Annotated in this window: 44 protein-coding genes; 20 read left to right on the top strand and 24 right to left on the bottom strand. The window is 64.8% G+C overall.

What is annotated here, in order from left to right; translation table 11 throughout:
• The first annotated feature begins 495 nt into the window (after window positions 1-495).
• Window positions 496-1,389: an EamA family transporter RarD gene (gene rarD, locus M3I53_RS33930; RefSeq protein ID WP_254320157.1), complete on the top strand. Its 894-nt coding sequence runs from the start codon at window positions 496-498 to the stop codon at window positions 1,387-1,389.
• 18 nt (window positions 1,390-1,407) lie between these two features.
• On the opposite strand, the gene M3I53_RS33925 is transcribed toward rarD, so the two are convergent.
• The gene (locus M3I53_RS33925; RefSeq protein ID WP_254320156.1) at window positions 1,408-1,947 is read right to left on the bottom strand and encodes a DUF962 domain-containing protein; all 540 of its coding nucleotides are present in this window, start codon (window positions 1,945-1,947) and stop codon (window positions 1,408-1,410) included.
• A 114-nt stretch (window positions 1,948-2,061) separates the two neighbouring features.
• On the opposite strand from M3I53_RS33925, the gene M3I53_RS33920 reads away from it, so the two are divergent.
• From M3I53_RS33920 to M3I53_RS33910, 3 genes are all read left to right on the top strand, one after another.
• A complete protein-coding gene (locus tag M3I53_RS33920; RefSeq protein ID WP_254320155.1) occupies window positions 2,062-2,790 on the top strand; it encodes a Crp/Fnr family transcriptional regulator in 729 nt (242 codons plus the stop codon).
• A 177-nt stretch (window positions 2,791-2,967) separates the two neighbouring features.
• Entirely contained in the window at window positions 2,968-3,609 is a 642-nt protein-coding gene (locus M3I53_RS33915; protein ID WP_254320154.1) for an HAD family hydrolase, read from the top strand.
• Window positions 3,610-3,694: 85 nt separating this feature from the next.
• Complete coding sequence (locus tag M3I53_RS33910) at window positions 3,695-4,936, top strand: dienelactone hydrolase family protein (protein ID WP_254320153.1); 1,242 nt, start codon at window positions 3,695-3,697, stop codon at window positions 4,934-4,936.
• Between the two features lie 24 nt (window positions 4,937-4,960).
• On the opposite strand, the gene M3I53_RS33905 is transcribed toward M3I53_RS33910, so the two are convergent.
• The 3 genes from M3I53_RS33905 to M3I53_RS33895 form a co-directional block, all read right to left on the bottom strand.
• The gene (locus tag M3I53_RS33905) at window positions 4,961-5,221 is read right to left on the bottom strand and encodes a hypothetical protein (RefSeq protein ID WP_254320152.1); all 261 of its coding nucleotides are present in this window, start codon (window positions 5,219-5,221) and stop codon (window positions 4,961-4,963) included.
• A gap of 34 nt (window positions 5,222-5,255) precedes the next feature.
• Window positions 5,256-6,044 (bottom strand): DNA/RNA non-specific endonuclease, encoded by a 789-nt coding sequence (locus tag M3I53_RS33900; protein WP_254320151.1) that lies wholly within the window; start codon window positions 6,042-6,044, stop codon window positions 5,256-5,258.
• A gap of 243 nt (window positions 6,045-6,287) precedes the next feature.
• Window positions 6,288-6,647 carry a DUF3564 domain-containing protein gene (locus M3I53_RS33895; RefSeq protein ID WP_028202768.1) on the bottom strand — a complete coding sequence of 120 codons (360 nt, stop codon included), beginning with the start codon at window positions 6,645-6,647 and terminating at the stop codon, window positions 6,288-6,290.
• Window positions 6,648-6,951: 304 nt separating this feature from the next.
• On the opposite strand from M3I53_RS33895, the gene M3I53_RS33890 reads away from it, so the two are divergent.
• The 3 genes from M3I53_RS33890 (at window position 6,952) to M3I53_RS33880 (ending at window position 9,495) form a co-directional block, all read left to right on the top strand.
• Window positions 6,952-7,374: a rubrerythrin family protein gene (locus tag M3I53_RS33890; RefSeq protein WP_069261580.1), complete on the top strand. Its 423-nt coding sequence runs from the start codon at window positions 6,952-6,954 to the stop codon at window positions 7,372-7,374.
• A 147-nt stretch (window positions 7,375-7,521) separates the two neighbouring features.
• Entirely contained in the window at window positions 7,522-8,874 is a 1,353-nt protein-coding gene (locus tag M3I53_RS33885) for a heterodisulfide reductase-related iron-sulfur binding cluster (RefSeq protein ID WP_254320150.1), read from the top strand.
• Window positions 8,875-8,913: 39 nt separating this feature from the next.
• Window positions 8,914-9,495 (top strand): DUF3501 family protein, encoded by a 582-nt coding sequence (locus tag M3I53_RS33880; protein ID WP_254320149.1) that lies wholly within the window; start codon window positions 8,914-8,916, stop codon window positions 9,493-9,495.
• 18 nt (window positions 9,496-9,513) lie between these two features.
• Here M3I53_RS33880 and M3I53_RS33875 read toward each other — a convergent pair whose 3' ends face one another.
• Window positions 9,514-9,978: a GNAT family N-acetyltransferase gene (locus M3I53_RS33875; RefSeq protein ID WP_254320148.1), complete on the bottom strand. Its 465-nt coding sequence runs from the start codon at window positions 9,976-9,978 to the stop codon at window positions 9,514-9,516.
• 102 nt (window positions 9,979-10,080) lie between these two features.
• On the opposite strand from M3I53_RS33875, the gene M3I53_RS33870 reads away from it, so the two are divergent.
• The gene (locus M3I53_RS33870; RefSeq protein ID WP_254320147.1) at window positions 10,081-11,613 is read left to right on the top strand and encodes a PLP-dependent aminotransferase family protein; all 1,533 of its coding nucleotides are present in this window, start codon (window positions 10,081-10,083) and stop codon (window positions 11,611-11,613) included.
• Here M3I53_RS33870 and M3I53_RS33865 read toward each other — a convergent pair.
• The 12 genes from M3I53_RS33865 to M3I53_RS33810 form a co-directional block, all read right to left on the bottom strand.
• A complete protein-coding gene (locus tag M3I53_RS33865) occupies window positions 11,561-12,535 on the bottom strand; it encodes an aldo/keto reductase (protein ID WP_254320146.1) in 975 nt (324 codons plus the stop codon). The two genes, M3I53_RS33870 and M3I53_RS33865, sit on opposite strands and share 53 nt — an antisense overlap.
• A gap of 114 nt (window positions 12,536-12,649) precedes the next feature.
• Entirely contained in the window at window positions 12,650-13,954 is a 1,305-nt protein-coding gene (locus M3I53_RS33860; protein ID WP_254320145.1) for an FAD-binding oxidoreductase, read from the bottom strand.
• 11 nt (window positions 13,955-13,965) lie between these two features.
• The gene (locus M3I53_RS33855; RefSeq protein WP_254320144.1) at window positions 13,966-15,258 is read right to left on the bottom strand and encodes an FAD-binding oxidoreductase; all 1,293 of its coding nucleotides are present in this window, start codon (window positions 15,256-15,258) and stop codon (window positions 13,966-13,968) included.
• Between the two features lie 61 nt (window positions 15,259-15,319).
• The gene (locus tag M3I53_RS33850; protein WP_254320143.1) at window positions 15,320-16,903 is read right to left on the bottom strand and encodes a DUF3138 family protein; all 1,584 of its coding nucleotides are present in this window, start codon (window positions 16,901-16,903) and stop codon (window positions 15,320-15,322) included.
• 106 nt (window positions 16,904-17,009) lie between these two features.
• Window positions 17,010-17,921 carry an ABC transporter permease subunit gene (locus M3I53_RS33845; protein ID WP_254320142.1) on the bottom strand — a complete coding sequence of 304 codons (912 nt, stop codon included), beginning with the start codon at window positions 17,919-17,921 and terminating at the stop codon, window positions 17,010-17,012.
• Window positions 17,918-18,889, bottom strand: a complete 972-nt coding sequence (locus M3I53_RS33840; protein ID WP_254320141.1) for an ABC transporter permease subunit — start codon at window positions 18,887-18,889, stop codon at window positions 17,918-17,920. Before M3I53_RS33840 ends, M3I53_RS33845 begins: the two co-directional genes overlap by 4 nt.
• A gap of 13 nt (window positions 18,890-18,902) precedes the next feature.
• Window positions 18,903-20,054 (bottom strand): polyamine ABC transporter ATP-binding protein, encoded by a 1,152-nt coding sequence (locus M3I53_RS33835; protein ID WP_254320140.1) that lies wholly within the window; start codon window positions 20,052-20,054, stop codon window positions 18,903-18,905.
• A 248-nt stretch (window positions 20,055-20,302) separates the two neighbouring features.
• On the bottom strand, window positions 20,303-21,424 hold the full coding sequence (locus M3I53_RS33830; protein ID WP_254320139.1) for a polyamine ABC transporter substrate-binding protein: 1,122 nt from the start codon (window positions 21,422-21,424) through the stop codon (window positions 20,303-20,305).
• 75 nt (window positions 21,425-21,499) lie between these two features.
• Window positions 21,500-22,942 carry an aspartate aminotransferase family protein gene (locus M3I53_RS33825; protein ID WP_254320138.1) on the bottom strand — a complete coding sequence of 481 codons (1,443 nt, stop codon included), beginning with the start codon at window positions 22,940-22,942 and terminating at the stop codon, window positions 21,500-21,502.
• A gap of 20 nt (window positions 22,943-22,962) precedes the next feature.
• On the bottom strand, window positions 22,963-24,297 hold the full coding sequence (locus M3I53_RS33820) for a glutamine synthetase family protein (protein WP_254320137.1): 1,335 nt from the start codon (window positions 24,295-24,297) through the stop codon (window positions 22,963-22,965).
• A gap of 32 nt (window positions 24,298-24,329) precedes the next feature.
• Window positions 24,330-25,139, bottom strand: coding sequence for a gamma-glutamyl-gamma-aminobutyrate hydrolase family protein (locus M3I53_RS33815; protein WP_254320136.1), 810 nt, complete (start codon window positions 25,137-25,139; stop codon window positions 24,330-24,332).
• 278 nt (window positions 25,140-25,417) lie between these two features.
• On the bottom strand, window positions 25,418-25,642 hold the full coding sequence (locus M3I53_RS33810; protein WP_236596917.1) for a hypothetical protein: 225 nt from the start codon (window positions 25,640-25,642) through the stop codon (window positions 25,418-25,420).
• A 441-nt stretch (window positions 25,643-26,083) separates the two neighbouring features.
• Here M3I53_RS33810 and M3I53_RS33805 point away from each other — a divergent pair, with 441 nt between their 5' ends.
• Window positions 26,084-26,635 (top strand): cupin domain-containing protein, encoded by a 552-nt coding sequence (locus M3I53_RS33805; RefSeq protein ID WP_254320159.1) that lies wholly within the window; start codon window positions 26,084-26,086, stop codon window positions 26,633-26,635.
• An 80-nt stretch (window positions 26,636-26,715) separates the two neighbouring features.
• Window positions 26,716-28,203 (top strand): aldehyde dehydrogenase, encoded by a 1,488-nt coding sequence (locus tag M3I53_RS33800; RefSeq protein ID WP_254320135.1) that lies wholly within the window; start codon window positions 26,716-26,718, stop codon window positions 28,201-28,203.
• 19 nt (window positions 28,204-28,222) lie between these two features.
• Here M3I53_RS33800 and M3I53_RS33795 read toward each other — a convergent pair whose 3' ends face one another.
• Window positions 28,223-28,666 (bottom strand): MarR family winged helix-turn-helix transcriptional regulator, encoded by a 444-nt coding sequence (locus M3I53_RS33795; RefSeq protein WP_254320134.1) that lies wholly within the window; start codon window positions 28,664-28,666, stop codon window positions 28,223-28,225.
• A 233-nt stretch (window positions 28,667-28,899) separates the two neighbouring features.
• Between M3I53_RS33795 and M3I53_RS33790 the strand changes: the two genes are divergently transcribed.
• The 3 genes from M3I53_RS33790 (at window position 28,900) to M3I53_RS33780 (ending at window position 31,665) form a co-directional block, all read left to right on the top strand.
• A complete protein-coding gene (locus tag M3I53_RS33790; RefSeq protein ID WP_254320158.1) occupies window positions 28,900-30,387 on the top strand; it encodes a DHA2 family efflux MFS transporter permease subunit in 1,488 nt (495 codons plus the stop codon).
• A 69-nt stretch (window positions 30,388-30,456) separates the two neighbouring features.
• Window positions 30,457-31,398 carry an AEC family transporter gene (locus M3I53_RS33785; protein ID WP_254320133.1) on the top strand — a complete coding sequence of 314 codons (942 nt, stop codon included), beginning with the start codon at window positions 30,457-30,459 and terminating at the stop codon, window positions 31,396-31,398.
• Between the two features lie 63 nt (window positions 31,399-31,461).
• On the top strand, window positions 31,462-31,665 hold the full coding sequence (locus M3I53_RS33780) for a glycine zipper 2TM domain-containing protein (RefSeq protein WP_254320132.1): 204 nt from the start codon (window positions 31,462-31,464) through the stop codon (window positions 31,663-31,665).
• 15 nt (window positions 31,666-31,680) lie between these two features.
• Here the strand turns inward: M3I53_RS33780 and M3I53_RS33775 are convergent, their stop codons facing one another.
• From M3I53_RS33775 to M3I53_RS33765, 3 genes are all read right to left on the bottom strand, one after another.
• Complete coding sequence (locus M3I53_RS33775; protein ID WP_069261599.1) at window positions 31,681-32,526, bottom strand: carbohydrate ABC transporter permease; 846 nt, start codon at window positions 32,524-32,526, stop codon at window positions 31,681-31,683.
• Entirely contained in the window at window positions 32,523-33,428 is a 906-nt protein-coding gene (locus tag M3I53_RS33770; protein ID WP_133185700.1) for a carbohydrate ABC transporter permease, read from the bottom strand. Before M3I53_RS33770 ends, M3I53_RS33775 begins: the two co-directional genes overlap by 4 nt.
• Before the next feature lie 185 nt (window positions 33,429-33,613).
• Window positions 33,614-34,846, bottom strand: coding sequence for an ABC transporter substrate-binding protein (locus tag M3I53_RS33765; RefSeq protein WP_254320131.1), 1,233 nt, complete (start codon window positions 34,844-34,846; stop codon window positions 33,614-33,616).
• Window positions 34,847-35,136: 290 nt separating this feature from the next.
• Here M3I53_RS33765 and M3I53_RS33760 point away from each other — a divergent pair, with 290 nt between their 5' ends.
• From M3I53_RS33760 to M3I53_RS33750, 3 genes are all read left to right on the top strand, one after another.
• Window positions 35,137-35,919: an SDR family oxidoreductase gene (locus M3I53_RS33760; protein WP_254320130.1), complete on the top strand. Its 783-nt coding sequence runs from the start codon at window positions 35,137-35,139 to the stop codon at window positions 35,917-35,919.
• Window positions 35,920-35,981: 62 nt separating this feature from the next.
• The gene (locus tag M3I53_RS33755) at window positions 35,982-37,043 is read left to right on the top strand and encodes an ABC transporter ATP-binding protein (protein ID WP_254320129.1); all 1,062 of its coding nucleotides are present in this window, start codon (window positions 35,982-35,984) and stop codon (window positions 37,041-37,043) included.
• 76 nt (window positions 37,044-37,119) lie between these two features.
• Entirely contained in the window at window positions 37,120-38,031 is a 912-nt protein-coding gene (locus M3I53_RS33750) for a MurR/RpiR family transcriptional regulator (RefSeq protein ID WP_069261604.1), read from the top strand.
• 3 nt (window positions 38,032-38,034) lie between these two features.
• Here the strand turns inward: M3I53_RS33750 and M3I53_RS33745 are convergent, their stop codons facing one another.
• Genes M3I53_RS33745 through M3I53_RS33735 form a run of 3 tightly spaced genes read right to left on the bottom strand, consistent with a single transcriptional unit; the run spans window position 38,035 to window position 41,279 of the window.
• A complete protein-coding gene (locus M3I53_RS33745; RefSeq protein WP_254320128.1) occupies window positions 38,035-39,486 on the bottom strand; it encodes a cytochrome P450 in 1,452 nt (483 codons plus the stop codon).
• 54 nt (window positions 39,487-39,540) lie between these two features.
• Window positions 39,541-40,419, bottom strand: a complete 879-nt coding sequence (locus M3I53_RS33740; RefSeq protein WP_254320127.1) for an IclR family transcriptional regulator — start codon at window positions 40,417-40,419, stop codon at window positions 39,541-39,543.
• Window positions 40,407-41,279, bottom strand: a complete 873-nt coding sequence (locus tag M3I53_RS33735; protein WP_254320126.1) for an IclR family transcriptional regulator — start codon at window positions 41,277-41,279, stop codon at window positions 40,407-40,409. Before M3I53_RS33735 ends, M3I53_RS33740 begins: the two co-directional genes overlap by 13 nt.
• 274 nt (window positions 41,280-41,553) lie before the next feature.
• Between M3I53_RS33735 and M3I53_RS33730 the strand changes: the two genes are divergently transcribed.
• The 4 genes from M3I53_RS33730 to M3I53_RS33715 all read left to right on the top strand — a co-directional run.
• Window positions 41,554-42,513, top strand: a complete 960-nt coding sequence (locus tag M3I53_RS33730) for an MBL fold metallo-hydrolase (RefSeq protein WP_254320125.1) — start codon at window positions 41,554-41,556, stop codon at window positions 42,511-42,513.
• 69 nt (window positions 42,514-42,582) lie between these two features.
• Window positions 42,583-44,295, top strand: a complete 1,713-nt coding sequence (locus M3I53_RS33725) for an FAD-dependent oxidoreductase (protein WP_254320124.1) — start codon at window positions 42,583-42,585, stop codon at window positions 44,293-44,295.
• An 18-nt stretch (window positions 44,296-44,313) separates the two neighbouring features.
• On the top strand, window positions 44,314-44,544 hold the full coding sequence (locus tag M3I53_RS33720; RefSeq protein WP_254320123.1) for a DUF2783 domain-containing protein: 231 nt from the start codon (window positions 44,314-44,316) through the stop codon (window positions 44,542-44,544).
• A 315-nt stretch (window positions 44,545-44,859) separates the two neighbouring features.
• A partial coding sequence (locus tag M3I53_RS33715) for a Crp/Fnr family transcriptional regulator (RefSeq protein WP_254319636.1) occupies window positions 44,860-45,313 on the top strand: 454 nt, incomplete at its 3' end.

The following is a 45,313-nucleotide window of genomic DNA, read 5'->3' as shown; positions in this document are numbered from 1 at the left end:
GAAAGTGGCATGCGGGCTCCAGGGGGCGTTGGACGTTGGGGACGGCGTTGTGAATCACGGCGGCGGGCGTTGGCGTGGCGCTCCGGGATAAGCCGGGCGCGGCTCCAGCGGCCCCGGTGGAATCTCGCAACTTGCTCGTCGTCGAAGCGAATTCCAGCCGCGAGTTGCAGCCGCGAATTGCAGCCAGTTAAGGCGACGGCGGCCTGGCGTGGCGAGACTTACGTTCTAGTCCATCGTGGCCTGCTCTGCCGGACTAAATTGCTCGCCTGCATCAGCCCGGTATGCGCGCACGCCGTGTGCCCGCCTTGTCCGGCGTGGGTTTGCGCCGCCTGCCGGCGCACAAACGCGACTAGAATGCGGTCTCGCCGACGCCAACGGCCGCCCGCGCCTTATTCAATATCCAATTCAAATGACAACCTTTTTACCCGCGCGTGCGAAAACCACGCACCGCGCCGCTCGCGATGCCGCCATTAGCGCTTTCTGCCGCGTGTCCCGATGAACCAGTACGAACCCGGGCGCGGCATTGCGCTTTCCGTGGGCGCTTCGGCGCTGTTCGCGCTGATGTCGGCCTATACGCTCCTGCTCGCGCCGCTCGGCGGCCTCGACATTTTCGCGTGGCGCGTGATCTGGACCGCGCCCGGCGCGCTGGCCCTGCTGGTGCTGCGCAAGCGCGCGCCGCAATTGGGCGCGCTCGTCGCGCGCATGGTGAAGGAGCCGCGCACCGCGCTCGCCCTGGTGGCGAGCGCCGCGCTGCTGGGCTCGCAGCTATGGGTGTTTCTGTGGGCGCCGCTGCACGGGCGCATGCTGGAAGTGTCGCTCGGCTATTTCCTGCTGCCGCTCATCATGGTGCTGGTGGGACGCTTTTACTATCGCGAGCGCCTCGAACCGCTGCAATGGCTCGCCGTGGCGTGCGCCGCCGTGGGCGTTGCGCACGAGCTGTGGGCGACGCACGCGTTCTCGTGGCCCACGCTGCTCGTCGCGTTCGGCTATCCGCCGTATTTCATGCTGCGCCGCAAGATTCACGCGGACTCGCTCGTCACGTTCGCCGTGGAAATGCTGCTGCTCGTGCCGGTGGCGGTTATCGAAGTTCGCGCGGGCGGATCGCTCGCGCTGCTCGACGCGCACAAGTTCCTCGCCTTCGTGCTGCTGCCCGGACTCGGCGTGCTCAGCACCGTCGCGCTCGCGTCGTACCTGAAGGCGAGCCGGCTGCTGCCGATGGCACTCTTCGGCATCCTCGGCTATGTCGAGCCGGTGCTGCTCGTGATCGTCTCCGTCACGCTGCTGGGCGAGCACCTGGGCATGCGGCAGCTCGGGACTTACTTGCCGATCTGGCTTGCCGTCGCGCTCACGGCCGTGCACGCGGCGCGGCTCATCCGGTTCGAGCGCTGAGGACCTTGCAACGGCCGCTTACTGCCGCGCTTCCTGAGCGCGCGGCGGATTGATCCGCGTGGGTCCTACCTTCGCCTCGATCGCGGCGCGCAGCTCAGGACGCCAGCCGATGCTGAACAGCGCTTCGGCGAGCACAAAGAGCGGGCCGATCATGAGGCCGATGAGATCATCGACGAAGGCCGGCTTGCGATGCTCCCACGCGATGTGACCGACGAACTGGAAGATCCAGCCGACCACGAACAGCCCCACGCCGCCCCCCAGCCACGCGGCGGTGCCTTGCTGCGCGAGCCACGCGCCGAAGGCCACGCACGCGACGGAAACGACCGCCATCATGAGGCCGAGCGGCACATCCAGCACGAGGTAGTAGATCGTCGCCGCGCCGAACAGGAGCCATGCGGGCGAGACGGGAACCGGCAGCCCGAGCGCGATCACCGGGCGCGCAAGCAGCACCGCAAGCGCGAGCACGATGAGCGGAATGCCGACGAAATGGGTGCCGATGTTGCGCGAGTCGCGGTGATAGGCCGCGTACTGGGTGAGTTGCTCGGTCAGGTTTCTCATGGTGTCTCTCTGTCTCCAAAATCATTATGATCGTCGGGCTGACGCTCGCAAACCTTCGGCTATCCGACAATTGCGCCGCTTTGTGATTCGCCTGGCCCCGCTCGCCCTGTCCCGATGCCTTCACGTTCCGTCCCACCCATCACCGCCGGTTCGCCGTCCCCCGCCGCGCTCGAACGCAGCGCGTGGTTTCGCGGCGCGCCCGAACCGTTGCGCGACGCGCTGCGCGCGGCGGGGCGCGTGCGCACGCTGCAGGCGGGCGAGCGCCTCTTCATGCGCGGCGACGCCGACGACGGTCTCTACTGCGTGCTGGAAGGTGCGGTGCGCGTGGGGGCGGCGAGCCTCGCGGGCCGCGAGGCGCTGCTCGCCGTGGTCGGGCCCGCGCACTGGTTCGGCGAGATCACGCTCTTCGACGGCGGCGCGCGCACGCACGACGCCTACGCCGAGCGTGACTCCACGCTCTTTCACGTGCCGCGCGCGGCGCTCGTGGCGCTGCTCGACGCAACGCCGGCGTACTGGCACGCGTTTGGCCTGTTGCTCGCGCAAAAACTGCGTCTCGCGTTCGACGCGATCGAGGAGACCGCGCTGCTGGGCGCTTCCGCGCGCGTGGCGCGCCGGTTGCTGTTGCTCTCGAACGAGTACGGCGAGGCGGCCGGCACGCGAGGCATGACGTGCGGGCGCCGCGTGATCAACGTGCCGCAGGAGGATCTCGCGCTGATGCTCGCGCTCTCGCGGCAAACGGTGAACCAGATCCTGCGCCAGTTCGAGCGCGCGGGGTGGCTCGCGTTGCGCTACGGCGAAATCGAGATCGTCGATGCTGCAGGTCTGGCGTCCAACGCGCAATAACGCTAATGCTTTGGCATCCATGCGCGTCCATATCGATACACGTTGACGAATTGCGTCAACATCGGGGCGCACGCCGCGGCCGCGTTGCAACGAGCTTGCGTTTGCGCCGACAATGACGCCCGTTCGGCGCGCCCCGCCGCGTCGCCTTTCCCTTCCACGCCAGGCCCATACCGCTTCATGAACGACCGCGTCGTCGCCGCATTCGACTTTGATGGCACCATCACCACGTCCGACAGCTTTCGCGCGTTCATGCTCGACGCCGCCGGCCCCGCCCGCTTCACCGCCGCCGCGCTGCGCTGCCTGCCCTGGCTCATCGGCGTTCCTCTGGGCTGGTCGCCGCGCGGGCCGACCAAGGCGCGCTTCCTGTACGCCGCTATGGGAGCCGTGCGGCGCGAGGTGCTCGAAGCCGCCGCGCAGCGCTTCGTCGAGCGCCGTCTTCCGGCGCTGCTGCGCCCCGACATGCTCGCGCGCGTGGCCGAACACCAGGCGCTCGGGCATGAGGTCGTGCTCGTGAGCGCGTCGCCGTCGATCTATCTGCGCATGTGGGCCAGGACGATCGGCATCGGCACCGTGCTTTCGAGCGAGCTCGAATGGCACGATGGCATATACACGGGCCATCTGGCGGGCAACAACTGCTGGGGGCCGGAGAAGGTCGCGCGGCTGCGCGCGTGGTGGGGGGCGAACGCGCCCGCCACGCTCTACGCGTATGGCGACAGCCGCGGCGACAAGGAAATGGCCGAGCTGGCGCAGTACGCGTGGATACGCGGCGAGTCGGCACTGCCGCCGCTCGCGGTGGCGGGCGGTTTCGGCGCTGCGTGAATGGTGCGACGCGCTGCAGCGGCGCGAGATCGACGCTAATCTACGGCAGCTAACCAGACCAGACCGAAGAGAGGAGACAGCCCCAATGAACGGACAATGGACCCAGGTGAAGTCGCACGACGGCGGCGAGTTCCGCGCCTACACGGCGCTGCCGCCCGAGGGCAGCGGCCCCGGCCTCGTGTTGCTGCAGGAGATCTTCGGCGCGAACGCCTACATGCGCGCGCTCGCCGACCGCTACGCCGAGGAAGGCTACGTCGTGATGGTGCCGGACCTGTTCTGGCGTCTGGAGCCGAACGTCGATCTCGGCTACGAAGGCGCCGACGCGCAGAAGGCGTTCTCGCTCTACGAGCGCTTCGACGTCGACCTCGCGATGCAGGACGTGGCGCAAACGCTCGCCGCGCTGCGCGCGCATCCGCAGCATCGCGGCAAGGCCGGCGTGGTGGGTTTCTGTCTGGGCGGCAAGCTCGCGTACCTGAGCGCGACGCGCACCGATGTCGATTGCGCGATCGGCTATTACGCCGTGGGCCTCGAAAACGATCTGGACGAAGCCTCGCGCATCACGTGTCCGCTGATGCTGCACTTCGGCGCCGACGACGCCCACTGCGGCGCCGCCACGCGCGAGCGCATCGCGCAGGCGCTGGCGGGCAAGCCTGGCGTCGAGCTGTATACGTACCCTGGCTGCGATCACGCGTTCGCTTCGTCTTCCCGCTCGACGTACGACAAGCCCGCCACGATGATGGCCTACTCGCGCACGCTCGCCATGCTACGCCGGGTGCTCGGTCCGATCTACGACTTCAACGCGCTGTGGGAAGAGCACTGCTACCACGAGTTCGTCGCGCGCAACCCGAGCGACGTGATGCCGACCATGGTCGCGCAGCCCTACGTCAACCACATTCCGACGATGACGGGCGGCGTGGGCCACGACGAACTCAAGCGCTTCTACACGCACCACTTCGTGCATTCGAACCCCGAGGACACGCGCCTGATCCCGATCTCGCGCACGATCGGCTCGGACCGCGTGGTGGACGAGTTCATCTTCTGCTGCACCCACGACCGCGAGATCGACTGGCTGCTGCCGGGCCTCGCGCCCACGGGCAAATACTTCGAAGTGCCGATGCTCGCCGTGATCTGCTTTCGCGGCAACAAGCTCTATAACGAGCACATCTACTGGGACCAGGCTTCGGTGCTCGCGCAGATCGGGGCGATCGATCCCACCGGCCTGCCGATCGCGGGCGCGCAGAGCGCGAAGAAGCTGCTCGACGAAACGCTGCCCTCGAATACGCTCATGGCGCGCGCCTGGAGCGAGAGCGAAGGCAAGCCGTTCTAAAGCATGCGCTTCGCATGAGCGTGCTCAGTTGAACGGATTGTCGACGACGCCGGGCTTCTGGTCCGGCTCGTCGGCGACCTTCGCGGGCAGGTGCGGGTCGGCCTGCAGTGTCTTCACGACGTCGTCGAGCGCCGCCTTCAGCGCCAGCGCGGCGGCGAGCCCGCGCTTGTCGCGCGTGAGTTCGAGCGTGCCGGCGAGCGTCACGCGCGTCGTGCCGTTCGTGAGCGTGAGCGCGTCGCCTTGCACGTTGAGCACGTCGTTGTCGTTTGCGTATGCGTCGAACACTGTGTGATCCTCCTTATGCGTAACGGGGGCACGCCTACCAGCCCCATTTGCTCACGGCAAAGCCGCGGCCATTGAACGAGACTTTTTCCTTCGCCGCGATATTCGCCGGAATGCCCGGGAATGCAATGCCGCTTTGCGCTTCGAGATCGCGCACCGAGCGCACGTCGTAGCGATCGACAGCCGTATTGTCCGCGACGATCGCGAACGCGAGCTGCTGCGAAGGGAGGTACACGACCTTGAAGATCTGCGTCGGCACGAGCACGCGCGTCGCGCCGATCGTCTGGAGCTGTGCGCCAGTGAACAGCGGACCGGTCACGACATAGGCTTCACCATACTTCGACGCGAGCTTGCGCACGGCGCTTTCGATATGGGCCCAAAGGCGCTGGTTGTTGTCGCGATTCTGCGGAACGATGTTGGCGAGTGAAAACGATTCCGCCATGGCCTGTGCATTCCAGCGGTTGCCCGCGGGGCTCATGTGGCCGCGGTCGAAGCCGCTGCGCTTGTAGTCGGCGAGCGTCGCGCCTTCGCCTTCGGGCAGGCGGTCGTCTTCGAAGAAGCGGTTGGTACGCGTCATGTCCTTCGCGGCTTCGAGGTGGGCGCGCGTGAGATGCTCGGCCGACCACAGCGGCCCGTGCGTGACGCCCGAATGGAGCACGACAAAATCGGAATAGCAGAGCATGCGCGTTTTCGGCGCCATGCGCTGATTCGTGAGTGTGGGGAACTGGCCCTCGGGCACGAATTGCGCACAGGCCGGTGCGGCGATTGCGTGGCTCGCGGCGGCGAGCACGAGGGAGGCGACAAGCGAGGCAAACAGCTTCTTCATCGAAAGGACAGGCCGGACTGGGGCGGGATCAAGCGGGCTGAAAGTATAGCGGGCGCATGACGCGCGTGGAGGCGGGAGAAAAAATGCAGCCGCAAAAAAACGCGCGCCCGCTCAGGGGCGGGCGCAAGCGAAAGGTGACGCACAAACAGATGCAATGAGCGCGGCAGCGTTGCGTTGCTGCGCGAGGAGCGAGGCGGCAAATGATGCCGCCTGCATTCAATCGGTCAAATCATCAACAACGACTCAGCCTGCAAAAAGCGAATGCTCGGCGCGGACCATCTGGCGGTCCACAGCCTGGAGGCGCCATTGGCCTTCCATCGGCGAGTGCGAGGTTTCGCACGACCATGTCGCGTCGCCGTGTGCGGAACTGATTTCCTGGCGGCGGTTCACGTGCAGGCCGCGTAGTGTGCACAGCGGCTCGTTTTCGAGCGGTGCGCAGAGCGACGTGACGCCATTTGTGTCGCGCAATTCACCCCATTCCGGCAGGTCGATCCCTTCGTGAGACTCGCGGGACCAGCGTTGCTGGTCGGTGTCGAGCCAAAGCACTGCATAGTCGTGATTGACGGTCGGATCGGAACCGTTGATCAAGATCGTAAGTCGCATGGCATCTCCGCAAAATTAATCGGGCGCGTCGGCAATTTCCAAGTCTAGGACGACTCCGCGCGCGCGCAAAGTGAAGAGTGCACGACGGATCGTCGCGCGCATGCAGCGTGCCTGCCCCCGCCTCTTATGCGCATTTCGGCCCGCGTAAACCCGGCTACGCTATCGCGGGGATTGAAATTCACAATTGGGAACGCAAACGCCACAACCTAGATTAATAGTGCGGCGAAGTCGCCCGCGCATGCTGCATTGCACGAAGCGAATTGCGTCGCGTCCCCACATTTCAGGTCGAACGATGGAGGCACAGATGGCACAGCTAAAGGGCTCGAAGACGGAACAGAACCTCAAGGATGCATTTGCCGGCGAATCACAGGCCAACCGCCGTTATCTGTATTTTGCAGCCAAGGCCGACGTAGAAGGACAGAACGATGTCGCGGCGCTGTTTCGCTCGACCGCTGAAGGCGAAACCGGCCACGCGCACGGCCACCTCGAATATCTGGAAGCGGTAGGCGACCCGGCAACCGGGCTGCCGTTCGGCACCTCGCGTCTGAATCTGCAGGCGGCAATTGCGGGCGAAACGCACGAATACACGGACATGTACCCTGGCATGGCCAAGGTCGCGCGCGACGAAGGCTTTGACGAAATCGCGAACTGGTTCGAGACGCTCGCCAAGGCGGAGCGCAGCCACGCCAACCGCTATACGAAGGCGCTGGACGTGCTGGCGGACTGAGGCGCATCGAGCATCGCCGCGTGCCTGACGGCGGGCACCACCCATGACGCGCGCGCTTTTTGTTTCGCGTGCCGGCAAGCGCCGGCGCGCGTACGCGCGCGCCCACTTGGCAGCGTATTTGGCTGATAAATAAAAGAAGGAGACGTCATGCCCCACAAGGAAGGCAGTCTCGAAGCGCCGACCCGCCATCCGCTCGACTGGCGCTCCGACGCTTTTTACGACCAGGGCCAGCTGGATACGGAACTCGCGCGCGTGTTCGATATCTGTGCGGGCTGCCGGCGCTGCGTATCGCTATGCGGCGCGTTTCCCACGCTGTTCGATCTCGTCGATGAAACCGAGAGCGGCGAAGCGCACGACGTCGACAAAGCGTCGTTCGACAAGGTTGTCGACCAGTGCTATCTGTGCGATCTCTGCTACATGACGAAGTGCCCCTACGTGCCGCCGCATCCGTGGAATGTGGACTTTCCGCATCTGATGCTGCGTGCCAAGGCGGTTCACTATCGCAAAGGCGAAGTGAAGCTGCGCGACCGCGTGCTCTCGAATACCGACGCGCTCGGCCAGCTCGCCGGCATTCCCGTCGTCACGCAAACGGTCAACGCCATCAATCACACGAAGGCGATGCGCGGCGCGATGGAAGACATGCTGGGCGTCGATCGCAAGGCGTGGCTGCCCGACTTCGCCACACACAAGTTTCGTAACGTTGCCAAACGCGCGGCCTCGAGCGAGGTGCGCGACGGCGAGCGCACGCCGGGCAAGGTCGCCATTTACGCGACCTGTTACGTGAACTTCAACGAGCCCGGCATCGGCCACGATCTGCTCGCGGTGCTCGACCACAATGAGATTCCCTACGAGCTCGTGAAGAGCGAGTGGTGCTGCGGCATGCCGCTGCTCGAGCAGGGTAATCTGGAGGGCGTGGCGCACAAGCAGGCGCAGAACATGCCAATGCTCGCGCGTTATGCGCGCGAAGGTTACGCGCTGATCGGTGCGGTGCCGAGTTGCGTGCTCATGTACAAGCACGAGCTGCCGCTGATGTTCCCCGACGACGCCAACACGAAAGCTGTGAGCGACGCGTTCTGGGACCCGTTCGAGTATCTCGTGGCGCGCCATCGCGACGGCCTGCTCAAGACCGATTTCCGCGCGCCGCTTGGCAACGTGTCGTATCACGTGCCGTGTCATGCGCGCGTGCAGAACATCGGCCGCAAGACGTTCGACCTGCTTTCGCTCGTGCCCGAAACGAAAGTGACCGTGGTCGAGCGTTGTTCGGGCCACGCGGGCACGTTCGGCGTGAAGAAGGAATTCCACGCCATGTCGATGAAGATCGGCACGCCCGTATTCAAGCAGATGGGGCAGGCGCAGCCAGGCCAGGCCGGGCCGAACTTCATTTCGTCCGATTGCCAGCTTGCGGGGCATCACATTGCGCAGGGCATCGAAGAGAACCAGCTAGGCGAGCCGCCGCTCGCTCATCCCATTAGCTTGCTGCGCCGCGCCTATGGCATCTAGGCCCCGACGCCAACCCGCAACATTCACGAGGCACGACTCATGACGATCGCGAGAAATTCGCTGTTGACGCTGGAAGCCTACGCCAGGGTGCGGGGCGATATGCGCAAACGCATCATCGAGCACAAGAAGCAGCGCGTGGTGTCGCTCGGCAATCACCTCACGTTTCTCTTCGAGGACGAGACCACGATCCGCTACCAGATCCAGGAGATGCTGCACATCGAAAAGATCTTCGACGAAGACGGCATTCAGGGCGAACTCGCGGCCTATCTGCCGCTCGTGCCCGACGGCGGCAACCTGAAGGCGACCATGCAGCTCGAATACGAGAGTGAAGTCGAGCGGCGCGCGGCGCTGGCGCGGCTGATCGGCATCGAGGACAAGGTGTTCGTGCAGGTGGATGGCGAGGCGCCCGTCTACGCGATTGCCGACGAGGACCTCGAGCGCGAGAACGCCGAAAAGACTTCGGCGGTGCATTTCGTCCGGTTCGAGCTCACGCCGCAGATGAAAACGCGCTTGCGCGAGGGCGCTGCGCTGACGATAGGCTGCGATCATCCGAATTACCGCGTGCCGACGCAGACCATCGACGGCGAGGTGCGCGCCTCGTTGCTCAAGGATCTCGCCTGAGGCGCTTCAGACGCGCCATCAAACGTCCTTGCGGTACATGACGAAGCCAGGCCTCACGGCCACGTCGTCGTAAAGCCGCATCGCCGTGTGATTCGTCTCGTGCGTGTGCCAGTACACGCGCGACGAATTCGACGCCTTCGCATGCGCATACACAGCCTCGATCAGCGCGCGGCCCACGCCCTGGCCGCGCGCGTTTTCCACGGTGAAGAGATCCTGCAAATAGCAGATCGGCCCTTCCAGAATTGTGTTGCGGTGATGGATGAAGTGCACGAGACCGAGCACGCGTTCGCCGCGTACGGCGATGAACGCATGCATGGGCTCATAGCCGTCGAAGAAGCGCGACCAGGTCGTGCGTGTGATGTGGTCCGGCAGCGCGGTTGCGTCGAAGCGGCCGTAAAAGCGGTTGTAGCCGTCCCAGAGCGGCAGCCATGCAGCGAAATCGTCGGGTGCGACGGCGCGGACTTGAAGCGTCGTGTCGGTCATGTGTTGTCTCCTTGTTCACAGGCTTTCCCGGACTCCCAAGCGTAAGGGACTTGTGGCACCATTGTTAGTCCCACCGAAATTAAAAACAATGGAGCCACGGGTTTGGACTACGCGTTGATGATGACGGCCTATGCGAAGCGTGCCGTGCGCAGGCCCACGCAGCAGGACCTGCTTTACGAGAGCCTGCGCCGCGCGATTCTAGACGGCGATATTGGCCGCGGCACGCGCCTCGCGTCGAGCCGCGCGCTCGCGGAGCAGCTCGGCATCGCGCGCAATTCGGTGCTCTATGCGTACGAGCGGCTCGTGGAAGAGGGCTTCGTCAACGCCACGCGCCACGGTTCGGTCGTCAACGCGGTCAGCGCCGGTGCAGCTGCAACGCCGGCCCAAACCGCCCAGCGCGAAGAGTCGGTGCCTGCGCTTGCGCGCCGCGTGCGCGAACTGCCGCCGCGCCGCGCTGGCCGCGACGGTTCGAAGGCGTTGCGCCCAGGCGTGCCCGCGCTCGACGCCTTTCCCTACGCGCAATGGCGCACGGCGGTCGAACGCGCGTTGCGCGAGTTGCGCGCGCACGATCTCGGCTATGGCGACAGCGCGGGCATGCCTGCGCTGCGTCAGGCGATCGCGCAATATGTGCGAGTTTCGCGCGGCGTGCGCTGCCAGCCCGACCAGGTATTCGTCACGGACGGCACGCAGTCGAGCCTCGACCTGTGCGCGCGTCTCTTCGCGGACGAGGGCGAACGCGCATGGATCGAAAATCCGGGCTATCTCGGCGCGCGTGTAGCGTTTACGGCCGCGGGACTGGAACTCGTGCCGATGAGCGTGGATGCCGCGGGCATGGCGGCGCGCCCCGAGGACTGGCGCGAGCGGCCGCCGCGACTCGTTTATCTCACGCCGTCGCACCAGTATCCGCTGGGCTGCGTGCTGAGCCTCGAGCGGCGGCTTGCGCTGATCGAGCAGGCGCGGGCGTGCGGCGCGTGGATCGTCGAGGACGACTACGACAGCGAGCTGCGCCACGACGGGCCGCCGCTGCCGTCGATCCAGGGCCTCGCCGACGACGCGCCCGTGATCTATCTCGGCACGTTCAGCAAGACGCTGTTTCCGGCGCTGCGCATCGGCTTCATGATCGTGCCGCAGCGGGTGGCGGCGCCGTTCGCGCAGGCGCATCACACGCTCGTGCGCCAGGGGCGCGTGGCGGAACAACTCGCGCTGGCGGAATTCATCGAAAGCGGACGCTACGCGCGCCATTTGCGGCGCATGCGCAAGCTCTACGAAGAGCGCCGCGACGGCCTGGTCGCCGCCATCGACAAGCATCTGGCCGGCATGATGACGGTGTCGGCGGACGCGGGCGGCATGCATTTGAGCGTACGCCTCGACGCGCCGCTCGCCGACGCCGAGGTGAGCGAAGCTGCGCGTGCACACGGCCTGCATCTCTCGCCGTTGAGCGCGTATTGCGTCGATGCACCGGACGCCACGCGCTACAACGGCTTCCTGCTCGGCTATGCGGAAACGCCGCCGCAGGTTGCCGACACGCTCATGCAGACGCTCGCGCGCATCGTGCGCGAACGTCTGCCAGCGGCTTCATCGCTTACTGATGACCCGCAATCACATGCGGCAGATACGGCGCTTCGAGTGTCTTGATCTCTTCGTCGGAAAGCTCGAGCGAGAGCGCCGCCACAGCGTCTTCGAGGTGTTGCGGTTTCGACGCGCCGATGATCGGCGACGTGATGGCGGGCTTGTGCAGCAGCCACGCGAGCGCGACCTGTGCACGCGAGACGTTGTGCGCACGGGCGATGGTTGCGACCGCATCGATGATGGCCTTGTCCGCATCGGCGCCGTAGAGCGTCTTGCCGAACTTGTCGGTGGCCTCGCGCTCGCTCGTCTCGTTCCAGTCGCGCGTGAGGCGGCCGCGCGCGAGCGGGCTCCACGGCATCACGGCAATGCCCTGGTCGGCGCATAGCGGCAGCATTTCGCGCTCTTCCTCGCGATACAGCAGGTTCACGTGGTCCTGCATGCTGATGAACTCGGTCCAGCCGTTCAGGCGCGAGGTGTAAAGCGCCTTGCTGAACTGCCACGCGTGCATGGACGAAGCGCCGATATAGCGCGCCTTGCCGGCCTTCACGACATCGTGCAGCGCTTCGAGCGTTTCTTCGATGGGCGTGTTGTAGTCCCAGCGATGGATCTGGTAGAGATCGACGTAATCGGTGCCGAGGCGCTTGAGGCTATGGTCGATTTCCGTGAGGATGGCCTTGCGCGACAGACCTTGGCCGTTCGGGCCGGGCCGCATGCGGTTGTACACCTTCGTGGCGAGCACGATGTCGTCGCGCTTGACGAAGTCGCGCAGCGCGCGCCCGACGATCTCTTCCGAGGTGCCGTCCGAGTAGGTGTTCGCGGTGTCGAAGAAGTTGATGCCGGCGTCGAGCGCCTGGCGGATGAGCGGACGGCTGGCGTCCTCGCCGAGCGTCCACGGGTGCGTGCCGCGCTCGGCCACGCCGTAGGTCATGCAACCGAGACAAAGACGCGAAACCTGCAGCCCTGTCGAGCCGAACCTGACGTAATCCATTGCTGGTGCTCCTTGCGAAAGGCGATTCAAGCGGAGGAAGTGCGTGCGCCGCGTGAGGGCGGCGGACTATCGCAAGGGTATAACAGGGCGGCGGAACGTGCAGGGCGTGCCGCGTCAGAACATCTCCATCACGCGGTGATAGAGCATGCCGATTTCCAGCGCGGTTCGCCGCCACGCGGGCCCGAAGGGAAAGCGCGCATGCTCGAGCCGCGCGAAGAGATCGAACGAAGCGCGCTCGCCCGCAATGGCCTGCGCGACAACGCGCCCCGCGACGCCCGTGAGCGCCACACCGTGCCCCGAAAAGCCTTGCACATAGTAATAATTTGGGTCGATCGCGCCGAAGTCGGGCGCGCGGTTGCGCGTGACATCAACGAAACCGCCCCACGCGTATTCCACGCGCGCGCCCGCGAGCTGCGGGAAGGTATCGCTCATGCGCGTTTGCATGGCCGCTGTAAGGCGCTCGGGCGCGGCACCGGCCGAATCGGCGCGGCCGCCGAACAGCATGCGGTTGTCGGCGGAAACGCGGAAGTAGTCGAGAAAGAAGTTGTTGTCGCACACGGCGGAACGTTGCACGATCAACGAGTCGGCGAGTTCTCGCCCTAGCGGCTCGGTCGCAATGATGTACGAGGCGATGGGCGCGATACGCGCGGCCACGCTGCCGGGCAGCACGCCGCCCGGCGCAGCGTTGCAGCACGACACCACGAAGCGGCAGCGCACTTCGCCGTGCGCCGTTCGGACCACGGGCCGCGCACCGCGTACGACTTCGAGCGCACGCGTATGCGCGAAGAGTTGCGCGCCTTCTCGGCGCGCGGCGGCGGCGAGGCCAAGACAGTACTTGAGCGGATGCAGATGGCCCGAGACCGGGTCGTAGACGCCCGCGATATAACGCTGCGACGCCACGCGTGCGCGCGTGGCGTCGGTGTCGAGCCATTCGAGGCGATCGTAGCCCCAGCGCGTGCGTGCGGCGTCCATCCATGCGCGTAGAGCGGGTACGCGCTTCGTTTTCGTTGCTACGGTCAGATAGCCCGGCGTGAAGTCGCAATCGATGCCATAACGCGCAATGCGCTCGCGCACGAGTTTCACGCCCCCGATGGAGAGCGCCCACGCCGCGCGTATGCCCTGCGCGCCGAGTTGCTTTTCGAGCACTTCGTCTTTCGCGAAGCCCACGAGCGTCTGCCCGCCGTTGCGGCCCGAGGCGCCCCAGCCCGGTCGATGGGCGTCGAGCACCGCGACTGAAAGCCCGCGTGCGCGGCACTCCAGCGCGACCGAGAGCCCGGCGAAGCCCGCGCCGATCACGCAGACGTCGGCATCGAGCGTGCCTTCGAGCACGGGGTCGTCGTCGGCGGGGCGCGTGGCGGTGGCTTCGTAGTACGAGTGGCGGGAGAGGGCGTCCGCCTGGGCGTCGAGGTCGAGTGTCATTAGGGCTTGGTTTAAAGCAGATCCTTCATTCGATACCACGCCATCGCGAGCACGAGGGCAGGGGTTCGCAGTGTAGCGCCGCCGGGGAAATCGCGGTGACGGATCTTACCGAACAGGTCGAAGCGCGCGGCCTGGCCGTGAATCGCTTCGGCGATCAGCGTGCCCGCGAGTCCGGTAGTGTTCACGCCGTGGCCCGAGAAGCCCTGCGCGAAATACACCGTGGGCGAGAGGCGGCCGAAGTGCGGCGCGCGGTTCATCGTGATGTCCACGTAGCCGCCCCATGCGTAATCCACCTTTACGTCGGCGAGTTGCGGAAACGTCTTCAGCATGTCGCGGCGCATGGCTTCGCCCAGATTGGGCGGCGCGAAGGTGGAATAGCTTACCTTGCCGCCCCAAAGCAGGCGCGTGTCCGCTGCGGGACGGAAGTAGTCGAGCACGAAACGGCTGTCGCATACGGCGGCCTGAGCCGGCATCAGCGCGTTCATGCGTTCGGCGCCGAGCTTTTCGGTGGCGATCACATAGGTGCCCACGGGCATGATCTTGCGCGCCAGCGCCGGTGCGAGGTCGCCCAGATACGTATTGCATGCGAGCACGACGAATTTGGCTCGCACGTTGCCGTGCGCGGTTTCGACCACGTGTGCGCCGTTCTCTTCGCGCAGTCGCGTGACGGGGCTGTTCTCGTACACTCGCACGCCCGCAACGACGGCCGCGCGCGCCAACCCGAGTGTGTAGTTGAGCGGATGCAGATGCCCGCTATCGGGATCGTAGAGGCCGCCGGGATAACGCGACGACGCCACGTAGCGTCCTACCCCGTCGCCGTCTACGTACTGGAAGCGGTCGTAGCCGAAACGCTGCGCCGCCTCGTCACGCCAGCGCTTGAGCGCATCCACGTCGCGAGCCTTGTTCGCGGCGGTGAAATAGCCAGCCGTGAGCGCGCAGTCGATGTTGTGCTGCTTGACGCGCTGCTTCACGATGTCGAGCGTCTCCAGGCCCATGTCCCAGATCTGCCGGACCTCGGCTTCGGGCATGAACTGCGCGAACGTGTCGATATCGCAGGCAAAGCCGCCAATCAACTGCCCGCCGTTTCGCCCGCTTGCGGCCCACCCCACGCGCGAGGCTTCCACGAGCGCGACGCGGTGGCCGCGTTCGGCGAGATTGAGCGCGGCGGAAACACCTGTGAGGCCCGCGCCGACCACGCAGACATCGGCATCGAGCGCACCTTCGAGCGTGAGGTGCGCGGTGGTGTCGTTCGCGGTGGCCGCGTACCAGGACGGGGCGTGAGGCTGATTGGCGAATTTGAGCATAGGGAAAGCGAATCAGGAAACGGCGGGCGACAGCTCGAGGCCGGCGCCCGCCGCGACTTCATCAGAACGAGTAGATGAACTGCGCGCCGAGCAAGTCGTTGCTCTTGCCGTACGAGCCGTCGCTGTTCAGGAACACGCGCTGCGTGGCCCAGTCGTGACGATATTCCACCTTCACCTGGATCTGCTGTGTCGGGTAGAACAGCAGGTCGAGCGCGACGTCCTGGCGTGTTGCGCCCTTGCACTCGAAGCCGAAGCCGCCACCGGCCTTCGAGTTCGCCAGGCAGTCCGCACCAATGCCGAAGCCGTTGTACGGGTCCATGCCGTTGGAGTTGAGCACGATGCCGCCACCGCCGCCGCCGTTCTTCCCGTTCGCGAGCAGGTCGTAGCGCGCCGTCACGCCCATGCGGCCCACCACCGGCGCGTTGAACTTGCGGTGCGCGAGCAGCGAGAAGCCGTACCACTGCGCGTTGCCGCCGTTGAACGCCGCACGCTGCTGCTGACCGTAATCGGCTTCGGCGCTGTACTGGATGTCCGCGAGCGTGTAGGTCGCGTCCATTTCGCCGAAGAAGAAGTAGCCGCCCGAACTCGACGCCTGGCCACCCACGCCGTAGACGGCCTGACCCGTCGTCGAGTCGAATGCGCTCGGCAGCGTCTGGCGGCCGATGTTGAACGAGCCGCCGATATCGAGTGCGCTCGACCACGTGTAGTCGGCACGCGCCGTGAACGTCGGGATCCTGTTGCTCGTTGTGATCGGGTCGCCCAGCGCGTTCTGGCCCGTCTGCACGACCGCGCCATTGGTGCGGTACTGCTCGTTGCCGATCATGAACTTGAACGCCCACTGGCTGCCGTCCGGCGTGTAATTCCAGCCGATGCCCACATAGCTGCCCGGATCGGAGAAGTCGTAGAGCAGGTTATGCGTGAGCGTGAGCATCTGGTTCGACTGCTGCACCTCGTAGCCGCCGAAGCTCGGCATGAGACCGGCGACGAACGTGCCCGTAGACGTGACCGGCACCGTCACGACTGCCGTGTTCAGGATGTTGTTGCCAATCTCGCCGTGTTCGTTCTGCAGCAGCGTGATGCCGTTGCCGCGGTTGGGCATGAGCGTGATTTCGGCCGAAGGCGCCATCGGGCCCACGCCGAAGGTCTTCTTGATGTCGAGATAGACGTCGCCGAACGTGCTGTTGAAGTAGTTATACGCACCGGTGTGGTTTGCGAACAGGAACGACGAGGTGCCCGGCGCGCGGTTGTAGATGTAAGTCGGGTCGATGTAGCCGGTGATCGACAGGCCCGCGAGCGGCCCGGTGGTGGCGGCGTCGGTGAGCGAATCGACCTTGAGCTGCTGGCTCGCGATCTGCTGCTTCATCGCATCGACCTGGTCGTTGGTCAGGTTTGCCTGCGCCTTGCCGTAATCGGGCGAGCTGATGTCGACGACCGGAGCGGCTGCGGTGGCCGGTACGACCGGCGCTGCGGTTGCGGTCTTCGCCGTGGTCTTCGATTGCGCCAGTTCGGTCTTGAGCGATTTCACCTCTTTTTGCAGGGCATTCAGCTGTGCCTGCAGGGCCTTGATCTGTTCGCTGGTCGAGTCCGCTAGCGCGAGCCCTGGCAGCGCCCCGGCCACCAGCAGACAGATTAACTTCTTCTTCATCGAAATTCTCCTTGTTGGTCGTTATTGCAGTCAGTGCGAGTTCGAGTTTGAGTTTGAGTTCGGTGAGAGGCGGCGTACGCCGCCTCTCACTGCCTGGCTATCCTCATCAGGCGGCGCGGCGGCCGATCGGCGCACCGACTGCGCCAGCGGGCGCGGCTGGCGTGATGGTTTCGGCGGCATCGGGCTGGACGAAAGCGAGTTGCATGTCGCGCATGCGCTTCTTCTCGCGTGCGCTCATCAGCTGGTTCACGGCGATCACGCCGATCGTCACCGCGCTGATGAAGAGCGTGGCGAGCGCGTTCATCTCCGGGTTCAGGCCGAGGCGCACGCGCGAGAACACGACGAGCGGCAGCGTGGTGGAGCCCGGTCCGGAAAGGAACGCGGAAAGCACGAGGTCGTCGATCGAAAGGGTGAACGACAGGAGCCAGCCAGAGAGCAGGGCCTGCGAGATGAGCGGCAGCGTGATGACGAAGAACACCTTGAGCGGCGTTGCGCCGAGATCGAGCGCGGCTTCCTCGAGCGACTTGTTCATCTCCTTCACACGCGACTGCACGATGATCGCGACATACGACACGCACAGCATCACGTGGCCGATCCAGATCGTCACGATGCCGCGGCCCTTGGGCCAGCCGAGCATCTGTTCGAGCGCGACGAAGAGCAACAGCAGCGAAATGCCCTGAATGACCTCGGGAATCACGAGCGGCGCGTTGATCATGCCCGTGTACAGCGTGAAGCCGCGAAACCGCCCCATGCGCGCGAGCACGAAGCCGGCCCACGTGCCGATCACCACCGAGGCGAACGCGGTCATGAGGCCGATCTTCAGCGAGAGCCAGGCGGCGCTCAGCAGCTCTTCGTCCTGCAACAGCGCCGCATACCACTTGAGCGAGAAGCCGGACCACACCGTGACCAGCTTCGACTCGTTGAACGAGTAGACGACGAGGCTGATGATGGGGATATAGAGGAAGAGGAAACCGAGCGTGAGCACGCCGGTGGAGAGCGTACGGTTGGGCTTGATCATTTGCCTTCCTCCAGTTCCTTGACCTGGTAGTACTGAAAGATCGCCATCGGCACCAGCAGCAGCAGTACCATCGCCACGGTGACGGCGGAGGCCATTGGCCAGTCCATGTTGTTGAAGAACTCATCCCACATCACGCGGCCGATCATGAGCGTGTCGGCGCCGCCGAGCAGTTCGGGAATCACGTACTCGCCAACCGCCGGAATGAACACGAGCAGGCTGCCCGCAATGATTCCGTTCTTCGAAAGCGGCAAGGTGATCTGCGTGAACGCCACCCAGGGCCTGGCGCCGAGATCGTAGGCGGCTTCGAGCAGCGTGAGGTCCATCTTCACGAGGTGCGCGTAGAGCGGCATCACCATGAAGGGCAGGTACGAATACACCATGCCGATATAGACGCCCGCGTCGCTGTGATAGAGCCGCAGCGGCGAATGGATCAGGCCGATGCCAATGAGCGCGTGATTGAGTAGGCCGTCGTCCTTGAGAATGCCGATCCACGCGTAGACGCGAATCAGAAATGACGTCCAGAACGGCAGCATCACGCCCATCATGAGCAGGTTGCGCGTGGCCGGGTTCGAGCGCGCGATGTAATAGGCGATCGGGTAGCCGATCAGCAGGCAAAAGATGGTGGAGACCGCCGCCATCTTCAGCGAGCTGATATAGGTGGCTATATAGAGGCTGTCCTGCAGCAGGAACGCGTAGTGCCCGAGCTGCAGCGCGAAGTGCACCATGCCGTCCTTCATCTCGACCAGATTCGAGTAGGGCGGAATGCCCATCACCTGGTCGGCGAAGCTGATCTTCAGCACGAGCACGAAGGGCAGGGCGAAGAACAGCGTGAGCCAGATGAACGGCACGCCGATCACGGCGGTGCGGCCCGAGGGCACGAAGCGCGAGAAGAAGCGCGCGAGCGCGCCCCGGCGAGCGTCTGCGGCGGCGCGGCCTGAGCCGGGCGTGGCGGGAATAGTGGTACTCATGATTGAGGCCTCCTTACTGCGTGAGCACGACGCCGCTGGCCGGCGACCAGGACACGTAGACATCGTCGTTCCAGGCGGGTGCGCCCTCGTTCATGAGGTGCGAGCTGGAGAGGTTCGAGACGACCACCTTGCCGCCCGGCAGGCGCACGTGGTAGAGCGAATAGCTGCCCATGTAGGCGACGTCCGTGACCACGCCGCGTGCCCAGTTGTGCGGCGTGCCCGGCTTCTCGCGCGTCACGCGCACGCGCTCCGGCCGCACCGAGATGCCCACGGGCATGCCGAGCGGGCCGGTCACGCCGTGGCTCACGTACATGCGCGTTTCGAGGTCTTCGCTTTCCACGAAGATGTGATCGGGCTCGTCCTCGACGACCTTGCCTTCGAACAGGTTGGTCGAGCCGATGAACTCGGCCGAGAAGCGGCTGTTGGGGAATTCGTAGACTTCGCCGGGCGAACCGATCTGCACGATGCGGCCTTCGCTCATCACGGCGAGGCGGTTGGCCATGGTCATCGCCTCTTCTTGATCGTGCGTGACCATCACACAGGTGACATCGACTTTCTCGATGATGTTCACGAGTTCGAGCTGGGTCTTCTGGCGGATCTTCTTGTCGAGGGCCGACATCGGTTCGTCGAGCAGCAGGAGCTTGGGGCGCTTCACGAGCGAGCGCGCCAGCGCCACGCGCTGCTGCTGGCCGCCGGAAAGCTGATGGGGTTTGCGCTTCGCGTAACGGCCCATCTGCACGAGGTTGAGCGCGTCGGCCACACGCTCGCGAATTTCGTTCTTCGGCACGCCCTCCTGCTTGAGGCCGAACGCGACGTTCGACTCCACGCTCATATGCGGGAAGAGCGCATACGACTGGAACATCATGTTGACGGGGCGGCGGTACGGCGGCAGCGACGCGAGGTCTTCGCCATCGACGAAGATGCGGCCCGACGTGGCCGTTTCGAGACCGGCGAGCATGCGCAGCAGGGTGGACTTGCCGCAGCCCGAACTGCCGAGCAGCGCAAAAAGCTCGTTCTTGGCGATGTTCAGGCTCACGTTGTCCACGGCGATGCTCTCGCCGAACTTCTTGACGACGTTTTCGATGCGCACGAACGCATCGTTCGTTGCCGGGGTCGCGGTGGCGCGCGGAGCTTCTGGAGCGTTGACTTTGGACGTCGAATTCATGATCTGACCTTGGTTCCTTTCTGATCGCAGTACACGTTTTTCAGGCGCGAACCGGCCCGCAGGGGCGGTGGCGCGGCTTGCGATTAGTACTGCGAACGGAGCTCGGGAAAGGCTCGCGCGAGTCGTCAAAAAAAGGGGGGCGGCGCCGCGCGGCCTGACTTCGGAATTGCGCACTTCAGGCGGAGAGGGGTCGAGCGATCCCTCTTCCGCGTCGTCTCCTTCTTGTTTCCTTCAGGGGAATCAGCGTGTCAGCGGCCGGTCTTCAACTGGGCCCACAGACGGTTTTCGAGGCGCAGGATGTCGGCCGGCATCGGCTTCATCAGCGTCATCTTCTTGAGCACATCTTCCGGCGGGTACACGGTCGCGTCCTGCGCGACTGTCGGCGTGACGAACTGGCGTGCGGCCTTGTTCGCCGTCGGGTAGAACACTTCGTTGGTGATCTGCGCGTTGACCTTCGGATCCGAGACGTAGTTGATCCACTTCATCGCGTTTTCGGGGTGCGGGGCATCCTTGGGCACGACCATCACGTCGAACCACAGCAGGCCGCCTTCCTTCACGTTCGAGAATTTGACGTCGTACGAGCGCTTGGCTTCTTCGGCGCGACGGTGCGCGATGCCGACGTCACCCGACCATGCCACGGCAACGCAGATATCGTTGTTCACGAGGTCGTTGATATAGCCCGACGAATTGAACTGGGTGATATACGGGCGGACTTTCTTCAGCACCTCAAACGCGGCCTGATAGTCCGCTGGGTTCGTGCTGTTGGGGTCCTTGTGCATGTATTGCAGCGTCGCTGCGAACACGTCCACCGCCTGGTCGAGGAACGACACGCCGCAGCCCTTGAGCTTCGAGAGATTTTGCGGATCGAACACGAGCGCCCAGCTATCGACCGGAGCGTTAGGCCCGAGCGCCTTTTCCACCGCCTGCTTGTTGTAGCCGATGCCGTCGGTGCCGAACGCCCAGGGCACGCCGTACTGATTGCCCGGGTCGGCGTCGGCGATCATGTGCATGAGCACGGGATCGAGGTTCGCGAGGTTGGGGATCTTCGACTTGTCGAGTTTCTGGTAGACGCCGGCCTGAATCTGCTTGGCCATGTAGTTCGAGGTGGGCACGACGATGTCATAGCCCGAGCTGCCGGCCAGCAGCTTGGCTTGCAGCGTGTCGTCGCTGTCGTAGTTGTCGTACTTCACCTTGATGCCGTCTTCCTTTTCGAAGTTCGGGATCGTGTCTTTCGCAATGTAGTCGGACCAGTTGTAGACGTTCAGATCGCCGTCGGCCGCGTGCGCTGGCTCGCTGGGAATGGCCGTGAGGCCTGCACACGCTGCGAGGGCCGCGATCGCGACCGCATGACGAAGATGACTAACACTCATGTTGCTTTCCCCTGAAGATGAAGATCGGCGGGAGGCCCAGCACCCCGTTGCGCCGCCCGCCGTGGACAAGTCGCGTTAAGAAAGACCCAGTTGTTGCGCAGTTGCGTCGATGGCCTTCTTCGCCTTCGACACGATTTCATCGATCTCGCCGCGCGTGACGACGAGCGGCGGCGAGAGCAGCATGCGATCGCCCGTGGCGCGCATGATGAGGTTGCCGTTGAAGCAGAAGTCGCGGCACAGCGTGCCCACGTCGCCGCCATTCGCGAAGCGCTTGCGCGCCTTCGGATCTTCGGCGAGCTGCAGGCCCGCCACGAGACCCGCGCCCGAGATGTCGCCGATGATCGGATGATTGGCGAACGTCTCGCGCAGACGTTGCTGGAAGTACGGGCCGGTGTCGTTCTTCACGCGCGTGACGATGCCTTCGTCGCGCAGCAGCTTGAGGTTCGCCACGGCCACGGCGGCAGCGACCGGATGCCCCGAGTACGTGAGGCCATGATTGAACTCGCCGTTCTCGATGAGCGCCTTCGCAATGCGGTCGTGAATGCCCACCGCGCCCATCGGCACATAGCCGCTCGTGAGGCCCTTGGCCATCGTGATGAGATCGGGCTCGAAGCCGAAGTGCTGATGCGCGAACCATTCGCCGGTGCGGCCGAAGCCGCCGATCACTTCGTCGGCGCAAAGCAGGATGTCGTACTTGCGGCAAATGCGCTGGATTTCCGGCCAGTAGGTCGAGGGCGGGAAGATTACGCCGCCCGCGCCCTGGAACGGCTCGCCGATAAAGGCGGCCACGTTCTCCGCGCCCACTTCCAGAATCTTCGCCTCGAGCTGCTGCGCACGCGCGAGGCCGAATTCCTCGGGCGACATGTTGCCTTGCGCTTCGCCATAGAAGTACGGCTGGTCGATGTGCACGATGTTCTCGACTTTCGAGGGCATTTGCTCGTGCATGTAGCCCATGCCGCCCAGCGTGCCGCCCGCGATGGTCGAGCCGTGATACGCGTTCCGGCGCGAGATGACGACCTTCTTCGAGGGCTTGCCTTGCGTGAGCCAGTACTGATGCACGATGCGCAGCACCGTGTCGTTGCCCTCGGAGCCGCTGTTGCAATAGAAGAAGTGGTTGAACGGCTCGGGCGAGAGCTGCGCGAGCAGCGCCGACAATTCGATGACCGGCGGATGCGTGGTCTTGAAGAACGTGTTGTAGAAGGGCAGTTCCTGCATTTGCTCGTAGGCGGCGTCGGCCAGTTCCTTGCGGCCATAGCCCACGTTCACGCACCAGAGCCCGGCCATGCCGTCGATGATCTGGTTGCCCTCCGAGTCCCACAGGTACACGCCTTTCGCCTTCACGATCACGCGGCTGCCCGTTTGGTTGAGCGAGCCCATGTCCGAAAACGGGTGAATGTGATGCGCGGCGTCCAGCGCGCGGTACTCGCTCGTGGAGCGCGTCGTTCGGCTTGATTGCGCGCGTAGCGTCGTCGGCACTTCCTGCAGCGCGCTGGCGGGGGCGTCGATTCGATAGCTCATTGCTGTATCTCCTTTCGTTCTTACACGTGCAGCAGCAGGTGCTTGCGTTCCCACGAACTGATCACGCGGAAATAGGCTTCGTATTCTGTTTCCTTGAGCGCGAGGTAGGCGCGCACGAACTTCTCGCCGAGGATGTCCTTGAGCGGCTCGCACGAGCCCATCAGCGTGAGGCCTTCCTCGAGATTGCGCGGCAGCTGGTAGGGCAGCGAGTAGCCGTCGCTCACGAGCGGTTCGGTGGGCTTGAGGTGCTGCGTCATGCCCAGATAGCCGGCGGCCAGCGTGCCGGCAATCGCGAGATACGGGTTGGTGTCAACGCCGGGAATGCGGTTTTCCACGCGGCGCGCAGCCGGCGACGAATACGGCACGCGGAAACCCACCGTGCGGTTGTCGTAGCCCCATGCCACGTTGATCGGCGCGGCCATGAAACGCGAAAGGCGGCGATACGAGTTGATGTACGGTGCGAAGATCGGCATGAGCGCTGGCGTGTACTTCTGCATGCCCGCGATATAGGCGTAGAACATGTCCGTGGGTTTGCCGTCGGCACCCGTGAAGAGGTTCTGGCCGCTTTCCGCCGAAACGAGGCTCTGGTGCACGTGCATGGCCGAGCCGGGTTCGTTCTCCATGGGCTTTGCCATGAACGTGGCGTACATGCGGTGGCGCAGCGCTGCTTCACGCACCGTGCGCTTGAACAGGAACACGCGGTCGGCGAGATTGAGCGGATCGCCGTGCAGGAAGTTGATCTCCATCTGCGCCGCGCCCACTTCGTGAATGAGCGTATCGACTTCGAGATCCTGAATATCGCAGTACTCGTAGATGTCCTCGAACAGCGGGTCGAACTCGTTCACCGCTTCGATCGAATACGCCTGGCGTCCCGTTTCAGGACGGCCCGTACGGCCAATGGGCGGTGCGAGCGGAATATCCGGGTCCTTGTTCATGTCGACGAGATAGAACTCGAGTTCCGGCGCGATCACCGGCTTCCAGCCCTTCGCGGCATAGAGGTCGAGCACGCGGCGCAGCACGCGGCGCGGCGAGATCTCCACAGGCGTGCCGTCGAAATGCACGCAGTCGTGAATCACCTGTGCGGTGGGGTCGACGGCCCACGGAATGATGCGGATCGTCGAGGGGTCGGGCACACACACCATGTCGGGGTCGGTGACGCCGGTGAAGCTCCCGTCTTCGGGGTAGTCGCCCGTCACGGTCTGGATCATCACGGCTTGCGGCAAACGCATCGCCTCGCCCGATTCGAACTTGCTGCGCGGGATGATCTTGCCGCGCGCAATGCCCGCCATGTCGGGGATGATGGCTTCGATTTCGGTGATGCGGTGCTTCTTCAGGAATTCGTCGATTTCATGCATGGTCGTTCTCTCTATTTCTGTATGGGCCGGCATCAGGCGTGGGCGGCGCGCGGCGCATGCGCCACGTCGTGTCCGGCCCCGCCCGGTATTCGGGCCAGCATGTGGTTGCGGCAGGCTTCGCCGAACGTGCGGAAGATGGCCGCGGAAAGCGCGTCGTCGGCGTATTTCCATTCCGGGTGCCACTGGACGCCGAGCGCGAAGCTCGGGGAGTTCGCTGCGCTCACGGCTTCGATGAGGCCGTCGGGTGCGAATGCCTCGGCTACGAGGCCTGCGCCCAGGCGTTCGATGCCCTGGCCGTGCAGCGAATTCACGCGTGCTTCGCGTGCGCCGCCCGCAAGCAGTTGCAGCACACCGCCTTCCACGAGCTTCAACGCGTGCGCCGGACCGTATTGCGTGTCAAGCGGATCGTCCTTGTTCTCGCGATGGTCGTCGTAGCGTGCAACGTTGTGCACCTGCTGATGCAGCGTGCCGCCGAACACCACGTTCATCTCCTGGAAGCCGCGGCAGATGGCGAGTACCGGCACGCCGGCCTCGATCGCGGCGCGCATGAGCGGCAGTGTGGTGGCGTCGCGAGCGGGGTCGTGCAGCGTGCCGCTCTCGCTCGCCGGGCCGCCATAACGATGCGGCTCGACGTTCGAATAGCTGCCCGTGAAAAGCAGTCCGTCCACGACTTCCAGTATGTCGGCCGCAGTCTGCCGCTCGCCCAGGGCGGGCAGCACGAATGCGAGCGTGCCTGCTCCATCCACAGCCGCGGCGATGTACTTCTCGCCGGCAACATGTGACGCGTGCGGTCCCATCATCGTGCGGTCGGCAGTGACGCCAACTAATGGTCTGGTTCGCATGACTAATGATTCGCTTGTTTGCCCGTACGCGAGGTGTCGGCGCTACGGGCGTGACATGACCTTGCAGCCTTGCGGGACGCAAAACTACAAACCCTGTGTGCTCCGCGCAGCGGCGCTAACGGATGGCGCTGCGCGTGGAGATCATGTAGGCGGTTCGTTTCTTGCCGTTGTGAGGCGCAACCGTGTTCAGGCGTGCGCAGCCACATCGCGAAGGCGCGACAAGACACTTCGCGAACCAACGACCGCGAAGAAAACGAACGGCGCTGGAAGGAGAGGCGCTAGGGCAGAAGCGACGCGACTTCGTCCGTGTGGACGGCAATAAAGGCGCGTGCGGAGACCGAGTTGTGACGCCGCACAGAGCGGCGGGAAAGGATCGTGAAGACGGACAGGAACAGGCGAGAGGCAAGCCTGCCGCTACTGCCGTCGGCGATGGCGGTGCAGTCACTGCGAAGACACCTCGCATGACTACGATCCCACCTCACCAGAGGGCCACGGACTCTCACAATAACACTCGACTGGTTGCGTTGAAAAAGGCGTTCGGTTCAAGCATTCGAGGTCGTCAATTTGAGTGATGCGTTAAACATTGAACGACATCGATGTATTGCTTTCCAAACTCGGCCGACTCGCTATGTTTCTCGCATAAAACGCGCTTTTTGCGTTGCAACGCGGCACAAACGATGCGGTGTTCGACCTGTGGTTCAGCATATACGAGTCAAAAAGGGCGTCAATTATTTTTTCAAGTTTTTGATGTCAGCACTTTCCCCGAGGGCCCCGTGAAATACCACGCTGTGCGAAATATCGGCTCCTGCACTTATATTTCGAATAACTTACGGGGGTTTGTACTGACGCAAAATAAAGCAAACTGATTAGAATATTCAACACCCCCCGCGCTGTTCGCGTGGTCTCACTGTCAACGGTCCTTCATCGTGTCCGAGTCCGCTTCTGTGTCGTCCGAAGTCGCCACACGCCTGCGCTATGTTCGCAAACGCTATGGTTTGTCACAGCGCGAGCTCGCCAAGCGCGCGGGCGTGACCAATGGCGCGATCTCGCTGATCGAGCAAAGTCGCGTCAGTCCCTCGGTGGGGTCGCTCAAGAAGCTGCTCGAATGCATACCGATGAGCCTCGCCGAATTCTTCACGTTTGATCTGACGGAAGGGACTGAAGTCGTGTCGCGGCGCGGCGAAATGCCGAACCTCGGCAACGAATCGATCGAGTTCTATCTGGCCGGCGCGAACATGAAGGACCGCAACATGGGCATCATGCGCGAGGTCTATCAGCCGCTTGCCGATACCGGCCCGGAAATGCTGGTGCACGCAGGGCACGAAGGCGGCGTGGTGGTCGCCGGACAACTCGAGCTGACCGTGGACGGCACGACCTGGCTGCTCGACCCCGGAGACAGCTACTATTTCGAAAGCCGCTTCCCGCACCGGTTTCGCAATCCCAGCGCGAACGAAGTCTGCGAAGTGGTGTCGGCCAATTCGCCGCCCACCTTCTGACTCCCTGATCGCGCGAACCCGTTTCACCTGACGCCGCATTGCGGCATGCAAGGTGGATCGCAAATCATTGAGGCATCCTGATGGACAAAACTTTCGCTTACTGGCAGGACAAGGCCGCGACGCTTTCGATCGAAGGCCGCGCATTCATCGACGGCGCGTATCGCGACGCGTATTCGGGCCGCACCTTCGATTGCGTGAGTCCGATCGACGGCCGCGTGCTCGTGAGTGTGGCGGATTGCGGCGCAGCCGATGTCGACGCCGCGGTCGGCGCCGCTCGCCGCGCGTTCGACGAAGGGGTATGGGCAGGCCTGAATCCGCGTGCACGCAAGGCCGTTCTGCTGCGGTGGGCCGCGCTCATGCGCGAGCATCTCGACGAACTCGCGCTGCTCGAAACGCTCGACGCAGGCAAGCCCATTAGCGACACGACGACCGTAGACGTGCCGGGCGCGGCTTATTGCGTGGAATGGTTCGCTGAAGCCATCGACAAGGTAGGCGGCGAAGTCGCGCCCGCCGATCATCATCTCGTGGGCCTCGTCACGCGCGAGCCCATTGGCGTGGTCGCCGCCGTCGTGCCGTGGAATTTTCCGATCCTGATGGCCTCGTGGAAATTCGGGCCGGCGCTCGCAGCGGGCAACAGCGTCGTGCTCAAGCCATCGGAGAAGTCGCCGCTCACGGCCATTCGCGTGGCGCAGCTCGCGCACGAGGCCGGCATTCCGGCGGGCGTGTTCAACGTGCTGCCCGGTGGCGGGGAGCCCGGCAAACTGCTAGGCCTGCATCGTGACGTGGACTGCATTGCGTTCACGGGCTCGACGAACGTGGGCAAGCAGATCATGCAGTACGCGGGGCAATCGAATCTCAAGCGCGTGTGGCTGGAGCTTGGCGGCAAGTCGCCCAACATCGTCTTGCACGATTGCCCGGATCTCGACCGCGCGGCGAACGCGGCGGCGGCCGCGATCTTCTACAACATGGGTGAAATGTGTACGGCGGGCTCGCGCCTGCTCGTCCATCACGAAATCAAGGACGTTTTCCTCACGAAGCTCGTCGAGGCCGCGAAGGCCTATAAGCCTGGGAATCCTCTCGATCCGGAGGTGTCGATGGGCGCGATCATCGACAAGATTCAGCTCGAGCGGGTGCTGAGCTATATCGAAGCCGGCCGCAAGGACTCTAAGCTGCTGACGGGCGGCGAACGCGTGAATGCACAGGGCGGCGGCTTCTACGTGGAACCCACGGTGTTCGATACGCATCACGACACGAAGATCGCGCGCGAGGAAATCTTCGGGCCGGTGCTGTCGGTCATCACGTTCAGCACGATCGACGAAGCGGTGCGCATCGCCAATGACAGTGACTACGGGCTCGCGGCTGCGGTCTGGACCGCGAACCTCACGCACGCGCACGAAATCTCGCGCAGGCTGCGTGCGGGCACGGTGTGGGTGAACTGCTACGACGAAGGCGGGGACATGAACTTCCCGTTCGGCGGCTTCAAAGAGTCCGGCAACGGCCGCGACAAGTCGTTGCACGCGCTCGAAAAATACACGGAACTCAAGTCCACGCTCGTGCGGCTGCGCTAACACCGGTTAGCGCTGCGGGTTACCGTTCCACCAGCGCGCCGAGATTGGCGCGCACCCGCTGAAGCATCGCGCTGAACTGCTCGGCTTCTTCAGGTGTGAAGCCCGCCAGGGCTTCCTCCTGGACTTCGTCGCCCACGCGGCGTGCGCCCGTGAGCACGCCTTCCGCCTTGGGCGTGAGGCTCACCAGCCATTCGCGGCGGTCATCCGGGTTGGGCGTGCGCACGACCCAGCCGCCTTCTTCCATGCGCTCGAGCAGCCGCCCCGCGGAAATGGGCGCCACTTCCAGCAGTTCGGCGAGGCGCGCCTGGTTCATGTCGCCGTAGTGCGCGAGGTACGCGATCATGCGGCACTGCGCGCGCGTGAGGTCGAGCGACGACTTCGCAAGCTCGTCGTAACGTTTGCCATAGAGCCGGCCCACGTCGACGACCAGGAAGCCAAAGCGCTTTTCGAGGTCGGTAGTCATCGCGCGATTATACGGGCGTGCGGCTTGTGCCTTCTCACGAGCGTTCTCTGCCTGGCGATACCGATTGCGTCGGCAGGGACGAGTCGTATAATAAGCAGGCTTATTAATTCGGCACGCTCCGCCCCCAATCAAGATAGCCGCAAGACAACCGCACGATGACCGCAGTCATGCAGGACGGCGCCGCCGCGCAGCATCGGGCGGAGTCGGGCAAGGAAGCCCCGCTCAACCGCGGCATGATCACGCTCTCGATCATGCTCGCCACGCTGATGCAAACGCTCGACAGCACGATCGCCAATGTCGCGCTGCCGCACATGCAGGGCACGCTGTCTGCCTCCCAGGACGAGATCACCTGGGTGCTCACCTCGTATATCGTCGCGGCCGCCATTGCCACGCCGCTCACGGGCTGGCTCGCCGACCGCTACGGCGTCAAGCGGCTGCTTGGCGTGGCGATTGCGGGCTTCACCGTCGCTTCGGCGCTGTGCGGGCTTTCCGAAACGCTCGGCGAGATCGTCGCTTCGCGGTTGTTGCAGGGCGTGTTCGGCGCGTCGCTCGTGCCGCTTTCGCAGTCCATTCTTCTCGATATCAATCCGCGCGAGCGCCAGGGGCAGGCCATGGCCGTGTGGGGCATGGGCGTGATGGTCGGCCCCGTGCTAGGGCCAACGCTCGGCGGCTGGCTTACTGATAGCTACAACTGGCGCTGGGTGTTTTTCATCAACGTGCCGGTGGGCCTGTTCGCGTTTTTCGGCGTCTCGACGTTCATGCCTGCGCGTGTGCCTGGCCGCTCGCAACGCTTCGACGTGTTCGGTTTCGCCACGCTCGCGCTCGCCATCGGCGCGCTGCAGGCCTTGCTCGACCGCGGCGAGCAGCTCGACTGGTTCGGCTCGCTGGAGATCCGCATCGAAGCGCTGGTGGCGGTCATTGCCTTCGCGTTCTTCGTCGTGCATACGGCTACCTCGGGGCCGGGCACGTTCTTTCGCTATCAGCTGCTCAAGGACCGCAATTTCGCCACGGGCACGCTCTTCATCTTCGTGATCGGCGCGGTGCTCTACGCCACACGCGCACTGCTGCCGCCCATGCTGCAGAACCTGATGGGCTATCCGGTCGCCACGACGGGGCTCGTGACCGCGCCGAGCGGCGCGGGCACCATGGTCGCCATGCTGATAGCGGGACGCATACTGAAACGCGTGGACGCGCGCATTATGCTGTTGTTCGGCTTCGTGGTCTCCGCGTACGCGCTCTGGCAGATGATGCAGTACACGCTCGTGCTGTCGCCCTCGGATATCGTGTGGCCTGGCGTGGTGCAGGGCTTCGGCCTCGGCTTCGTATTCGTGCCGCTGTCCGCACTGACTTTCTCGACGCTGACCCCGCAACTGCGCGCGGATGGCACGGCCACCTATAGCCTCATGCGCAACATCGGCAGCAGTATCGGCATTTCGATCGTGCAGACCTTCGTCACGCGCGGCACGCAGATCGCGCATTCGGACCTCGCCGCGAACATCACCCCGTTCAATCCGGCGGTTCAACAGATGCTCGAAAGCGGTTCGCGGTACGATCTCGCCGTGCTCAACCAGTCGATCACGCAGCAGGCCCAGATGATCGCGTATCTGAACGACTTCAAGATGATGTTCGTCGCGACGCTGCTCGTGATTCCGCTGCTTTTTCTGATCCGCACCGGCCCGAGCGCCGCCACCGTCGATACGAGTCACGCGGCGATGGATTAGCGAAACTGTTCGTCTTCCGTTTCACCCTGGCGCGCGGCAGGTCCGCGCGCTTTGCATTCACGAATCCCGATGCTTTCTGCCGTTTCCATTCTCCTGCCGGTCTTCGGCCTCATCTTTGCGGGCTTCGCCTGCCGTCGCACGAATGTCCTCGGCCCCGCCGCGGCTTCCGAGCTGAACCGCTTCGTCGTGTGGCTCGCGCTTCCGGCGCTGCTCTTCGATATCCTTGCGCACGCAACGTGGCATGAGCTTTATCAGCCGGCGTTCGTCGCTGCGTTCGGTATTGCCGGTCTCGCCGTGTTCATCGCGGTGGTGGGCGCGCGCGTGTTCCTCGGCCGCCCCCTTGCGGATGCGAGCATCGACGGGCTTGCCGCCGCGTATCCGAATACCGGCTACGTGGGCTTCCCGCTGTGCATGATCGCCTTCGGGCCGTCGAGCCTCACGCCCACGACCATCGCCACGATCCTCGTGGTCTGCGTGTTGTTCGCCATCGCCATCGTGCTGATCGAAACAGGACTGCAAAGCGAGCGGCGTCCGCACCGGCTCGCCATCAAGGTCGTGCGCTCGCTCGTGCGCAATCCGCTGCTGGTTGCGCCGGCGCTGGGGGCGGTCGTTTCGGCCGCGCATGTCACGCTCCCTGCTAGCGCGCAAACGTTCCTCAAGCTGCAGGGCGGCGCGGCGAGCCCGTGCGCGCTTGTGAGCCTCGGGCTCTTTCTCGCCGAACGCCGCGCGAGCGGCGAGACGCCGCGTGAGTCGTCGTGGTGGCTAACGCTCTGCAAGCTCGTCGCGCAGCCGCTGCTCACGTGGTGGCTGGCCGATCGCGTATTCGGGCTGCCTGACCAGCTCGTGGGAATCGCGGTGCTGCTCGCGGCGCTGCCCACGGGCACCGGGCCGTTCATGCTCGCCGAGTACTACCGGCGCGAGGCGCACGTCACTTCACGCACCATCTTGCATTCCACCCTTGGTTCGCTGGTTACGCTCACGCTGATCCTGCTGCATTTGCACCACGGCTGAACGCCGGCGCACCACGATGCTTGCTAGCACGAACGCCGGGACTATCGATCAGGAGAATCGGCGATGAACTGGCTACGACGCTCAAGCGCCGCGCGCGCCTTACTCGTCATCACCGTCGTGCTCACCACAGCGGGCACGGGAGCCTGCACGCTGGGCGGCGCCGCCGCGGGCGGCTATGTGGGCAACCGGGCCTCCAACGGCAGCGCGGTCGGCACCGTGGGCGGCGCCGTGGCCGGCGGCGTGATCGGCCATGAATTGAGCAAGTAGGCGCGAGACTTCCTGTTACTTCACTGCGCCTAGTGCGAGTCCCTTCACCATGTAGCGCTGCAGCCACGCGAAGACCACGGAAACCGGCAGCGTGGCCGCGAGCGTCGCCGCCATGACGAGCTGCCATTCCACGGTGTACTTGCCGGCCACCATGTCGGTGACCTGCACCGTGAGCGTCTTGTTCTCGGGCGAGCGGATCAGCGTGTAGACCACGGCGAACTCATTCCACGCGCTAATGAACGTGAAGATCGCCGTGACCACCACGGCCGGCACGGCGAGCGGCAGGAACACGCGGAACACGGCGCCCGTGCGGCTGCAGCCTTCGAGCCACGCCGATTCTTCGAGATCGCGCGGTACGGTCTGGAAATACGACGAGAGCATCCACACGGCAAACGCGATATTGAACGCCGCGTAAGAGACGATCACGCCGATCTTCGAATCGACGAGATTGCCGTCGCCGTACGGAATCATCGCGGCGAGCCGGAACAGGCCGACGACGAGCAGGATGGGCGAGAGCATCTGCGTGACGAGCAGGAACTGGCGGTACAGGCCGCGCCCGCGGAACGGAAAGCGCGCGAGCGCATAGGCGGCCGGCAGGCTCACGGCGAGTGCGAGCGCGGTGGAAAGACAGCTCACCACGATGCTGTTGCGCAGCGCGACGCCGAAGTTCGCGGCCTGCCACATGTCGACGTAGTTCTGCCAGCGCCATTGCATCGGCAGCCAGCGCGCCGGATAGACGAACACTTCCGAAGCCGGCTTGAACGAGGTGAAGAACATCACCGCGAACGGGAACAGCACGGCCACGACGAGCGGCGAGAGCACGAGCCAGCACCAGATCGAGCGTTTGAGCTTGCGGTTCATGCCAGGTCTCCTTCGGCGCTGCCGCGTTTTGCCTGCAGGCGCAGGTAGACCACCGAAAAGGCGAACAGGATGACGAGCATGATGAGCGAGACGGCGGCGGCTTCGCCTGGTCGTCCTAACCGGAAGCCGAGTTCGTAAAGGTACGTGACGAGAATATGCGTGCTGTCGTCGGGGCCGCCTTGCGTCATCACCCAGATGATCGGGAACGAGTTGAACACGTAGATCACGTTCAGCAGGACCGCCATGTTGATGAACGGCTTGAGCAGCGGCAGCGTGAGCTGGCGGAACTGTTGCCAGGCGCTCGCGCCGTCGATGCGCGCGGCTTCGTAGATATCGCCCGGTACCGAGGAAAGGCCGCCCAGCAGGATGGTGGTCGTGAACGGGATCGACACGAGTATGCCCACGCAGATTTCCACCGGGAACGCATACTCGGGTGTGGCGAGCCAGTGGATCGGCCCCGACGTGAGGCCGAGGCGCTGCAGCGTGACGTTGACCATGCCGTAGTCGTCGTTGAACGCCCAGCGCCAGACCACGGCCGTCATCGTGAGCGAGACGGACCACGGCAGCATGACGATCGTGCGCGCTATGCCGCGGCCGTAAAAGTCCTGATTGAGCACCAGCGCGACCGGCACGGAAATCCCGACCGTCCCCACCACGACGAAGAATGTCCAGATCAGCGTGTTCCTCAGGGCGCTCATGAACACCGGGTCGCCGAACACGTTATAGAAGTTCTGCAGGCCGCTGAAGTCGCGAATCTGCCCGAAGCGCGACACATCGTGCAGCGACTGATACACGATGTTGAAGATTGGATAGCTGATGATGAAGAGCGCGAGCACGAGACTCGGCACGATCAGGAGCCAGGGCGCGCGGGGCGCGGAAACAGCGCGGGGTAGTCGGCTCATGCGGGTTCGTGCGCGTGATCGGTCGGGGGCATCGCCGGCCGATGCTGCGGCGGGCGAGGGCTTCAGGGGACCCGTGGTCATGTCGAATCTTCAGTGCTTCGAAACGTCGGTTCTGAGGCGTTGCGGCGCGCGCCGGGAAATGGCGGGCGCGCGCCGGGGTTGCAGTTAAGGCCTGCTTGCCAGACTTACTTGCCGAGCGACTTGTTCGCTTCGGTGGCCGCCTGGTTCAGCGCATCGGCGGGCTTGGCCTTGCCGAGATAGACCGACTGCATCGCGTTGGTCACAGCCTTTGCGGTATCTTCCCAGCCCGTTACGGTCGGCGCGAACTTCGCATGCGGCAGCAGCGCGATGAAGGCTTGCGTGTCCGGATTCTGGAAAGCCGGGTCGCTCGCTTCAGCCTTGGTGGTCGGCAGGAAGCCTTCCGTGCTCGTGAATTGCACGCGCGGTTCCTTCGTGAACAGGAAGTCCAGGAACTTCCAGGCGCTCTGCTTCGCCTTGGAGTTCTTGAACATCATGATCGAGTCGGTCACCGCGTAGGTGGCGGGGGTCGTTGCTACCGGGATCGGGTCGATGCCGTACTTGATGTTCGGTGCTTCCTTCTGCAACTGCTTGGCGAGGAACGGCGCCGAGATCATCATTGCCACGCGGCCTTGCTTGAAGAGGTTCTGCACGTCTTCGCGGCTGTAGCCCGTCACGCCCGGCTGCGTGAGACCTTCGTCGATCATGCTCTTGTAGAGCGTCGCGGCCTTCACGCCAGCCGGCGAGTTGAACGCCGCCTTGCCGTCCTTGCCCACCACTTCGCCGCCGTGGGTCCACAACGCGTAGTAGAAATACACGTCGGTTTCGATTTCCTTGCCCTGCAGACCGAAGCCCGCAATGCCCTTCGCCTTGAGCTTCTTCGACGCGTCGATCACGTCGTTCCACGTCTTCGGGCCTTGCGGATAGCCGACCGAAGCGAGCATGTCCTTGTTGTAGTACAGCGCGCGCGCCGAAGCGGCGATCGGCAGGCCGTAGGTCTTGCCGTTGATTTGACCCGGAGCCAGGAACGGACCGATGAAGCGGCCCTTGAAGTTCGCATCCATGTACGGGTCGAGCGGCTCGGCAATGTCGTCCTTCACGAAGTCGAGCAGCCACCGCGTGCCGATGATCGCGAGGTCGGCGTTCGCGCCGCCGGAGATGTCCGTTTGCAGCTTCTGTTGCAGCGAGTCCCAGTTCACGTCTTCGATCTTGATCGTGATGCCGGGATTGGCGGCCTCGAACTGCTTGGCCATTTTCTCGAAGTACGGCGCGGTGGCGTCGCTGTAGTGGGCGACGGTCACGCGGACCGTATCGGCGTGCGCCGCGGCGGTGATGCCGGCGAATGCTAGCGCGACGGCGAGCTTGCCGAGCATGGTGGTTGCACGTGCCTGAAACGACATTCTCTTTCTCCTAAGTGGTTGTTCCTGCTTATGCCGCCGCCTTGACCCGGCTGCTGGGTTGCGTTGTTTGAAAAAATCCTACAGGATGAAAAAAGCGTTGTCACCTGGTAAACGCGATATTGTTTCGAGCGCCGAAATTTGCATAACATGCTGTAAAACAGGGGGAATTCATGCGCTGCAGCAGCGCGGCGCACTCGGTATAAACCCGCATACGGATCGCTGTATGGCATTCGTATGTAGGAAATTTTCAGGCTCTCCGGCACTGCTGGCGAGCCGCACGGAGAGTCGACATGAGCCGGGTGGTGCTGGTGACGGGCGCGAGCGGCGGCATAGGCCGCGCGCTGTGCAAACGGTTTCTGGAAGCGGGCGACACGGTGCTCGCGCTCGACCGCGACGCGGCGGGTGTGCAACAGCTCGCGGCGGAGTTCGGCGAAGCGGGCGCGGCGCGCCTCGAACCGCTCGCCGCCGACGTGAGCGATCAGGACGCCGTAACCGCAGCCGTGGCGCGCGGCGTGGCGGCGCGCGGCCCGGTGGACGTGGCCGTGCCGAACGCGGGCGGCGCGCTCGGCACGACGCTCGCGCATACCGACGCCGCGAGCTGGCGGCGCGACATCGACCTGAACCTGAACGGGACCTACTACACGGTCGAAGCCGTGCGCGCCTCGATGATCGAGCGCCGGCGCGGCGCGCTCGTGCTGATTGGCTCGGTGAACGGCCTTTCGGCGCTCGGCCACCCCGCGTACAGCGCGGCGAAGGCAGGCCTCGTGAGCTACACGAAGGCGCTCGCCATGGAGCTGGGGCCCCACGGCATACGCGCGAACATCGTTTGCCCCGGCACGGTGAAGACGCCTGCGTGGCGCGCGCGCGTCGAGCAGCATCCGAAGATCTTCGAAGAACTAAGCAAGTGGTATCCGCTCGGCGACGTGGCCACGCCCGAGGACATCGCCGACGCCGTGCAGTTTCTCGCCTCGGCGCAGGCGCGCGTGATCACGGGCGTGGCGCTGCCCGTGGACGCGGGCCTCATGGCGGGCAACCGGATGATGGCGAACGAGCTGACGCTCGATCCGTTCTGAGGCGTGCTCGCGGCGAATTGACCTGAGCGACCTGAAAAAGACTTCACGCAAACGAGGACAGCATGGCAGCGGTACAACTGAACGGCATTTACAAGCGCTATGGCGACACCCAGGTCGTGCACGGCGTCGACCTCGATATCGAAGACGGCGAATTCGTCGTGCTCGTCGGCCCCTCGGGTTGCGGCAAGACCACGGTGATGCGCATGATCGCCGGCCTCGAAGACATCTCCGGCGGCGACCTCACCATCGGCGGCACGCGGGCGAACGCGCTGCCGCCGCAGCAGCGCAACATCTCGATGGTCTTCCAGAGTTACGCGCTCTACCCGCATCTCTCGGTGTACGACAACATCGCGTTCGGTCCGCGCATTCGCAAGGAGCGCGAGAATGGTTTCAGGCCGCGCATCGAAGCCGCCGCGAAAATGCTCAACCTGTCGAGCTACCTCGAGCGCCTGCCGCGCGCGCTCTCCGGCGGCCAGCGCCAGCGCGTCGCCATGGGCCGCGCCGTGGTGCGCGAGCCTGCGCTGTTCCTGTTCGACGAGCCGCTTTCGAACCTCGACGCCAAGCTGCGCGTGCAGATGCGTACCGAGATCAAGGCCCTGCACCAGCGTCTGCGCAACACGGTGGTGTACGTCACGCACGACCAGATCGAGGCGATGACGATGGCGGACCGCATCGTCGTGATGAACGCGGGGCGCATCGAACAGATCGGCCGCCCGCTCGACCTCTACGACAAGCCGGGCAACCTGTTCGTGGCGAGCTTCCTGGGTTCGCCTTCGATGAACTTCGCCGAGGGCACGGTGATGAGCGACGCGCGCGGCACGGCGCTCGTGCTCGAAGACGGCGTGCGTATTGCGCTGCCGGAAGGCAAGGCCCAGGCGGGCGCGCGCGTGACGCTCGGCGTGCGCCCCGAGCACATCGAGGCGGGCGGCGACGTGCCGTTCACCGTCGACGTGATCGAGCCGACTGGCGCGGAGACCCACTTGTACGGGAAAATAGGCGCGACGACATGGTGCGTCACCACGCGCGCGCGCCCGGACGTTGCTCCGGGCCAGCGCATGACGCTAGGTTTGCCTTTGGCGCACCTGCATCTGTTCGATACTGAAAGCGGCAAGCGGCTCGATTGAAGCGGAAGCACGCATCGAAACTGGATAGCGGGCCCTCATGTGAGCAGAACCTGGTATCTTCCACGGGAAAAACAGCTTGCCGGTCTCCAACCTGATCCATCACATCCGCAATGTCGCGGAGTCGCTGCGTCCCGCCGAGCGCAAGGTCGCGGAGATGGTGCTCGCCGACATCGACTTCGCCATGCGCGGGAGCATCACCGAACTCGCGTTGCGCGCGGACGTGTCCGAGCCCTCCGTCACGCGCTTTTGCCGCGCGGTGGGTGCGCACGGCCTGCGCGACTTCAAGATGCGGCTCGCGCAGAGCGCGGCGGGCAACGTGCCCTTCGCGCTCGCCACGGAGATGACGGGCGGCGAGGCGAGCGGCGCCGGGTGGGCCGGCGAGGTCGGCACCTTGCTCGACAAGGTGACGGAGTCGGTCGTGCAGGGCGTGACCCACGCGCGCGCTTCGCTCGATACGGCGGTGTTCGAGGCTGCCGTCGCGGCGCTCTCCAGCGCGCGTCGAGTGTATTTTTTCGGCGTGGGCGCGGGTTCTGGGCTCGTTGCGCAAGACGCGGCGCTGCGCCTGCTGCGGCTCGACATCGCCGCGAGCGCGTTCACGGATGCGCATTTGCAGCGTCTTTATGCGGCGCTGCTCGAACCGGGCGACGTGGCGTTCGCGATTTCGCAGTCGGGGCGCAGCGTGGAAGTGAACGAGAGCATCCAGATCGCCAAGGAGCGCGGTGCGACGACCATCGCGCTCACGAGTGCGGGCTCGCGTCTCGCGTGGGTGGTCGATATTCCTCTCTTGCTGCGCGTGCCGGCCGCGAGCGATGCGCATGCGCCCGCCGTGGTGCGCATCGCGCATCTCGCCGTGCTCGACGCGCTCGCGCTGGGCGTGTCGCTCGGGCTCGGGCCCAAGGCGCTTGCCAAGATGCGCGATGCGCAGGCGCGCAGCGATGGCGCGCCCGACGATGCCTCCACGGTTGGCACGCCCGAGGACGGACGTTGACGCTTAGGCGAACGCGGCGTGTTCGCGCGGCTTGAGCTTCACCGGCATCGTGTCCGGCACCATCGTGAACGCCTGCACTTCCTGAATCTTCGCGGGATCGATCGCCAGTTCGATCGTGAACGACTGCATCAGCATCGAGAGCGCGAGGCGCATTTCCACCGTCGCGAGATGGCGGCCGGGACACACGCGCGGCCCGGCGCCGAACTGCAGATAAGCGCGTACGTCATGGGCTTTTCCATCATCAGCTTCGCGTTCGCCGCGCTTCATCCAGCGCCACGGATCGTAGCGCTGCGGATCGGCAAAGTGCTTCGCGTCGAGCATGGCGGGACGCGCGACGAAGAACATGCGCGTGCCCTTGGGCAACGCCACGTTGTCCACCACGACATCTTCCAGCGGCTCGAACGAATGCACCGACGCCACCGGGCGCAGACGCGTGGCTTCGATGCAGATCGCCTCGAAAATATCGAGGTCTTTCAACGTGGCGTAGTCGGGGCATACCGACGAATTGCCGAGCACGCGTGAGGCTTCGTCGCCGAGATGCTGCTGCAAGGCCGTATCCGCGGCGAGGTAGGGCAGCGTCCACGCGATGGAATCGGCGGTCGTGTCTTCACCCGCGATGAGGAGCGTGAGTACGTTTGCGCGAATCTGCGCGTCGCTGATGGTCGTCTCACCGCCCGGCGCCTGCTGCTGCGAGAGCATCGCTTCGAGCAGATTGCGCGGCGCATCCGACGGCTCGTCGCGCATGCGGTCGCGGGCGCGCGCCATCATCGCGTTGACGTAGCGGTGCACTTCCTCGAGCGAGCGCTCGAGCTTGCGGTCCGCCGGCAGTTTGACATATCGCCAGTACGGAAAGAGCGCATTGGTGCGCCTCATCACGCCCGGCAGGATGCGCTCCAGGTGCTCCTGAATCACGCCGTGATCGCGCTCCAGCGTGCGCGGATCTTCGCCGAACGCGAGCGCGCTCGTCACGTCCACCGTGTAGCGCTTGAGGTCGTCGGTCATCTCGACGGTTTCGCCGCGCTCGGCCGCGCGTTGCCAGCGAGTGTGAAGACGCTGCGCGATATCGGCCAGCGTGGGGTAGAACGCCTTGATGTTGGGTATCGAGAGCGCCTGCATCACGAGCTTGCGCTGCGGTTCCCATGCAACGCCTTCCGCCGAGAAAAGGCCGTTGAAGCCCATTTCCTCGAACACCGCTTCGATGGGCTGATAGCGGCGGAAGCGATGCGGGCGCTCGCGCATGATCTGCTGGATCAGTTCGGTATCGGTCCAGATCGTGATGGGGATGCCGCCCACCTGGAAGCGGTAGGGCGCGCCGAGTTCGGCGGCCCATTGCTCGAGGATCAAATGCAGACGCGGCGGCGAAAGCTGCAGCAGATTGCCGACGAGCGGCAAGCCGCGCGGGCAGGGGAGGTCGGCGATCTGGCGCAACGCTTGTCCGGCGGATGCCGTGCTCATATGCAGGTTCTCATTGGGGGGCCGTGCCGTTCTTGTATCACGCGAGGGTGGCGATTATAGCGGCGCGGCCGCCGCGCCTTCCATATAACCAAAGCGCCGCGAGAGGCGTTCCGCGGCGGCGATCAGCAGTTGCGTTGCCGTGCCTTCGCGTGCGATGTCGAGGCTGCCCGAAGGGCCCATCACCGCGAGCACGAGGCACACGCTGCCGGTGTGGTCGAACACGGGCGCGGTCACGGTGCTGATGCCGGGAATGGGTTTGTCGAGCGCCGTGTCCACGCCCTCGGTGCGAATGGCGGCGAGCCGCGCGAGGTAGGCGGGCGTGGCGCCTTCGCGCGGCTTCGCGCCCGCGAGCCGCAGTTCGTCCTGGGCGAGGAGGGCTGCGCGCACGTCGTCGTCGACCCATGCGGCAAACACGCGCCCGATCGACGTGTTGACGAGCGACATCACCGTGCCGGGGCGCAGGCTCACGTGCAGCGGCAGCGCCGATTCTTCGAGACGCACGACGGTCGGGCCGAGCGGCCCCGGCACCGCTAGCGCGACGCTCATCGCAGTGGCGGCGGCGAGGCCGACCAGCTCGGCATCGGCTTCACGAACCGGCGAAAGACGCGCAAGGCCGATCAGGCCGAGTTCGAGACTGAGCGGTCCCGCTTCGTAGCGGCCCGCCGCGTCGCGCGCGAGCAGGCCGATCTTCTGCAGGCTCACGAGGTGCGGGAAGGCCTTGGCGGGCGCCATGCCCGCGGCGGCAGCGAGGTCGCGCAACGGCAAGGGCGTGCCCGCCGCGACGAGCGCGGCGAGCAGCTCGCCCGTTACATCGAGCGACTGGATGCCGCGTTGCGGTTTGTCGGCGGCTTCGGCTGCATTGCCGGCTGCGGCGTCTTCGCTGGCGGCTTGCGTTGCGTCGTCGCGCGGAGGCCTGGAGCTTACTCGGGGCATGTCGGTGTCGATGAAAAAGCGGCGGCGGTGATTTCGGCAGCGGCGTCGCGCAGCGCGCGCACGACCGCGCCGTTCGCGCGCACGTCGAGCACCCCGCTCGCGCCAATGGCGGTGAGGGTGAGGCTCAGTTCGCGCCCAGGGCCGAGCACGGGCACGCATACGCTACTTACGCCGGGGCTGGGCGCGTCGATGGCGAGTTCGTAGCCGCGCGCGCGGATGGCGTCGAGCGAGGCGAGGAAGGCGGCATCCGGCGTGCTTTCCTGGGGCGCGCCCGCGGCACTGGGCACGTGGCTGGTCCCGCGCCACACCGGATGCGCGGTTTGCGTGGCCCACGCGGCTTCGAGCGCCTGGGGCCCAAGGAACGCGCAGAACACGCGGCCCGTGGCCGTGGCGCGCAGCGACATCACCGTGCCGACGTGGAGGTTCACGTGCAGCGGCAGGCTTGCGTGCTCGTAGCGCACGATCGTCGGCCCCTGCGGCCCTGCGATGCATAGCGCGACGCTGCAATTAAGCGCCTGCGCCAGCGCGGCGGCGCGCGGCACGGCTTCGCGCAGCGCGGGTTGCTGCGCGAGATGCAGCAGGCCGAGGCGCAGCGCGAGCGGGCCGGGTTCATAGCGCCCCGAAAGCGCGTCGCGCTTGATGAGCCCGAGGCGCGTCAAGCTCACGAGATAGGCGTGCGCCTGGCTCGACGGAATATCGCCGCTCGCCGCGAGATCGGTGGCGCCAAGCGGCGCGCGCGCGTCGGCGAGGGCGCGCAGCAGGCGTCCGCCTACTTCCACGCTCTGGATGCCGCGCTGCGTGCGGGCGGCCAGCGCGCTGCTTTCCTGCGCGGATGCGGCGCTGTCGTTGCGACGTCTCATTGCGCTTTTCTCTGGCTGAAAAAGGGTCCATGTTAACTGAACGGCGGCAGACGTACGGACCGCAACGTGCTTTAGCAAGAAATTAGCGTATAGCAACGTAATTCGCTATTGACAGATAAAAACGGGAAGACCATCATGGCCTCACCCCGGCACAACAGCGGTCCATTTCAATTCCAAACGGGGCGAGACAACCAGGGCTGGCGCCCAACGCGCCCGGCCCGTGTGCGCTTCGCCCCGCCCCGGCTTCAAGAGCCCCTCGATACGGAGACTCAACATGGCAAAGGCGTTCGCATCCCAGGCCGACCTCGAAGAGAAGAAGGTCACGTTCACGCAGCTCTCGGAAAACGCATACGCGTACACCACGGAAGGCGACCCCAACTCGGGCGTCATCATCGGCGACGACGGCGTGCTGATCGTCGACACCACGGCCACGCCCGCCATGGCGCAGGACCTCATCGCGAAGATCCGCACCGTTACCGACAAGCCCATCAAATACGTCGTGCTCTCGCACTATCACGCGGTGCGCGTGCTGGGCGCTTCGGCGTACTTCAAGGAAGGCGCGCAGCAGATCATCGCGAGCCGCGGCACGTATGAAATGATCGTCGAGCGCGGCGAAGCCGACATGAAGTCGGAAATCGAGCGCTTCCCGCGCCTGTTCGCGGGCGTCGAAACGGTGCCGGGCCTCACGTGGCCCACGCTCGTGTTCGAGAAGGAAATCACGCTGTTCCTCGGTAAGCTCGAAGTGAAGATCGCGCACCTCGGCTCGGGTCACACGAAGGGCGACACGGTGGTGTGGCTGCCGCAGCAGAAGGTGCTGTTCTCGGGCGATCTCGTCGAATACGACGCCGCGTGCTATTGCGGCGACGCCCAGCTCGCCGACTGGCCCGCCACGCTCGAAGCGCTGCGCTCGCTGGGCGCCGAAAAGCTCGTGCCGGGCCGCGGCCCCGCACTGCTCAACCCCGCGGAAGTCAACAAGGGTCTCGACTACACGAAGGACTTCGTGACCACGCTGCTCGCGCAAGGCCGCGCCGCCGTGGCGCAGAAGCTCGACCTGAAGGGCGCGATGTCGCTCACGCGCGAGGCGATGGATCCGAAGTTCGGCCACGTGTTCATCTATGAGCACTGCCTGCCGTTCGACGTGACGCGCGCGTATGACGAGGCGAGCGGCATTACGCATCCGCGCATCTGGACGGCGCAGCGCGACAAGGAGATGTGGGACGCGTTGCAGGATTGAAGCGCCAGTTAAGTGCCAGGTGAGTGCCAACTGCGAGACCGGGCACGAGATGACACGGTGGAGACAAGAATGATCGACTATCAGACGCTGAGCTTCGACTACGCGCGATGCAGCGAACAAACCCCGGATGCCGCCGCGTGCGTGCGTCCGGTCGTGGTGGTCGGCGCGGGGCCGGTGGGCCTCGCGACGGCCATCGACCTCGCGCGGCAAGGCGTGCCGGTGGTGCTCGTGGACGACGACTGCACGCTTTCCACGGGCTCGCGCGCCATCTGCTTTTCCAAGCGTTCGCTCGATATCTTCGACCGCCTCGGCTGCGGCGATCGCATGGTCGAAAAGGGCGTGAGCTGGAACGTGGGCAAGGTGTTCCGCAAGGACGAACTCGTCTATACGTTCAACCTGCTGCCCGAGAGCGGCCATCATCGGCCGGCTTTCGTGAATCTTCAGCAGTACTACGTGGAAGGCTACCTGCTCGAACGTGCGCAGGCATTGCCCAACCTCGAAATCCGCTGGAAAAACAAGGTGACGGGCGTCGCGCAGCACGGCACGCCGGGCGCCGCCGATGCGCACGTCGCGCTCGAGATCGAAACGCCCGACGGTCCGTACACGCTGCTCGCGCGCTACGTGGTGGCCGCCGACGGCTCGCGAAGCCCGCTGCGCAAGCTGCTCGGCCTCGATAGCCACGGCCGTACGTTCAAGGACCGCTTCCTCATCGCCGACGTGAAGATGGAAGCCGATTTCCCCACCGAACGCTGGTTCTGGTTCGATCCGCCGTTCCATCCTAACCAGTCGGTGCTGCTGCATCGCCAGCCCGACAACGTCTGGCGCATCGACTTCCAGCTCGGCTGGGACGCCGACCCGGTGCTGGAAAAAACGCCCGAGCGCGTGATTCCGCGCGTGCGCGCGCTGCTCGGGCCCGACGTGAAGTTCGAGCTGGAGTGGGTGAGCATCTACACGTTCTCGTGTCTGCGCATGGACAGCTTCCGCCAGGGCAACGTGCTGTTCGCGGGCGACTCGGCGCATCTGGTCTCGCCGTTCGGCGCGCGCGGCGCGAATAGCGGTTTCCAGGACGGCGAGAACCTCGCATGGAAGCTCGCGATGGTGCTGGAGAACCACGCGCCCGACGCGCTACTCGACACCTACGCGAGCGAGCGCGAATACGCCGCCGACGAAAACATCCGCAACTCCACGCGCTCGACCGACTTCATCACACCGAAGAGCGCGGTGAGCCGCGTGTTCCGCGACGCCGTGCTCACGCTCGCCCGCGAGCATGCGTTTGCGCGGCAGCTGGTGAACAGCGGCCGGCTTTCCGTGCCTGCAGTGCTGCGCGAATCGACCTTGAATACGCCCGACGAAGAGACGTTCGACGGCCAGATGGAGCCGGGCGCTTCGTGTGCAGACGCGCCGGTGCAAAACGCAGCGGGTGACGAAAGCTGGCTGCTCGCGCATCTGGGCGACCAGTTCGCGGGCCTCGTGTTCGGTCGTTCAGGCTCGGCGTTCGATATCGCGACGCTCGACACGCTGCAGGCGCTCTCGCGTTCTGCGGTGCCGCTCAAGTTCGTGGTGATGCTCGAAGGCGATGCGGCGGTGCCCGCGGGTCTGCCCGCATCGACGGTGGTGTTGCGCGACGCGCAGGGACTGGCGGCGCAGCGCTACGGCGCGCAGGACGGCGCGTTCTATCTTATTCGTCCGGACCAGCACGTGAGTGCGCGCTGGCGGCGCGTCGATGCGGTGCGCGTGCAGAGCGCGCTCAAGCGGGCGCTGTGCGTGCAAGGCACCGCATAGAGGAACGAGGAGACAACCATGCTGAACACCCAACCGAACCTGGCAAGACCGGACGACTTTTACGAAGCGCTGATCGACATGCATCGCGATCTCGACGAAGCGCAGAGTCAGTCGGCCAATGCGCAGCTGATCCTGCTGCTCGCGAACCACATCGGCGAGCACGAAACGCTGATGCAAGCGCTTCGCTTCGCCCGCGCAGGCATGAGCGCGCCGGCGAGCAACGGCGCGACGGGAAAACTTGCGGCGTGAAAGACTGAAAGAGACGAACGGCGTTGACACATACGGCCAGTGCAAACTGGCCGTATTCATTTTCTCCATGCAATTCATCGCCTATTTGCGCACTTCTCGCGCAAGCAATCGTTTGCGTTTGCAAAGCGCGCATGACACCTCGGCGCACTGGCTCGCGCCAACGGCTTTCGGCATGCTTTCCGCGCGTGCCATCTATGCAAACTGATTCAAGAACGCCTTGGGAAACGCCGTAAACGCGACACATAGCAACCACTTCGCAAAGCATAAGATAGTCAGACAAATGCGCGCGATGGAATCGTTTTCCGGGGATAGAACTTGAATCGCAGTCAAACATGGTCGCGTACGGCGGCGCCGGGCGAGATCATTTATTCGGAAGGCTTTGCAGGCGAACGATTGATTTTCGTGATCGCCGACGGCAAGGTCGAAATCTCCACCCGCTGCGACGACAAGAAAGTCGTGATGGCTACGCTCGGACGCGGCGAATTTTTCGGCGAGACCGCGCTGCTCAGTGCGGAACCGCGATCGAACACGGCGAAGGCGCTCAGTTTTTGCCAGCTGACCGTCGTGCCGGCGAGCCTCATCGAAGAAGAACTCGAACGCGTCACGCCGATGCTGCGCCATGTGGTGCGCACGCTCACGCGGCGTGTCAAGGCGAAGGACGATCTGCTCGCCACCTACACCCATGCCGACTTCATGCCGGGCGTACTGTCGTACGCGCATGTGCTCGCGCTGATCGCAGGGGCGAGCGATCGCGCCGAAAGCGGCGATA

The organism is Paraburkholderia sp. CNPSo 3272 (assembly GCF_024206495.1).
In the GTDB taxonomy this organism is placed as follows: Bacteria; Pseudomonadota; Gammaproteobacteria; order Burkholderiales; family Burkholderiaceae; genus Paraburkholderia.
The sequence above is the reverse complement of the archived record's forward strand: the minus strand, read 5'-3'. Positions and strand labels throughout refer to the sequence as shown.

Excerpts from the sequence above, each read along its gene's own strand:
- rarD (WP_254320157.1), top strand. The coding sequence starts at position 496 with ATGAACCAGTACGAACCCGGGCGCGGCATTGCGCTTTCCGTGGGCGCT.
- M3I53_RS33925 (WP_254320156.1), bottom strand. The coding sequence starts at position 1,947 with ATGAGAAACCTGACCGAGCAACTCACCCAGTACGCGGCCTATCACCGC.
- M3I53_RS33920 (WP_254320155.1), top strand. The coding sequence starts at position 2,062 with ATGCCTTCACGTTCCGTCCCACCCATCACCGCCGGTTCGCCGTCCCCC.
- M3I53_RS33915 (WP_254320154.1), top strand. The coding sequence starts at position 2,968 with ATGAACGACCGCGTCGTCGCCGCATTCGACTTTGATGGCACCATCACC.
- M3I53_RS33910 (WP_254320153.1), top strand. The coding sequence starts at position 3,695 with ATGAACGGACAATGGACCCAGGTGAAGTCGCACGACGGCGGCGAGTTC.
- M3I53_RS33900 (WP_254320151.1), bottom strand. The coding sequence starts at position 6,044 with ATGAAGAAGCTGTTTGCCTCGCTTGTCGCCTCCCTCGTGCTCGCCGCC.
- M3I53_RS33895 (WP_028202768.1), bottom strand. The coding sequence starts at position 6,647 with ATGCGACTTACGATCTTGATCAACGGTTCCGATCCGACCGTCAATCAC.
- M3I53_RS33890 (WP_069261580.1), top strand. The coding sequence starts at position 6,952 with ATGGCACAGCTAAAGGGCTCGAAGACGGAACAGAACCTCAAGGATGCA.
- M3I53_RS33885 (WP_254320150.1), top strand. The coding sequence starts at position 7,522 with ATGCCCCACAAGGAAGGCAGTCTCGAAGCGCCGACCCGCCATCCGCTC.
- M3I53_RS33880 (WP_254320149.1), top strand. The coding sequence starts at position 8,914 with ATGACGATCGCGAGAAATTCGCTGTTGACGCTGGAAGCCTACGCCAGG.
- M3I53_RS33875 (WP_254320148.1), bottom strand. The coding sequence starts at position 9,978 with ATGACCGACACGACGCTTCAAGTCCGCGCCGTCGCACCCGACGATTTC.
- M3I53_RS33865 (WP_254320146.1), bottom strand. The coding sequence starts at position 12,535 with ATGGATTACGTCAGGTTCGGCTCGACAGGGCTGCAGGTTTCGCGTCTT.
- M3I53_RS33860 (WP_254320145.1), bottom strand. The coding sequence starts at position 13,954 with ATGACACTCGACCTCGACGCCCAGGCGGACGCCCTCTCCCGCCACTCG.
- M3I53_RS33855 (WP_254320144.1), bottom strand. The coding sequence starts at position 15,258 with ATGCTCAAATTCGCCAATCAGCCTCACGCCCCGTCCTGGTACGCGGCC.
- M3I53_RS33850 (WP_254320143.1), bottom strand. The coding sequence starts at position 16,903 with ATGAAGAAGAAGTTAATCTGTCTGCTGGTGGCCGGGGCGCTGCCAGGG.
- M3I53_RS33845 (WP_254320142.1), bottom strand. The coding sequence starts at position 17,921 with ATGATCAAGCCCAACCGTACGCTCTCCACCGGCGTGCTCACGCTCGGT.
- M3I53_RS33840 (WP_254320141.1), bottom strand. The coding sequence starts at position 18,889 with ATGAGTACCACTATTCCCGCCACGCCCGGCTCAGGCCGCGCCGCCGCA.
- M3I53_RS33835 (WP_254320140.1), bottom strand. The coding sequence starts at position 20,054 with ATGAATTCGACGTCCAAAGTCAACGCTCCAGAAGCTCCGCGCGCCACC.
- M3I53_RS33830 (WP_254320139.1), bottom strand. The coding sequence starts at position 21,424 with ATGAGTGTTAGTCATCTTCGTCATGCGGTCGCGATCGCGGCCCTCGCA.
- M3I53_RS33825 (WP_254320138.1), bottom strand. The coding sequence starts at position 22,942 with ATGAGCTATCGAATCGACGCCCCCGCCAGCGCGCTGCAGGAAGTGCCG.
- M3I53_RS33820 (WP_254320137.1), bottom strand. The coding sequence starts at position 24,297 with ATGCATGAAATCGACGAATTCCTGAAGAAGCACCGCATCACCGAAATC.
- M3I53_RS33815 (WP_254320136.1), bottom strand. The coding sequence starts at position 25,139 with ATGCGAACCAGACCATTAGTTGGCGTCACTGCCGACCGCACGATGATG.
- M3I53_RS33800 (WP_254320135.1), top strand. The coding sequence starts at position 26,716 with ATGGACAAAACTTTCGCTTACTGGCAGGACAAGGCCGCGACGCTTTCG.
- M3I53_RS33795 (WP_254320134.1), bottom strand. The coding sequence starts at position 28,666 with ATGACTACCGACCTCGAAAAGCGCTTTGGCTTCCTGGTCGTCGACGTG.
- M3I53_RS33790 (WP_254320158.1), top strand. The coding sequence starts at position 28,900 with ATGATCACGCTCTCGATCATGCTCGCCACGCTGATGCAAACGCTCGAC.
- M3I53_RS33785 (WP_254320133.1), top strand. The coding sequence starts at position 30,457 with ATGCTTTCTGCCGTTTCCATTCTCCTGCCGGTCTTCGGCCTCATCTTT.
- M3I53_RS33780 (WP_254320132.1), top strand. The coding sequence starts at position 31,462 with ATGAACTGGCTACGACGCTCAAGCGCCGCGCGCGCCTTACTCGTCATC.
- M3I53_RS33775 (WP_069261599.1), bottom strand. The coding sequence starts at position 32,526 with ATGAACCGCAAGCTCAAACGCTCGATCTGGTGCTGGCTCGTGCTCTCG.
- M3I53_RS33770 (WP_133185700.1), bottom strand. The coding sequence starts at position 33,428 with ATGAGCCGACTACCCCGCGCTGTTTCCGCGCCCCGCGCGCCCTGGCTC.
- M3I53_RS33765 (WP_254320131.1), bottom strand. The coding sequence starts at position 34,846 with ATGTCGTTTCAGGCACGTGCAACCACCATGCTCGGCAAGCTCGCCGTC.
- M3I53_RS33760 (WP_254320130.1), top strand. The coding sequence starts at position 35,137 with ATGAGCCGGGTGGTGCTGGTGACGGGCGCGAGCGGCGGCATAGGCCGC.
- M3I53_RS33755 (WP_254320129.1), top strand. The coding sequence starts at position 35,982 with ATGGCAGCGGTACAACTGAACGGCATTTACAAGCGCTATGGCGACACC.
- M3I53_RS33745 (WP_254320128.1), bottom strand. The coding sequence starts at position 39,486 with ATGAGCACGGCATCCGCCGGACAAGCGTTGCGCCAGATCGCCGACCTC.
- M3I53_RS33740 (WP_254320127.1), bottom strand. The coding sequence starts at position 40,419 with ATGCCCCGAGTAAGCTCCAGGCCTCCGCGCGACGACGCAACGCAAGCC.
- M3I53_RS33735 (WP_254320126.1), bottom strand. The coding sequence starts at position 41,279 with ATGAGACGTCGCAACGACAGCGCCGCATCCGCGCAGGAAAGCAGCGCG.
- M3I53_RS33730 (WP_254320125.1), top strand. The coding sequence starts at position 41,554 with ATGGCAAAGGCGTTCGCATCCCAGGCCGACCTCGAAGAGAAGAAGGTC.
- M3I53_RS33725 (WP_254320124.1), top strand. The coding sequence starts at position 42,583 with ATGATCGACTATCAGACGCTGAGCTTCGACTACGCGCGATGCAGCGAA.
- M3I53_RS33720 (WP_254320123.1), top strand. The coding sequence starts at position 44,314 with ATGCTGAACACCCAACCGAACCTGGCAAGACCGGACGACTTTTACGAA.